The 56,908-nt window shown below is 50.2% G+C and carries 65 protein-coding genes, 1 pseudogene and 1 riboswitch (1 of these 67 cut by a window edge); of the genes and pseudogenes, 3 read left to right on the top strand and 63 right to left on the bottom strand.

The features are described from left to right. The 41 genes from trpD to TY10_RS08645 all read right to left on the bottom strand — a co-directional run. Positions 1–985 (bottom strand): anthranilate phosphoribosyltransferase (gene trpD, locus TY10_RS08455; RefSeq protein WP_042162545.1); only part of this gene is annotated, 985 nt, incomplete at its 3' end. Continuing rightward, positions 982–2,547, bottom strand: a complete 1,566-nt coding sequence (gene trpE / locus TY10_RS08460; protein ID WP_042162548.1) for an anthranilate synthase component I — start codon at positions 2,545–2,547, stop codon at positions 982–984. The genes trpD and trpE, both read right to left, overlap by 4 nt. A gap of 552 nt (positions 2,548–3,099) precedes the next feature. Next, positions 3,100–3,468: a chorismate mutase gene (gene aroH, locus TY10_RS08465; protein ID WP_042162550.1), complete on the bottom strand. Its 369-nt coding sequence runs from the start codon at positions 3,466–3,468 to the stop codon at positions 3,100–3,102. A 5-nt stretch (positions 3,469–3,473) separates the two neighbouring features. Beyond that, positions 3,474–4,568 carry a 3-dehydroquinate synthase gene (gene aroB, locus TY10_RS08470; RefSeq protein ID WP_042162552.1) on the bottom strand — a complete coding sequence of 365 codons (1,095 nt, stop codon included), beginning with the start codon at positions 4,566–4,568 and terminating at the stop codon, positions 3,474–3,476. A gap of 181 nt (positions 4,569–4,749) precedes the next feature. Beyond that, positions 4,750–4,923, bottom strand: coding sequence for a hypothetical protein (locus tag TY10_RS30985; protein WP_202903163.1), 174 nt, complete (start codon positions 4,921–4,923; stop codon positions 4,750–4,752). Between the two features lie 67 nt (positions 4,924–4,990). After that, entirely contained in the window at positions 4,991–5,776 is a 786-nt protein-coding gene (locus TY10_RS08475; protein WP_042162554.1) for a CheR family methyltransferase, read from the bottom strand. A 48-nt stretch (positions 5,777–5,824) separates the two neighbouring features. Continuing rightward, positions 5,825–6,268, bottom strand: a complete 444-nt coding sequence (gene ndk / locus TY10_RS08480) for a nucleoside-diphosphate kinase (protein WP_042162556.1) — start codon at positions 6,266–6,268, stop codon at positions 5,825–5,827. A gap of 23 nt (positions 6,269–6,291) precedes the next feature. Continuing rightward, entirely contained in the window at positions 6,292–7,266 is a 975-nt protein-coding gene (locus TY10_RS08485) for a polyprenyl synthetase family protein (RefSeq protein WP_042162558.1), read from the bottom strand. An 8-nt stretch (positions 7,267–7,274) separates the two neighbouring features. After that, positions 7,275–8,153 (bottom strand): menaquinone biosynthetic enzyme MqnA/MqnD family protein, encoded by an 879-nt coding sequence (locus TY10_RS08490; RefSeq protein WP_238327515.1) that lies wholly within the window; start codon positions 8,151–8,153, stop codon positions 7,275–7,277. Beyond that, complete coding sequence (locus TY10_RS08495; protein WP_042162560.1) at positions 8,104–8,772, bottom strand: UbiX family flavin prenyltransferase; 669 nt, start codon at positions 8,770–8,772, stop codon at positions 8,104–8,106. Before TY10_RS08495 ends, TY10_RS08490 begins: the two co-directional genes overlap by 50 nt. After that, complete coding sequence (locus TY10_RS08500) at positions 8,766–9,641, bottom strand: UbiA-like polyprenyltransferase (RefSeq protein ID WP_042162563.1); 876 nt, start codon at positions 9,639–9,641, stop codon at positions 8,766–8,768. The genes TY10_RS08495 and TY10_RS08500 overlap by 7 nt, the downstream gene beginning before the upstream one ends. Further along, positions 9,638–10,354, bottom strand: a complete 717-nt coding sequence (locus TY10_RS08505) for a demethylmenaquinone methyltransferase (RefSeq protein ID WP_042162565.1) — start codon at positions 10,352–10,354, stop codon at positions 9,638–9,640. Before TY10_RS08505 ends, TY10_RS08500 begins: the two co-directional genes overlap by 4 nt. A gap of 15 nt (positions 10,355–10,369) precedes the next feature. After that, the gene (locus TY10_RS08510) at positions 10,370–11,239 is read right to left on the bottom strand and encodes a heptaprenyl diphosphate synthase component 1 (RefSeq protein WP_042162566.1); all 870 of its coding nucleotides are present in this window, start codon (positions 11,237–11,239) and stop codon (positions 10,370–10,372) included. A gap of 190 nt (positions 11,240–11,429) precedes the next feature. Beyond that, positions 11,430–12,011, bottom strand: coding sequence for a hypothetical protein (locus tag TY10_RS08515; protein ID WP_042162568.1), 582 nt, complete (start codon positions 12,009–12,011; stop codon positions 11,430–11,432). Positions 12,012–12,254: 243 nt separating this feature from the next. Then, positions 12,255–12,494: a trp RNA-binding attenuation protein MtrB gene (mtrB, locus tag TY10_RS08520; RefSeq protein WP_042162569.1), complete on the bottom strand. Its 240-nt coding sequence runs from the start codon at positions 12,492–12,494 to the stop codon at positions 12,255–12,257. A 321-nt stretch (positions 12,495–12,815) separates the two neighbouring features. Then, a complete protein-coding gene (locus tag TY10_RS08525; RefSeq protein WP_042162571.1) occupies positions 12,816–13,091 on the bottom strand; it encodes an HU family DNA-binding protein in 276 nt (91 codons plus the stop codon). A 168-nt stretch (positions 13,092–13,259) separates the two neighbouring features. Further along, positions 13,260–14,246 carry an ABC transporter permease gene (locus tag TY10_RS08530; RefSeq protein ID WP_420329388.1) on the bottom strand — a complete coding sequence of 329 codons (987 nt, stop codon included), beginning with the start codon at positions 14,244–14,246 and terminating at the stop codon, positions 13,260–13,262. Beyond that, the gene (locus TY10_RS08535) at positions 14,246–15,757 is read right to left on the bottom strand and encodes a sugar ABC transporter ATP-binding protein (protein WP_042162575.1); all 1,512 of its coding nucleotides are present in this window, start codon (positions 15,755–15,757) and stop codon (positions 14,246–14,248) included. The genes TY10_RS08530 and TY10_RS08535 overlap by 1 nt, the downstream gene beginning before the upstream one ends. 39 nt (positions 15,758–15,796) lie before the next feature. Beyond that, complete coding sequence (locus tag TY10_RS08540) at positions 15,797–16,906, bottom strand: sugar ABC transporter substrate-binding protein (protein WP_042162577.1); 1,110 nt, start codon at positions 16,904–16,906, stop codon at positions 15,797–15,799. A 286-nt stretch (positions 16,907–17,192) separates the two neighbouring features. Continuing rightward, entirely contained in the window at positions 17,193–18,671 is a 1,479-nt protein-coding gene (spoIVA, locus tag TY10_RS08545) for a stage IV sporulation protein A (RefSeq protein ID WP_042162578.1), read from the bottom strand. Between the two features lie 271 nt (positions 18,672–18,942). Then, the gene (locus TY10_RS08550; protein WP_052350442.1) at positions 18,943–19,683 is read right to left on the bottom strand and encodes a DUF3939 domain-containing protein; all 741 of its coding nucleotides are present in this window, start codon (positions 19,681–19,683) and stop codon (positions 18,943–18,945) included. Positions 19,684–19,728: 45 nt separating this feature from the next. Then, a complete protein-coding gene (locus tag TY10_RS08555; RefSeq protein WP_420329389.1) occupies positions 19,729–20,058 on the bottom strand; it encodes a 2Fe-2S iron-sulfur cluster-binding protein in 330 nt (109 codons plus the stop codon). Positions 20,059–20,075: 17 nt separating this feature from the next. Beyond that, positions 20,076–20,672, bottom strand: a complete 597-nt coding sequence (locus TY10_RS08560; RefSeq protein WP_042162583.1) for a nucleotidyltransferase family protein — start codon at positions 20,670–20,672, stop codon at positions 20,076–20,078. 14 nt (positions 20,673–20,686) lie between these two features. Further along, on the bottom strand, positions 20,687–20,983 hold the full coding sequence (locus TY10_RS08565) for a 2Fe-2S iron-sulfur cluster-binding protein (RefSeq protein WP_042162585.1): 297 nt from the start codon (positions 20,981–20,983) through the stop codon (positions 20,687–20,689). Positions 20,984–21,029: 46 nt separating this feature from the next. After that, positions 21,030–21,209: a DUF2768 family protein gene (locus TY10_RS08570; protein WP_042162587.1), complete on the bottom strand. Its 180-nt coding sequence runs from the start codon at positions 21,207–21,209 to the stop codon at positions 21,030–21,032. A 147-nt stretch (positions 21,210–21,356) separates the two neighbouring features. Continuing rightward, the gene (locus TY10_RS08575; protein ID WP_042162588.1) at positions 21,357–21,635 is read right to left on the bottom strand and encodes a stage VI sporulation protein F; all 279 of its coding nucleotides are present in this window, start codon (positions 21,633–21,635) and stop codon (positions 21,357–21,359) included. Positions 21,636–21,750: 115 nt separating this feature from the next. Then, positions 21,751–22,785 (bottom strand): NAD(P)H-dependent glycerol-3-phosphate dehydrogenase, encoded by a 1,035-nt coding sequence (locus TY10_RS08580; protein ID WP_042162589.1) that lies wholly within the window; start codon positions 22,783–22,785, stop codon positions 21,751–21,753. 4 nt (positions 22,786–22,789) lie between these two features. Continuing rightward, positions 22,790–23,398 (bottom strand): glycerol-3-phosphate 1-O-acyltransferase PlsY, encoded by a 609-nt coding sequence (plsY, locus tag TY10_RS08585; protein WP_042162683.1) that lies wholly within the window; start codon positions 23,396–23,398, stop codon positions 22,790–22,792. 12 nt (positions 23,399–23,410) lie between these two features. Next, positions 23,411–24,733 carry a ribosome biogenesis GTPase Der gene (gene der, locus TY10_RS08590; RefSeq protein WP_042162590.1) on the bottom strand — a complete coding sequence of 441 codons (1,323 nt, stop codon included), beginning with the start codon at positions 24,731–24,733 and terminating at the stop codon, positions 23,411–23,413. 78 nt (positions 24,734–24,811) lie between these two features. Then, positions 24,812–25,453, bottom strand: coding sequence for a YphA family membrane protein (locus tag TY10_RS08595; protein WP_042162591.1), 642 nt, complete (start codon positions 25,451–25,453; stop codon positions 24,812–24,814). A gap of 146 nt (positions 25,454–25,599) precedes the next feature. After that, positions 25,600–26,844 (bottom strand): 30S ribosomal protein S1, encoded by a 1,245-nt coding sequence (rpsA, locus tag TY10_RS08600; protein ID WP_042162592.1) that lies wholly within the window; start codon positions 26,842–26,844, stop codon positions 25,600–25,602. Positions 26,845–26,957: 113 nt separating this feature from the next. Continuing rightward, positions 26,958–27,539 carry a lysophospholipid acyltransferase family protein gene (locus TY10_RS08605; RefSeq protein WP_042162593.1) on the bottom strand — a complete coding sequence of 194 codons (582 nt, stop codon included), beginning with the start codon at positions 27,537–27,539 and terminating at the stop codon, positions 26,958–26,960. A gap of 3 nt (positions 27,540–27,542) precedes the next feature. Then, positions 27,543–28,238, bottom strand: coding sequence for a (d)CMP kinase (cmk, locus tag TY10_RS08610; RefSeq protein ID WP_042162594.1), 696 nt, complete (start codon positions 28,236–28,238; stop codon positions 27,543–27,545). 150 nt (positions 28,239–28,388) lie between these two features. After that, positions 28,389–28,610, bottom strand: coding sequence for a hypothetical protein (locus tag TY10_RS08615; RefSeq protein WP_042162596.1), 222 nt, complete (start codon positions 28,608–28,610; stop codon positions 28,389–28,391). 63 nt (positions 28,611–28,673) lie between these two features. Beyond that, on the bottom strand, positions 28,674–29,327 hold the full coding sequence (locus tag TY10_RS08620; RefSeq protein WP_202903164.1) for a flagellar brake protein: 654 nt from the start codon (positions 29,325–29,327) through the stop codon (positions 28,674–28,676). Positions 29,328–29,387: 60 nt separating this feature from the next. Beyond that, positions 29,388–30,746 (bottom strand): germination protein YpeB, encoded by a 1,359-nt coding sequence (ypeB, locus tag TY10_RS08625; protein WP_042162598.1) that lies wholly within the window; start codon positions 30,744–30,746, stop codon positions 29,388–29,390. A 72-nt stretch (positions 30,747–30,818) separates the two neighbouring features. After that, positions 30,819–30,974 (bottom strand): hypothetical protein, encoded by a 156-nt coding sequence (locus tag TY10_RS30990; RefSeq protein ID WP_202903165.1) that lies wholly within the window; start codon positions 30,972–30,974, stop codon positions 30,819–30,821. A 52-nt stretch (positions 30,975–31,026) separates the two neighbouring features. Beyond that, positions 31,027–31,725, bottom strand: coding sequence for a glutamic-type intramembrane protease PrsW (prsW, locus tag TY10_RS08630; RefSeq protein WP_042162599.1), 699 nt, complete (start codon positions 31,723–31,725; stop codon positions 31,027–31,029). 54 nt (positions 31,726–31,779) lie between these two features. After that, complete coding sequence (locus TY10_RS08635) at positions 31,780–33,030, bottom strand: Glu/Leu/Phe/Val family dehydrogenase (RefSeq protein ID WP_042162600.1); 1,251 nt, start codon at positions 33,028–33,030, stop codon at positions 31,780–31,782. A gap of 137 nt (positions 33,031–33,167) precedes the next feature. Beyond that, entirely contained in the window at positions 33,168–33,782 is a 615-nt protein-coding gene (locus TY10_RS08640; protein ID WP_042162601.1) for a genetic competence negative regulator, read from the bottom strand. Positions 33,783–33,981: 199 nt separating this feature from the next. Then, entirely contained in the window at positions 33,982–34,305 is a 324-nt protein-coding gene (locus TY10_RS08645) for a hypothetical protein (RefSeq protein ID WP_042162602.1), read from the bottom strand. A 158-nt stretch (positions 34,306–34,463) separates the two neighbouring features. Between TY10_RS08645 and TY10_RS08650 the strand changes: the two genes are divergently transcribed. Then, on the top strand, positions 34,464–35,309 hold the full coding sequence (locus tag TY10_RS08650; RefSeq protein ID WP_042162604.1) for a polysaccharide deacetylase family protein: 846 nt from the start codon (positions 34,464–34,466) through the stop codon (positions 35,307–35,309). Here TY10_RS08650 and TY10_RS08655 read toward each other — a convergent pair whose 3' ends face one another. Continuing rightward, positions 35,310–35,543 carry a hypothetical protein gene (locus TY10_RS08655; RefSeq protein ID WP_042162605.1) on the bottom strand — a complete coding sequence of 78 codons (234 nt, stop codon included), beginning with the start codon at positions 35,541–35,543 and terminating at the stop codon, positions 35,310–35,312. A gap of 5 nt (positions 35,544–35,548) precedes the next feature. Continuing rightward, positions 35,549–36,145 (bottom strand): CPBP family intramembrane glutamic endopeptidase, encoded by a 597-nt coding sequence (locus TY10_RS08660; RefSeq protein WP_042162606.1) that lies wholly within the window; start codon positions 36,143–36,145, stop codon positions 35,549–35,551. A gap of 107 nt (positions 36,146–36,252) precedes the next feature. Between TY10_RS08660 and TY10_RS08665 the strand changes: the two genes are divergently transcribed. Further along, positions 36,253–37,170, top strand: coding sequence for a hypothetical protein (locus TY10_RS08665; protein WP_042162607.1), 918 nt, complete (start codon positions 36,253–36,255; stop codon positions 37,168–37,170). A 2-nt stretch (positions 37,171–37,172) separates the two neighbouring features. On the opposite strand, the gene TY10_RS08670 is transcribed toward TY10_RS08665, so the two are convergent. Continuing rightward, the gene (locus tag TY10_RS08670; protein ID WP_042162684.1) at positions 37,173–37,499 is read right to left on the bottom strand and encodes a rhodanese-like domain-containing protein; all 327 of its coding nucleotides are present in this window, start codon (positions 37,497–37,499) and stop codon (positions 37,173–37,175) included. A gap of 272 nt (positions 37,500–37,771) precedes the next feature. Between TY10_RS08670 and serA the strand changes: the two genes are divergently transcribed. Continuing rightward, complete coding sequence (serA, locus tag TY10_RS08675; RefSeq protein ID WP_042162608.1) at positions 37,772–39,364, top strand: phosphoglycerate dehydrogenase; 1,593 nt, start codon at positions 37,772–37,774, stop codon at positions 39,362–39,364. 197 nt (positions 39,365–39,561) lie between these two features. Here serA and TY10_RS08680 read toward each other — a convergent pair whose 3' ends face one another. From TY10_RS08680 to lysA, 19 genes and pseudogenes are all read right to left on the bottom strand, one after another. Beyond that, positions 39,562–41,022 (bottom strand): ATP-binding protein, encoded by a 1,461-nt coding sequence (locus TY10_RS08680; protein ID WP_042162609.1) that lies wholly within the window; start codon positions 41,020–41,022, stop codon positions 39,562–39,564. Continuing rightward, positions 41,022–41,737 (bottom strand): annotated as a pseudogene (locus tag TY10_RS08685) (response regulator transcription factor). The gene TY10_RS08680 and the pseudogene TY10_RS08685 overlap by 1 nt, the downstream one beginning before the upstream one ends. A gap of 43 nt (positions 41,738–41,780) precedes the next feature. Then, positions 41,781–43,040, bottom strand: a complete 1,260-nt coding sequence (gene ccsA, locus TY10_RS08690; RefSeq protein ID WP_042162610.1) for a cytochrome c biogenesis protein CcsA — start codon at positions 43,038–43,040, stop codon at positions 41,781–41,783. Continuing rightward, positions 43,037–44,701, bottom strand: coding sequence for a cytochrome c biogenesis protein ResB (gene resB / locus TY10_RS08695; RefSeq protein ID WP_042162611.1), 1,665 nt, complete (start codon positions 44,699–44,701; stop codon positions 43,037–43,039). The genes ccsA and resB overlap by 4 nt, the downstream gene beginning before the upstream one ends. Positions 44,702–44,712: 11 nt before the next feature. Then, positions 44,713–45,243, bottom strand: a complete 531-nt coding sequence (gene resA / locus TY10_RS08700; RefSeq protein WP_042162612.1) for a thiol-disulfide oxidoreductase ResA — start codon at positions 45,241–45,243, stop codon at positions 44,713–44,715. 96 nt (positions 45,244–45,339) lie between these two features. Beyond that, complete coding sequence (locus TY10_RS08705; RefSeq protein ID WP_042162685.1) at positions 45,340–46,080, bottom strand: pseudouridine synthase; 741 nt, start codon at positions 46,078–46,080, stop codon at positions 45,340–45,342. Between the two features lie 54 nt (positions 46,081–46,134). Then, a complete protein-coding gene (locus TY10_RS08710) occupies positions 46,135–46,668 on the bottom strand; it encodes a spore maturation protein (protein ID WP_042162613.1) in 534 nt (177 codons plus the stop codon). Next, positions 46,661–47,356 carry a nucleoside recognition domain-containing protein gene (locus tag TY10_RS08715; protein WP_042162614.1) on the bottom strand — a complete coding sequence of 232 codons (696 nt, stop codon included), beginning with the start codon at positions 47,354–47,356 and terminating at the stop codon, positions 46,661–46,663. Before TY10_RS08715 ends, TY10_RS08710 begins: the two co-directional genes overlap by 8 nt. Positions 47,357–47,374: 18 nt before the next feature. Next, on the bottom strand, positions 47,375–48,556 hold the full coding sequence (locus TY10_RS08720; protein WP_052350443.1) for a D-alanyl-D-alanine carboxypeptidase family protein: 1,182 nt from the start codon (positions 48,554–48,556) through the stop codon (positions 47,375–47,377). A 139-nt stretch (positions 48,557–48,695) separates the two neighbouring features. Beyond that, entirely contained in the window at positions 48,696–49,154 is a 459-nt protein-coding gene (gene ytfJ / locus TY10_RS08725) for a GerW family sporulation protein (protein WP_042162615.1), read from the bottom strand. 94 nt (positions 49,155–49,248) lie between these two features. Beyond that, positions 49,249–49,938: a DUF2953 domain-containing protein gene (locus TY10_RS08730; protein ID WP_042162616.1), complete on the bottom strand. Its 690-nt coding sequence runs from the start codon at positions 49,936–49,938 to the stop codon at positions 49,249–49,251. A 175-nt stretch (positions 49,939–50,113) separates the two neighbouring features. Next, positions 50,114–50,740, bottom strand: a complete 627-nt coding sequence (gene scpB, locus TY10_RS08735; protein ID WP_042162617.1) for an SMC-Scp complex subunit ScpB — start codon at positions 50,738–50,740, stop codon at positions 50,114–50,116. Beyond that, positions 50,709–51,488 (bottom strand): segregation and condensation protein A, encoded by a 780-nt coding sequence (locus TY10_RS08740; RefSeq protein WP_042162618.1) that lies wholly within the window; start codon positions 51,486–51,488, stop codon positions 50,709–50,711. Before TY10_RS08740 ends, scpB begins: the two co-directional genes overlap by 32 nt. A gap of 31 nt (positions 51,489–51,519) precedes the next feature. Next, the gene (gene ribH / locus TY10_RS08745) at positions 51,520–51,990 is read right to left on the bottom strand and encodes a 6,7-dimethyl-8-ribityllumazine synthase (RefSeq protein ID WP_042162619.1); all 471 of its coding nucleotides are present in this window, start codon (positions 51,988–51,990) and stop codon (positions 51,520–51,522) included. A 53-nt stretch (positions 51,991–52,043) separates the two neighbouring features. Beyond that, a complete protein-coding gene (locus TY10_RS08750; protein WP_042162620.1) occupies positions 52,044–53,288 on the bottom strand; it encodes a bifunctional 3,4-dihydroxy-2-butanone-4-phosphate synthase/GTP cyclohydrolase II in 1,245 nt (414 codons plus the stop codon). 44 nt (positions 53,289–53,332) lie between these two features. Continuing rightward, positions 53,333–54,013, bottom strand: a complete 681-nt coding sequence (gene ribE, locus TY10_RS08755; protein WP_042162621.1) for a riboflavin synthase — start codon at positions 54,011–54,013, stop codon at positions 53,333–53,335. A gap of 15 nt (positions 54,014–54,028) precedes the next feature. After that, on the bottom strand, positions 54,029–55,135 hold the full coding sequence (gene ribD, locus TY10_RS08760; protein WP_042162622.1) for a bifunctional diaminohydroxyphosphoribosylaminopyrimidine deaminase/5-amino-6-(5-phosphoribosylamino)uracil reductase RibD: 1,107 nt from the start codon (positions 55,133–55,135) through the stop codon (positions 54,029–54,031). A 157-nt stretch (positions 55,136–55,292) separates the two neighbouring features. Beyond that, positions 55,293–55,497: riboswitch (FMN riboswitch) on the bottom strand. 219 nt (positions 55,498–55,716) lie between these two features. Further along, the gene (locus TY10_RS08765) at positions 55,717–56,148 is read right to left on the bottom strand and encodes a peptidylprolyl isomerase (protein WP_042162623.1); all 432 of its coding nucleotides are present in this window, start codon (positions 56,146–56,148) and stop codon (positions 55,717–55,719) included. Between the two features lie 54 nt (positions 56,149–56,202). After that, positions 56,203–56,908 carry the 3' portion of a diaminopimelate decarboxylase gene (gene lysA / locus TY10_RS08770; RefSeq protein WP_042162624.1) on the bottom strand. 626 nt of this gene lie beyond the right edge of the window, so 706 of the gene's 1,332 nt are visible here — the last part of the coding sequence; its start codon lies off the right edge, out of view; the stop codon is at positions 56,203–56,205.

Below are 56,908 nucleotides of genomic sequence, written 5' to 3' on the forward strand. Positions count from 1 at the left end.
AATCGATCATTTCGGCCGCTATTTCCGCTCCTTCGCGGAGAGAGCCAGCTAAGCCTCCTACATAAATGCACGCCCCGGCATTCGCCAGTACGATGTCGCGATACGCGCCGCGCTGCTCGCCGCTGAATATCTTCCGGATCAGCGCTGCATTCACTTGCGGGTCACCGCCGATTACTTCGCTGATTGGATAACGGCTCAGGCCAAGCTCCTCCGGCGTCAGCTCATACGTGCGAACCTCGCCGTCCAATAGCTCCGAAATCTGCGTCGGAGCGGAAATGCTAATCTCGTCAAGGCCGTCATTACTGCTTACAACCATCGCCCGCTTCACACCAAGCTCGCTGAGCACGGATGCAATTGTCTCTGTTTTCGTCCGGTCATACAATCCAAGCAGCTGACGATCCGCCCCTGCCGGATTGGTCAGCGGGCCCAGCATATTGAAGATTGTACGAACACCTAGCTCACGGCGCGGTACAGCAGCGTGGCGCAGAGACGGATGATATAGCTGAGCGAACATAAAGCAGATACCAATGCGGTTCAAGCACTCTGAAGCTTGCTCCGGCGTCAGCGTAATTTGTACGCCTAGCGCTTCCAGCACGTCAGCACTGCCCGCTTTGCCCGACATTGCCCGATTGCCGTGCTTCGCCACACGAATGCCAGCCGAAGACGCAATGATGGAAGAAGCGGTTGAAATATTAAATTTATGAATGCCTGAGCCGCCAGTTCCGCAAGTATCCAGCAGCCCTTCCTGTCTCGTCTGCACATGGCTGGAGAAAGCACGCATCACTTCAGCAAAGCCTGTAATTTCCTCTTTCGTCTCGCCCTTCATCCGCAAAGCTGTTACGACACCGGCAATCTGAGCGGGAGTGGCTTCGCCGTTCATAATAATTTCCATGACTGAGCGTGCAGCAGCTCTCGACAGATCCTCGCCGCCTATCAATTGATTAAGCGCGCTTTGCATCGTCATCGGTTCCGTTACGAATGTCATTGCCCTTTCCCCTCTCCCGCCTGGACGTAATAGTCGGTATTGATTGCACTTTGCTCATGGGAACGCTTCGTGCCGAAAATTTGTTCGGCTGTACGAATCGCCTTCAAGCTCGCTTTCGCTTTGTTGACCGTCTCCATATATTCGCTCTCCGGAACGGAATCCCATACGATGCCCGCCCCTGCTTGCACATACGCTTTGCCATGCTTGAAAATAATCGTGCGGATCGTAATGCAAGTGTCGAGCGTTCCGCCAAAGCCCAAGTAGCCAATCGCGCCAGCATACGCGCCGCGTGCTTCATTCTCAAGCTCTGCAATAATCTCCATCGCCCGCAGCTTTGGTGCACCGGATACCGTACCGGCTGGCAAGCAGGACAGGAACGCGTCATAGAAATCTTTGTCTTCGCGAAGCTTGCCGGACACGTTGGAGACGATATGCATCACATGTGAATAGCGTTCAATCTCCATGAAGGAATCGCAATGCACGGAACCGAACTCCGATACGCGGCCGATATCGTTGCGGCCAAGGTCCACCAGCATCAAGTGCTCCGCGCGTTCTTTCTCATCAGCGAGCAAATCCCGCTCCAGCTCCAAATCCTCTTCCGGCGTTTTCCCTCTTGGGCGCGTTCCGGCGATTGGACGGGTTTCCACTTTATCGTTAGTGACTTTCACGAGCGCCTCTGGCGACGTACCGACGATCACTTCGTCTCCCATTTTCAAATAGTACATATAAGGGGAAGGATTCATCGTACGCAGAACGCGGTACACATGCAGCGGATCAATGTCTGTCTCAATGCTGAAGCGCTGGGACAACACCACTTGGAAAATGTCACCCGCGCGAATGTATTCCTTCGACCGCTCGATATTGGCGATGAATTGCTCCTTCGTCACATTCGACTGCACGTCGCCGAGATCCGGGTCAACCGTCACCGAAGCGCCGGACATGACCGGAATGGCAATCGGCTGCTGCAATCTTTCGATCGTTGCGTCGATCTTAGCTGCCGCTTGTGCATAAGCTTCCTCTACAGCAGCCTCTGTTGCGACCTTAGGGATATGAACATTGCCGATAATTTGCAGCTGCTGCTTGAAATGATCGAAGACGATAACCTGATCGCAGAACATGAATTGCAGATCATTCATTTGAAGATCGTCGATCCGGTGCTTCGGCAGCTTCTCATAATATTGAAGAAGGTCATAGCCGAAAAATCCGATCGCGCCGCCCGTGAACGGCGGCAATCCCGGAATGGCCGGGCTGCGGAAGGAACGCAAATGCGCCTTCAGCAAATCAATCGGCTTGTCGTCAAAGGTGTCGACGCTGCCGTTATGCTCCAGCACCATTTTGCCCTCTTTGCCGTACAGCATCATGAACGGGTCCGTTCCGATGAACGAGTAACGCGCCCATTTCACGCCGCCCTCTACGCTTTCCAGCAGAAAGGCGTGTTTTTCCTTGGCAAAATGCTGGAACAGCCGGATTGGCGTCTCCGTGTCCGCCATAATGTGACGAACGATCGGGATGAGATTATATTGGCCTGCCAGCTTTTTAACTTGCTGAATTTCACTGTACATAGAGGGCCTCCTAAATGTGATGCACCTGCAATTCCTTCAGACCGACTGCCATTTCGCTGCGTGTGCGGATTATTCTTCCGATCGTATTGTTCACAGATTCCCTTTCTATCCTAATCGGATATCGTGGATCAAATCTGCTTACAAAAACGAGCGCTTACGCTTCTCCAGAACAATTCCGCACCCTTCGCTTCGGCCTGCCGGCTCATCAAAATTTGCAAAAGCATTACCTTTTTTCGTTGTGGGATGGATGGAACAAAACAACGAGCGTTGCGGGAGAGACATAAGAAAAGCCCCTGCAGCAGCAGGGGCTTGATTAGTTGAAATAAGTACGCCGAAACGGAAGGCAAGTGAATAAGGAATAAAGCTTCATCAGGGTATAAGGCAAATACACCTATCCCAAGGAGCTCACTCTCTTCTCAACTACGCTCAACTCTACTCTGCTCGACTCTTCTCAACTAAAAACCTGCTCGCTCACTAACTTCGCTATAAAACCTAGTCTACACTCTTCTTAACTGATTTCACTATACAATAAGTAACAGCGCTGCGTCAACTTTATGTTTTGGACAAATCAGGACGGAGCACTTGTGCGCCGCCAAGATATACATGCTTGATTTCTGCTTGCGTTTTATCCGTGTTGACGTGCAGAAGGAACCGGATACAGCGCTCCAGACTTCCTTTTACCGGCACTTCCAGTGCGCACATCAGCGGTACGAGCTCCCAATCGCTAAGCTGACGAATCGCAGCCGCCGGGAACGCAGCATCCAGGTCATGGGTGACCGTGATCATTACGCTGCAAATATCTTCGGGCAAAATCCCGTTCTCTTGCACAATTCCGTTCAACAGTTCAATGGTCGCTTGTAAAATCGGCTGCTTCTCATTGACATCAACCGTAATTGCGCCGCGAATTCCTCTGACTTTCATCCCGTTTACGCCTCCAGTTTCAATTGCTCAACAATTTCCCGCACCCATGCTGTCGGTACATCCTTCTTAATCTCGACTGTCCCGATCGCAGTAGGCACGACGAATACCATCGTATTCTCGCTAAATTTCTTATCATGCATCATCGCATCCATAATCGCATCAACATCGAAATGCTCTGGCAGCTTCACCGGCAAGCCGCATTTGGACAATGCCCGCTTCGTTGTCGTATAGACGTCCTCAGGAGCGCCATAGCGCAGCCCTAGCTTTGCCGAGCCAATCATCCCGATTGAGATCGCTTCGCCGTGCAGCAGCTCACCATAGCCCGCAACAGCCTCCAGCGCATGTCCAATCGTATGGCCGAGATTCAGTATGGCACGAAGATCATTCTCCCGCTCATCCTGCGATACGACGGCGGCTTTAACGCTGCAGCCTTTATAAAGCGCATATCCTAGCGCATCCGGATCAAGCGCAAGAAGCTTCTCTGCATGATCCTCGCACCATTGCGCGAATTCCGCATCCCAGATCAATCCATGCTTTACGACCTCGGACAGTCCTGCTTTCACTTCTCTTGGCGGCAGCGTCTGAAGCGTATTCAGATCGTACAGCACGAGCTCCGGCTGGTGAAAAGCACCGATAATATTTTTCGCCAGCGGATGATTGACCGCCACCTTGCCGCCAACACTGCTGTCATGTGCAAGAATTGTCGTCGGCACTTGAACGAACTTCACACCGCGCATATAGGATGCCGCGACGAAGCCCGCCAGATCGCCTACGACTCCCCCGCCAAGCGCGACAATCGTCGATTTGCGGTCCAGGCCTGCTTCCAGCGCCTTCGTTACCAGCTTCTCCAGGACGGCCAATGATTTGGAGCTTTCGCCCGAATCAACAATTGCACTGGCAACCGTGAAGCCGCTGCTGCGCAAGCTATCCTCCAGCGTGCTCAAATGACGGGAGGCAACCTCGCTATCCGTGACGATCAACAGCGGAGATTTTGTGCTAATTCCGTGCTTCAAGAAATAGGAGGAGGCCTCCGGCAGGAGACCTTCGCCAATATAAATCGGATAAGAGCGTTCGCCTAATTCAACCATTAATTCTCTCATAATTTATCTCTCCCATTGCTTGTCAACAGCCTAAACATCTTTGCTCATTATAGTACAGCACTGCCGGTTTGACAATCGCCGCGCCTATCTGCTGGTTAGCCGTCAGCCCCTTTTTTCTCCATAAAAAAAGCGGGATGCCCTTACCCGCTGCATCCCGCATTTCTATGGCATCGCCACTGCTCTAGCTGGTAGCTCCCGTTACCGGAATCTTTCTTTTACCGGCTTTCTCGTCGGCTGCCGGCATACCGCTCATCAGCCCGGGTATTTGACGGCTGTCGAGCCCGATGATTTGCGCGCATTCCTGAATCGATATGTAACCGCTCCGATATGCGTGAATCACTTTCCGCTTATCCATTCCTATCCTCCCGTTCCTTAACATGTCCAATGTCCTTAGTATAGGAGAAGATAGATATCGGTATACCTTATTGAGGCAATCGGCGGTAAAAGAACGTATCTGCTGTTTCGAATCCATATTGCGCCGGCGAGAAAATCTGCTCTGTACTGCCCACGAAGAGCAGGCCGCCGGGACGAAGCGCTTTAGCAAATTTATGATACAATAAGTGCTTGGCTTCCTCGGTAAAATAGATCATAACGTTCCTGCATACGATCAGGTCAAAGGATTCATCGAACGTGTCATGCAGCAAATTTTGCTGCTTGAAGCGAATGCCTTGCTTCAACTGATCCGCGACAGCAAAGGCTCCCTCGTCGGGTTTGAAATACTTTTGCCGCATAGCGGCCGGAACATCCCGAAGCGAGCGCTCCAGATATATCCCTTCCATAGCCTTCTGCAGCACGATAGCATCCAGATCCGTCGCATCGATCGACACCCGGTTGAGCACACCCATCTCCGCCAAGATCATAGCGAGCGTGTAGGGCTCCTCCCCTGTCGAGCAAGCGGCGCTCCAGAGCTTTAGCCGCCCGCCAGACTTCAGCATCTCGGGCAAAAAGCGGTTTTGCAGCACTTCCCACCGGTTCGGGTTGCGCCAAAATTCGGAGACGTTAATCGTCATCCGATCCAGAAATTCATGCAGCAGCGCACGGTTTTGTTCAATTGCCGCCCAATACTGCTCGAAGGTATCGTAACCGTGCTTCATCCGCAGAGTCGTCAGCCTTCGCTTCATCTGCGCTTCCTTATACTGAGCCAAATCGATTTTCGTCTTATCCTTCATGCGTTGAATAAACAATGAAAAGTCGCGATCCTCGGTCATAGCCGCCTCCTGTTATGTAGATGATGCTTTTAGCTTGCGAGGCGGTGATTATACCCAGCGTTGAATCGTCTGCTCGTAGCTAACGAGCTCGCTTGGCGCAAAATAATTGTTGATCTCAAGCTCAGCGCTCTCCGGCGAATCGGAGCCATGAATCAAGTTCAAATTCGTATGAACGGCAAAATCCGAACGGATCGTACCCGGCGCAGCGTCTACGCCATTCGTCTTGCCAATAAGCGCTCTGGTCAAGGCAATGACATTATCGCCTTCCCATACCATTGCAAATACGGGACCTGAGGTAATGAAATCGATCAGAGGCGGATAAAACGGCTTGCCTTCATGCTCAGCATAATGTTTGGCTGCCAGCTCACGGTCAACTTGCATAAACTTCGCAGCGACCAGCTTCAGCCCTTTGCGCTCGAATCGGCCTACAATTTCACCGATTAATCCGCGTTGTACACCATCGGGTTTAATCATCAGAAAAGTTCTTTCCATCGTTATCCATCCCTCTCTATTTATCAGTAATTTCGCTTACCGGTGAAATACGCAATATCGATCAAGTTCTTTTTCGCCCCGATACCAGGCAATCCCTCTAAGGCCTGCAGCGCTTTTTCAATATATCGGGTAGCGAGCCTGTCCGCGAGCTCGATTCCGCTGCTTGCTTTGATCATTTTGATCGCAGCCGAAGTATCCGAAGTGCCATTGGACTGCATGATCGTGTCGATTTCCTTCAATAGCGGCTCACGAACATTATCGTCCTGGAGCGCCAGAATGACAGGCAGCGTAATGTTGCCTTGGCGGATATCCGACCCCGGCGGCTTGCCGATTTGCTTTTCCGTACCGAACAAATCAAGCAAATCATCGCGAATCTGGTACGCCATCCCTACGTTATAGCCATATCGGTACAGCCGGTTTACTGTCTGCCGGTCCGCATCGGCGGCCGCAGCGCCTAACTGGCAGCTGATGGCGATCAGAAGCGCCGTTTTGCGCCGGATACGCAGCAAATAGTTGCGGATGGATTGCTTCGTATTAAAGAAATCCCGGATTTGCTCCATTTCCCCGATGCTCATCTGTACGAGCGCCTTGGACAGCATCTGATGAATAAACGGATTGTTCAGCTCCGTCGCAATCGTCAGTGCCTTGCCAAAAATATAATCGCCCGTATACATCGCCACCCGGTTGTCCCACTTCGACTTTACCGTCTGCTGGCCGCGTCTTGTGGCGGCATCATCGATCACGTCATCATGCACGAGCGAAGACATATGTATAAGTTCAAGCGGTACCGCTATTTTTTTCAGAACGTCAAGGTTATAATGCCCAAACTTGCCGGCAAGCAGCACAAATACAGGACGGAGCCGCTTCCCGCCCGCTTTGAGCAAGTGAAGCGACGCTTCGCTGAGCAGTTCGTCGTCAAACGTGACGCTACGCTCAAGCTCCCGCTCGATTTGGTTAATATCCCCTTTTAATTTTGCAAAAATGTCTAGTAGTTTCATGCGTTCACCTATTCGGCAGATTGATCATACTGATAAAACCTTAACTCCACATCTTGCTCCAGCAGCCCAAGCTCTTTCGCGTACCGGAAATATAAAGACAAACCCTCTTGCTGCTTGGGTCCAAAATCGTACTGAAGACTTGTAAAATACATTTGCCAGTAGGCAGCGTCGCCGCCCAATTCTGCACAGGCTTTATCGATCAACGGCTGCAAGTCGGCGAGGCTCTGCCGCTTGCCTTCGAGAAATGCCTTATATATCGCAGCGAGCGCTTCTGGAGCCGCATCAGCCGCTTCCTTACGGACCGCCACGACAGCGAACGTCATCGCAAGACCGCTCCACTCATTCCAAAGCTCGCCCAGATCCATACGGTACAAGCCATTTTGCTCCCAAGAAGCATGAATAGCCGGATCACCGATCAGGAGCGCGGCATCGGCATGTGCCAGCATATCCTCCAGCACCGGTTCGGCTGTTTCGTATTCCGGTTCCAAGCCGAATCGCTTAGACATAATGATTTTGAGCAGATTGACGGAGGTCGCAGAGGTCGCGCTAACTGCTATACGCTTCGGCTGTACCTTCTCAAGCGGTTCCTTGAGGAATAAATAGATCGAATTGACCTTGCCTTCGGAACCTACGGACAGATGCGGCAGCAGCAAATATTTATCCGCATTGACGCCATAGGAGAAAGAAGAAATGGCCGCCACCTGAATATCGCCCTCTTGCAGCAGACGGTTCAGCACCGATGGCACTCTCGAGACGATCTCCATGTTCGGGGCTGTCAGATGATGAAACAGCGGCCATGCATTGGCATAATCGATTCGTCCTACCGTGAGCGTGTCCTTATGATTCTCTAAGTTTACCGTTTCGTTCCGCATGCTCTTGCTGTTCAAGCTGTTCATCTCCCCATCTTCTATACAACGAATGCTCAATGTTCATGCTATCCAGCACTTTGCCGACTAGAAAATTGATCATTTCCTCCATCGATTGCGGCTTATAATAGAAAGCCGGCATCGCTGGAATGATACGAACACCCAGTCTCGACAGCTTCAGCATATTTTCCAAATGGATGGCATGGAGCGGCGTTTCACGCGGCACCAGCAGCAGCGGACGCCCTTCCTTCAGCATGACGTCTGCAGCTCTTGCCAGCAAATCATCCGATATCCCGTTCGCAAGCGTTGCGAGCGAGCCCATAGAGCAAGGGATGATGACCATCCCCTCCACGCGGTAAGAGCCGCTGGCAATCGTCGCGCCAATGTCGGCGTTCGGATGGAAGACGAGTTGGCCCGAGGCCATCTCTTCGGCAAAACGAAGCTCAAGCGCCGCTTGTCTCCGTGAGGTCTCCCAGCCTAGTTCTTCCTTAAGCACCCGCCAGCCAGCTTCGGTAACGACAAGATGAACAATATACGAGGCATTGATCAGTTCCTCAATCAATCGGATGCCATAGATGGCTCCGCTCGCACCAGTAATGCCCACGACCCATCTTTTTTTCTTCGCCACTGTCTCTACCATTGATGCAGCACCACCAAATCTGCAATGGCAAACAGAAAGAGCAAAACGCTTAGCGTACCGTTCATCCCGAAGAAGGACAGCTGAACACGGGATAAATCATTCGGACGAACAAGCCAATGCTGATAGAACAAAATCGCGATAGAAATAACTGTTCCCGCCAGGTAAGCCCAGCTTAGACCGGTTGTCCAGAACAGCGCAATAAAGCAAATGGCTGTAACGGCATGGAAGGAACGTGCAATCCATAATGCACCGGCAATACCGAATTTGGCAGGAATGGAATGCAGCCCCGCATTGCGGTCGTATTCAAAGTCTTGTGTCGCATATACGATATCAAAGCCCGCAATCCATAGAGCAACAGCTACATAAAGCAGCCAAGCTGCCGGATGGAATTCACCGGTAACAGCTACCCATGCGCCAAGCGGCGATAGACCAATGGTCAAGCCCAGCACGACATGGCACAGCCATGTAAATCTTTTCGTATAGGAATATAGGACAAGCAGTACCACTGCAATTGGCATGAGCTTCATCGCAATCGGAGCCAGATTGGCTGTCGCGATGAACAGCATCGCGAAGGACACAATCGTGAACAGCAGCACCTCCGCCGACTTGAGCAAACCGGCAGGCAGCGCACGGGAAGCTGTCCGCGGATTACGCAAATCGATCGCTTTGTCGATAAGCCGGTTCAAGCACATAGCCGCGCTTCGCGCCCCGAACATAGCGAGCGTAACCCAGCCGATCTGCGGCCACGAAGGCAGTTCCCCATTAATTACAACGGCTCCCAAGATAGCTCCCATAAACGCAAAAGGCAAAGCAAATACGGTATGTTCGAATTTAATCATTTCCAAAATAATGCGGATTTTGCGGATCATTGCTGAGTATTCTCCTTTTTGCCGATGTGCAGCGCGGCGACACCGCCAAACAATGCATATGCTTTTACGTTTTGCAGCCCTGCTTCTTTGAACAGTTCACTAAGCTGCTTGATGTCGAGAAATAATTTCAAAGAATCCGGAAGCCATTTATATTCTTTGAACCGCTTCGCCACGAGCTTGCCGAGCAAAGGAAGAATTTGCTGAAAGTACAAGTAATAGACCGCTTTGAACGGCTGCCAGCCGGGCTTGGACAATTCCAGACATACAACTTGACCGCCTGGCTTTACGACCCGCTCCATTTCCTTGAGCACCTGCAAGTAATTCGGTACATTCCGGAGACCAAAGCCTATTGTTACGTAATCGAATGAATTATCCTCGAAAGGCAGCTCCATCGCATTGCCCTGAACGAGCTTAATTTGACGGTCGAGCTGCTGCTCCTTGATTTTGGTTGCGCCGACATCCAGCATGTTCTGGCTGAAATCGAGTCCGACGATTTTGCCGCTTCCGCTTGCCTTCGCGAGCGCAATCGTCCAATCGCATGTTCCGCAGCAAAGATCCAATGCTGTCTGGCCGGGCTGCACATTCATCTTCTTCATCGTAAATTTGCGCCAAGCTTTATGTCTGCGCATGCTCAGCAAATCATTCATCAAATCGTATTTCGGTGCAATGCTCTCAAATACGGCATGCACATGCTGTTTAGAATCTGCTTCCATCGCTTTCTCGTCCCCTTATCTTGTTTCGTTAAGGGCGGGAACCGCTCCCGCCAATCTGCCCGTGTACGACTCCAGCGCCTGGAGGAACTCTTGCACAAGCATGTCCGCATGCAGCCCCGCTGCCGCTGCTTGAACTTCATCAGCTGCTGACTGCAGCATCACTCCGAGCTTGCCTCGAAACCCGTATTTTTTCAGAAGACTGGAAAGAAACGCCGGATTGGAATGCTGCTGCTCAAGCGCTTGACGCTCCTCTTCCGTGCCGTTCTCCAAGACATGCCAATAGGCCCAGCTTTGATAAAACCGGGTCGGCGACTCGCATCTTTCCATTTCGTCCAGAGCTACCTCGCATCGGCACATCCCTTGCAGCAACACCGGCCAGCTGCTGGAAGCCTGACCTGCCATCTTGCCTGCAAACACGTCGAACAGCTTGCTTTTCATTCCCGCCATCCAAGCAAAATAATCTTCAGCCGTCAATTCCGACCGGCTCATCATAATATATAATTTCACTTTCATCCGGTTCACTTCGCATACAGCAGAGCTAATGGCGGCTATCATATCCGTCTGTCCGGCTTGTGCAAGCAAGCGGTAAAACTGCGAGCTGAAATAGTCGCCGGCCAGCACTTTCAGCTGCCTTGAACGCATTTCGCTCTCCGATCGTTTATCCGTTTCAAGATCGATCAGATCATGGGTGTCCATTCCAAGCTGTACTAGCGATACGACCAAAGAGTATAGCTCACTCTGGGCGACATTCGGACTTTGTTGATTCAAAATTGCGAAAAGCAATCGCACCCGCAAATCGGGAAAAGCCGGCAATTCCGTATGCGCTTGAATCATGTCGTATTCGACATATTTCTTCGCGATTTCATGGATACGATTTGGTATCATGGGGTAAGCCTCCCAAGCCTAACATTATGCCGCCTTTTGCGGCAAAGTTGTTTCTTATCTCCGATGATAAAAAAGTTATATTTCCTGCAGCACGTATAAAAAAACGAAACGTCCGCTCAATAATCTAAACTATTATAGCACAACTTTAGGAATGAGCATACGATTGCGAGCAAAGCAAAGCTGCCGTCCGCTACTCCACTGCCTCTTGCTTCTTGAGCGGTACGGCGGTATAGCTCTCGGCAGGCCCAAAGCGCTGCTCCCATGCCGATGTAAAGCTAATACGGAGCCGCTCTCTCCAGCGCTCGTCATGAATCGGATCGGCTTGACTCAACTGGTCGATCTCATCCAGCAGCCAATTGTCGCCTTTTCTCACATCTATGGCGAACAGCAATCGGGATGTGCCTTGCTCATTTCCCTCTACATAACGAAGTAAAATACGGCTGACGTTGTCCATCTGCAGAAAAGAAAGACGGATCAGCTTCTCCATATCTTCCGCCCAACGCTGGCTTTGCCCAGCGGCATCCGGCAATTTCATTTCGACCGATAAAATCGTATGCTTCCATTCCACCTTTGCCAATTGCCCCGAAAGCTGCAAGCCTACCATAGCATCAACGAGATTGCTGTTTGTCAGCTTCGTGGCGGGAGTCGGATGAAACACCGACACGTCCCTGCCCGTTTCTTTATGTAAATGGGGCAGCCAGGCCAATACGAGCGTAACTGCCAGCGCTGCAAGCAAGCCCGCTAAGTAAGGCTTTGCCATCCTCATATTCATGGCCATTCCCTCCCTTACGGGATCCATCCGCTTTGTACTTCAAGTGTGGACGATCCGTAATAACCTCATACCCCATTGTACAAACAAATGAGCCAGGCTATGCCTGTTATTAAGAGGACGGGTTTGTACGAAGGGAATGATTCTGCCGCGTGCAGGCTGAACAACCGCTTCAAGAAGATATATCCGCTTTACTGACGAAAAAGCTCCCTTTCTGCCTATTCGCAGAAAGGGAGCCGGCTCATCTTACTGATCGGTCTCCATCGTGCCGTACTTCGTCATTACAATCGCTTTGCCGCGAATTTTTATCGCCGAGGTATGATTCGTAAACTGGGCAATCATAATTTCGTTTTTGTCCAGCTTTTCGGTATGATGGAATTTTGTATCTTGTCCGCGTGTCAGGCCGATGACTTGAACGCCATGGTCTTTCGCTTTAATCACGACGTATTCGCCATGATTGTTATTAGGGCTAGGGTTGGTTTCCATCTTGGTTCCTCCTGAAAAGTTTTGCGAAGCAAAACTTGCTTCGTAAGCCTATGCTTAGTTTTGCGAAGCAAAACTTGCTTCGAAAGCATACGCTTAGTTTGCGTAGTGGCTACGCAAGCTTAACTAAATTTTACTACGCAAACTGCTTCGTAAGCATACGCTTAGTTTTACGAAGTAAAACTTGTTATGTATATGCAACAACAATGCACTATTTATTATAAGAGGGAGCTTTCTACTTGTAAAGGAGCGCCAGGCAGCCCAATAGACAGCGAAAGCGCCCGAACAATAGGTCCGGACGCTTTCAGGCTTGCTAGTGTATGCTTAATTGGAAACGAGATCCTTAAGAGATTTACCCGGTTTGAATGCAGGCATTTTGCTTGCTGCGATATCAATCTCTTCGCCGGTTTGCGGGTTGCGGCCTTTACGGGCTTGGCGCTCGCGAACCTCAAAGTTCCCGAATCCTACCAGTTGTACTTTATCACCGCTTTGCAGCGCATCGGAAATAGCATCGAAAACGGCGTCAACTGCTTTAGTCGCATCTTTCTTCGAAAGATCGGACAGTTCAGCCACTTTGGCGATCAAATCAGTTTTGTTCATTGTTTCACCTCCCTAATAGACAATAAAGAGTCATCTTATCCCTCTTATTAACTGAAAACTTCAAAAATATACCTTTCTTGAACAAACTTATAGTAATACAGCCGATTCGCAATTTCAAGTAGCTGAATTGGATTCCACTGTTTTCATTCCATTTGCAGAAGAAAGGGGTTATCCGTTTCGCCGTCTGTTCAAATGAATAAAGGTAACCGCCAGCGCCAGAACGAGCACCGTTCCTTTTACGATGTCATTCGCGTAGTATTGGACCTTCATCATCGTCATACCGTTTAAGAGTACGCCGATTAGAATCGCTCCGAAGAAAGTACCGATAACATTCGGCTTGCCAGCGCCTAATACAGAGTACCCGACGAATACCGCAGCAACCGCCTCCATCATCATTGGAGCGCCAGCGTCAATTTGGCCAGTACCTACCCGAGCCGCATATAAAATCCCGCCAATTGCCGCAAATACACCGGATGCGATATAAGCAAACGTACGGATGCGCCGAACTCGAATGCCGGATAACCGGGCAGCCTCTTCGTTGCCGCCTGTCGTATGCATTTGCCGTCCCCACTTTGTATATTTGAAGAAGATATGCACTGCCGCTACTGCAACAATCATTAGAATGACCGGTACCGGCACACCAAGCAGTTTCCCTTGACCGAGCCATAGAAATGCAGGATCGAAAGTTCCTGGCGCTGTCGACCCGTCAGGCATCGGCATATTGTTATAGATCGAATAGCCTTTCGTATACGTCTTGTGAATTCCCGCGACAATATACATGACAGCGAGTGTAGCCAATAGGTCCGGAATTCGAACACGCACGATCAATAGCGCGTTGAGAAGGCCTACGACTGCACCGGAAGCGAGCGCAACCAGAATGACGAATATAACTGGCTGCTGATACCACACCATCATAGCAGCCGTCAGAACGGTGGTCAGCGATACAGTAGAACCTACCGACAAGTCAAATCCGTCAACCGTTAAGGAAAACGTGACCCCGATTGCGACAAACGTAACGATTGAAATCGAACGCAAAATGTCCGAAATGTTCGCATAGGTGAAAAAGTGCTTGTCCCATAACGAGAAAAACAAGATGACGAGGCCGATGACGATCAGCGACCCGTATTTGAAAATAAAATGCAAAGCCTTATCCATTATGCTTGCTCCCCCTTGCCGCCGCTGGCATGCAGCAGCAGCTGCTGTTGCGTCGCTTCACCGCGCATAAATTGTTTCACCAGCGCCCCGTCGCACATGACCAATATCCGGTCGGCTATGCCGATTGCCTCGGTAAATTCGCATGTTAAGTAGACGATTGCTTTACCTTGCTCCGCCAATTGGCCGATGATGCGGAATATATCACTTTTCGCACCGATATCAACGCCTTTAGTAGGCTCGTCGAACAGATAGACAGATGCTTCCGTCGGCAGCCATTTGCCGATAGAAACCTTTTGCTGGTTGCCGCCGCTAAGGAAAGCAGTCTGCTGCTGAGGCGAAGAGGTTTTAATGCCCAGCTTGCCGATGACAGCATGCGCGTTATTGTTTTCCTTCTTGCCTGACATAAAGCCGAATCGGGAAAAGGCGTTAAGCAGCGGCAAGCTTAAATTATGCTGGACGGTATCGCCTACCAAGATGCCTTGCGTTCTTCGTTCTTCAGGGACTAGTACAATGCCGCCTTGAATCGCATCCGCAGGATCAGTCGTTCGAACTTCACGGCCCGATACCTTCACTGTCCCGGTATCCGCCCGGTCAGCGCCAAACAAAAGACGTGACAGCTCTGTTTTGCCCGCACCAACTAATCCGACAATCGCTACGATTTCACCGCTTCGTGCCTCAAAGCTAACATTGCGCACGCTTCTGCCCCTGGCAAGCCCATTCACCTGGAGCAATACGCCGCCGATTGGGGCGTCCGACTTCGGATACTCCTCCTCGAATACGCGGCCTAGCATCGCATGCACAACTGCATCTACGTTGGTATCGGCCGTCGGCTCCGTGAACACTCGTTCGCCGTCCCGCATTACCGTAATCTGATCACAAATCCGGAATACTTCCGGCAGGCGGTGTGAGATGAATACGATGCCAATGCCTTCTCCTTTCAACTGCTCGATGACGCGAAACAACCGCTCCGCTTCATCCAGACTTAAAGGGGCGGTCGGCTCATCGAAAATAACGTATTTCGCTTGCTCCGTCAATAATCGGGCTATAAGCACCAGTTGTTTTTCAGCTAGACTTAGTTCGCCCGCCTTCTTGCGGACAGGAATAGAAGCGCCAAGTCTCGCAAGCGTCGCTTCCGCTTCGCTCTCCAGCTTGCCCCAATTGAGCCACAACCGGCTTCCTTTCGCCGAGATCCGGTCCAGCATGACATTTTCCGCCACGCTAAGCTCCGCAACAAGAGCGGTATCTACCTCCTGATAAACACAATGGATGCCCATTTTTTTGGCATCCCCAGGCGAAGCGATATGAACTTGCGAACCATCGACAATTATGGCTCCTTCATCTTGCGTATAAGCTCCAGACAATATTTTCATCAACGTGCTCTTGCCCGCTCCGTTAGCTCCGAGCAGTGCGTGCACCTCGCCGCCTTGTACTGTAAAATCAACGCCGCGGAGGGCGGGGACGCCGGAAAATGCTTTCCGGATCCCCTTCATTTGCAATTGCTTTGTACTCATTTGGTCAACCGCACCTCTCCAACGTCCCGTTAGCCGGGTTTACTTCGCGCCTTCCAGCTCTTTCATCCATTCTTCGTAGCCTTGCTTGCTGCTGCCCCAGCCTTCGATATACTGTGCAAGCTGCGTTGTGTTTACTTTCTCAGTTGGCAAAGCGTCGCGTTGAACGTAGACCGGATTCAGGACGATAACCGGCTCATTTTCTTCGCCTTTAAATTCTTTATACAATGCACGCACTTGAATGCGGCCGATATCTTTCGGATCTACCGCTGCAGATGCTACCCATGGGCTAGCCGGATCTTGAATCATTTGCAGATCCTCATCACTCATGTCGATGCCATAAACTTTAATTTCAGTTCTGCCTGCTTGTTGAATAGCGCGTGCTGCGCCTTTTGCAAATTCATCCCATGCAGCCCATACGGCAGTAATATCGCCTTTGTTCGGATTCTGCTTCAGGATAGCTTCCATTTGAGCTTGTGTATCGATGGCAGGATTGTTGGCATTGCCAAACGCTCCGATTTCTTTAATTTCCGGATACTTGCTTTGGAACTCTTTGTATGCCACTTGGCGGCGTTCCATTGGTGCAAAGCCTGCAACCCAAACCTTTACAATCTTGCCTTTGCCGCCAGCGTCTTTAGCCAGCTGCTCTAGCGTAAGCTCTGCCATTTTCTTATCATCCTGCTGCAGAACCGGTACGCCTTCGATTTTCACATCGGCATCAAACACAACGACTGAGATGCCTTTAGCAACCGCATTTTTAATGCCTGCTTCCAGAGCAGATGCTTGTCCATGGTCAATCAGAATGCCGTCAAAACCTTGGTTGACTGCTGCATCCAGATTGGAAGCCATTTTGCCCAGATCATTATCCGATGCAAACACCGTTACATTGCCGCCGAATTTCTCAACTTGATCCTTCACACCCTCCACATATTGCGAAGAGAACGTACCTGTATTGAATTGCATAACGAGTGCAACTTTTTTGCCTTTAAGTGAAGAAATATCATTATTGTTCGCTGCCGGCTCCGTAGCCGCTGGCTCTGTCGCCGCTGGAGCGTTCGTTCCTTCGTTTGCCGGTTTCGCGCCGCAAGCTGCCAATACCAATAGCATAGCTGCAAGCAGAACCGTTAAATAAACCTTACTCTGTTTCTTCATTTCATTCTCTCTCCCCTACTATTTACCTAGTAATAAATTGCTATTCTGTTGCTATCATATCATTTTCTCCTACTATGTCAATCGGAATTTAAGTATATATGAAAATGATGTCGAATAATAGCGAATCACAGTGACATATGTCATTATAAAACCGATGTTAGCACATACACAACTCATTTTTTAAAAAGCAGCATCCATGCAGACGATTATTTATTGTTTGCAGACTCAACAAAAAGGCCGCCCCATCGATCTTTTCAGACCTCTGGGACAGCCTTTATTCATTGGATTACAAGATGATTGCAATGAGTCCGCCGGAGCCTTCATTAATAATTCTGCCGAGTGTTTCTTGCAATTTGTAGCGTGCGTTGTCCGGCATCATTGCAATTTTACCCTGGATACCTTCCCGGACCAGCGAGTGAAGTGAACGGCCAAAGATGTCGGATTCCCAAATTTTAATCGGATCGGCTTCAAAGTCCTGCATCAGATAACGCACCAGCTCTTCCGTCTGTTTCTCTGAACCGATAATGGGTGCAAACTCGGACTCGACGTCGACCCTGATCATATGAATCGACGGCGCTGTCGCCTTCAGCCTTACACCAAAGCGTGAGCCCTGACGGATCAGCTCCGGCTCGTCGAGCGCCATCTCCGCAAGTGTAGGAGCAGCGATGCCATAGCCTGTAGCTTTCACCATTTCGAGCGCTTCGGCGAAGCGGTCGTATTCCCGCTTGGCATGCGAGAACTCCTGCATTAATTGAAGCAAGTGGTCTTTACCGCGAATCTCGACGCCAACGACTTCCATTAAGATGCGATCGTACAATTCGTCCGGTGCGTACAGATCGATCTCCGCAACCCCTTGCCCCATGTTCATGCCGCTGAGGCCGGCTCTTGCGATAAAGTCGTAGTCCATGAACTGCGAGACGACGCGGTCAACATCCCGTAAACGGCGAATGTCCTTGACCGTATCACGAACGGAATTTTCATAATTGCTGCGCAGCCAGTGCTGTTCATTCAGAACCATAACCCAGCTTGGAAGGTTGACATTCACTTCATGAACCGGGAATTCGTAGAGCACTTCGCGAAGGACAGAGACGACTTCCTCTTCTCCCATCGTAGCTACGCTAAGCGTAATAACCGGTATATCGTATTTGGCCTGAAGCTCGCCGCGCAGATTGAGCGCTTCCTCGCTTCTTGGTCTCGTCGAGTTGATGATCAGCACGAATGGCTTGCCGACTTCCTTCAGCTCGCTGATAACTCGTTCTTCCGCTTCCACATAGGAGCTGCGCGGAATTTCCGCGATTGTACCGTCGGTCGTCACGACGACGCCAAGCGTCGAATGCTCTTGTATCACTTTGCGAGTACCGATTTCAGCTGCTTCCTGGAACGGAATCGGCTCATCGAACCAAGGTGTCGTAATCATGCGAGGTCCATTTTCATCCTCGTAGCCTTTGGCGCCCTCTACCGCGTAGCCTACGCAATCAACCAGCCTCACATTAACTTCAAGGCCTTCGCTGACTCGCAGCTGGACAGCCTGATTCGGTACGAATTTCGGCTCGGTTGTCATGATCGTTTTACCTGCGGCGCTTTGAGGAAGTTCGTCAACGGCGCGGACCCGCTCGGCTTCACTAGCAATATTAGGAAGCACGACCGTCTCCATAAACCGTTTGATAAACGTTGATTTGCCCGTTCGGACTGCCCCGACTACCCCGAGGTAAATATCCCCGCCGGTACGTTCGGCAATGTCCTTGAAAATGTCCACTTTCTCCACTGAATATCCCCTCCCAATTGATTTTCCGGTTCGCCGCCTTCCACCGGACAAGAGGGCAGGCCAGCGACGCAACTCGTACAGCTTTTTGGACTAGTAATAGCATATTGTCCATACTCTCCGATTATGCCGATTCCTTTCTAGAAATCTTTTTAATCGGGTCACACCTCTTGCCCTTCCAAGACTGAGTTATATGAGGATGGAAGGTTTTCTATACCAAAAAATCCTCATTAACACCCTTCTCAGGGGTCAATGAGGATTTTCACTTCATAGGCTATGGAGCGATTGCAAGCGGCTCGCCGGCCTTCCAATGGTAGAGGGGCGATTTGACCGGCACGAACAGATCAGAGGATACGAGCACTTCTCGTACGTCCGCCCCTTCAGCCGGCTCGCCGCCGCTCTTCTGCACGGCTTGCATGAGATCTGGGCCATAATCGGCATACACATTGCCTTGCTCGTCCGTCATGAGGGCAAGCGTTTGCCCGGAATACTCACTGCGCAAGGAAGGCGCTTTGCGCTTTAGTGCGTCAAAATCGATATAGTGAAAGCCCGGGTAAGCCTCGCCGCCTTTTGGCACTTCGCCGTTATGGCTGCTTGAATACGTTCGCACCGCAGCCTGGATATCAACGAGCTGCTGGAAATTGACCAAGTTCATCAATTTCACCGCAGGCTCCGTATCTTCATTAATGATCAGAAAATAATAATTGCCGCCCTTTTCAAAAGCCGCCGAAGGAATGTCGCTGATGTAGCCTTGCGTTTGAAGCTGATGGAAGTCGATCTGAAACTTTTCGTATACCGGAGTTTCCGATGTACTGTTCTTAATCGGCAGCATTCCTGTCTCGGATTGATACTGATCGATGGCCGCCTGAACGTTGCGAACTGCTTCCTTTGGCGGAATCTGGTTTTCTTTCAACTGTTTCTTAGGATACATACAGCCGCTAAGCACCACAAGCGTCACAGCAGCCATAATGAGCAGCGTGGAACGGATACCGCGCCGCATTGCATAATTCATCATTTCCGTTGTCCTCCTAATTTCGGAATTGGCAACCACCGATAAAACTTACCACAGCTTGTCGTCCTGCTCTTCCGCTTGCTTCGCCAGCAATCTCTCTACGGCAGAGCGGAGCGGATCAGGCCGAATTTCCGCAATCACTTTTCCAGCGACCCTAGCCTGGCAAGACAAGCGAATATGCTCGCCATCCAACCCGGCCAGCTTATGTCGTTCATTGTCTGCAATCGGCAGCAGCTCGCTTCCCGGCGATACGCTCATTTTACACATAAAACAGGCAGCTTTGCCGCCGCATCTCGTGCGAATCGTCAATCCTGCTTGCCTTGCTGCGTCCAGCAGTGTCGTTCCCCGTCTTACTTTCACCGTTTTGCCGGATGGCAAGAAACGAACCTCTCCGTTCATCGCAGCACACCGGTCCGCTTCTCGGCAATCATCTGATGCACCTTCCGGATCATACCTGGCGTGAACGTATTATAAGACTCCAGCTGCTTCAGCGCATCCTCATGCTTCGCTTCATCCTGTACGTAAGCATCCATAATAAGCTGATAGCGATCCGGACGATCCCGCAGTACGTTGAACCACAACTCATGAGCGAGGGGCACGGTATGAACGAAATATTTGCCGTCCACGATGACCCGCTCTGCTAGCGGTTTCAGCAATTCCGATACTTTGGTCTCATAACGGCATCCATGTGCGCTCACGATAAATCCGCCTACTAGCTCAACGGAAACACCCTCCAGCTGAAAATGGCATAGCGTCGAACGGTAGATGCCTGTCTCGCTCAACACGGGGCTGTCAACCGCATAGGGACTTAACAGACTGTAAAGACGATCGAAATCGGCCTCATCGATGTATAAATCCAAATCATTAGGCTCGCTAGTCAGCGGCAAACCCCGCAGCATTAAACCCGTGCTGCCCCCGACAACCCAATCGATTCCGGTGCCCAATTGCGCAACGGATGCTAAAGCGCTTTCGATTCGTCCTTTTACGCTCATGATTGGCACTTCCTTTAGAAATAAGGTTTGTTGTAAGCTTTGATAACAATGCTGCTGTTCTTGACGACAGCCTGGCAAGCAAGTCTGTAGCCTTCCTCGAACTCTTCCGGCTCCAGACGGTCCCATTCGGCGTCCGTGATGCCTTCGAGCGCTTCCGAACCTTCCGTTATCATGCAGCGGCAGCGCGCACAGGTACCCCGCGTGCAGGAAGAGGACCAGTCGACTTTATGCTTTAGCGCCAATCGAAGCAGCGTCTCGCCCGCTTCCGATTCAACGACAGCCGTCTTTGTTCTTCCCTTCAGCTCGATCATTTCAATATTCCTTTCTACTGCATATGTATGGCATTCTTCTTGCTGCTTATATGATGGAGAAAAGACCGTAAATAAAACCGAATACGAGCATTAAGAACGCAATCAGCGATAAAATAAATTTCACAACGCCCTTGGTCTTCAAACGGGCGAATGTAATGATTACTGCGGCAATCGCCATCAGTCCGATACCAATAAAAGAAACCCACATTTTCGACATTGGATCCATGTGTCTATCTTCTCCTAATCTACAAAAGAATAAATCTTGCAACCTTCATTATAGCATCGACAGCAAAAAAGGACAAAAACGGAAAATAGCGCTCCGGATGAAATGCAAATTTCGTCCGGGGCGCCATTGCTTTTATCCGATCATGCGTTATCGTTTAATCATCATTTTCATTAACGATTCGATGTTGCCCATATTCATCCCGCTTGCCTTTACAGCTTTGACAATATCATTCATTGTCGAATCCGACACGGGAATTTTGGCCATCTCCGAAACCTGCTTAATAAGCTTGCGCAGCTCCGCTTCGTTCTGCATCGTTGTGTTGGTTACAGTGCTGGCCAGCTTCTTCACAGAGCCTTCGGTAATATTTTTGCCTGTTTTTTTGTTGATTGCCCCCAGCACATCTTTGGAAAAACTTTTCTTTTCCATGCTTCTCCCCTCCCGCAGCGATCGCTTCAGCATACCTAATTCGTAAGCATTGCCTAAGATCATCATATGAGAGGGGTCTGGGATTGGTGTAGGCGGTCATACCGCCTCAACGGGACTATTCGATCTGTTCAATCTCGTGTGTCTTGAGTCTGCCCATCAAATTCTCGACGGCTGTACGCGGCGAACTGCCTGCAAACAGCACCTGATAGAGCTGTGCAGTAATCGGCATTTCCACCTCATAGCGGCTGGCAAGCTCATAGGCGGCACGGGTCGTCTTCACACCCTCTACAACCATACCCATTCGCTCCAGCACTTCTTCAAGCGGTGAGCCGTCTGCAAGCATCGACCCGGCACGCCAGTTGCGGCTGTGCTTGCTCGTACAAGTAACGACAAGATCGCCAACGCCGGCAAGGCCCGCGAATGTGAGCGGATTAGCGCCCATCGCCGTACCAAGACGGCTAATCTCGGCCAATCCCCGCGTAATTAGCGCGGCTTTGGCGTTGTCTCCAAAGCCTAAGCCATCGGATAGGCCGGCTCCAAGTGCAATAATGTTCTTAATTGCACCTGCGACTTCTACACCTGCTACGTCTGGATTCGTGTAAACCCGGAAGTACCCGTTCATGAACGCGTCTTGGGCCTGTTCAGCCGCTTCCTGATCAGCAGATGCGACGACGACCGTCGTAGGCTGCTTGCGGATGACTTCCTCTGCATGACTTGGACCGGACAATACAGCAATCTGATCTGGCGAACGGCCCAGTTCCTCGGCCAATACCGTCGTCATTCTTTTCAGCGTGCCGGTCTCGAAGCCTTTCGTCGCATGAATGCACAATGTCGTTTCCTTCATAAAAGGCGCCGCCTGCTTTGCCACTTCGCGCATCGCAGCGGAAGGCGCAACAAACAGAGCCAGCTCGGCATCCTGCAGCGCTTCCTTCATTTCGGTCGTCGCCCGCAACAACTGAGGAAGCTTCACGCCGGGCAAATATTTCGAGTTTTCGTGCTCGGCATTGATTTGCTCTGCCTGATCGGCATTCCTTGTCCAAAGCAGCACGTCAAATCCGTTTTGCGCCAAGACGGAAGCCAGAGCCGTTCCCCAGCTTCCGGCAACGAACACGGCCGCGCGGCGCCCCGCCTGCGCTTTTGTTTCCGTCATCTTGTTATGCTCCTTTTTTCGCGCCGAGCTTGTTCTCCGTTCCTTGAACAAGCTTGACGATATTGGTCCGGTGACGGACGAAAGCAAACACGCAAAGCAATAAGCTGACCAGCAATAAAGGCAATGAATAATGAATGAGGCCGATCAAAAGCGGTACAAACGCCGCAAACAGCAGAGATCCCAAACTCACGTAACGCGTAATAGCAATAGATGCGATCGCGATAACGCCGGCAATAAGTGCAGGTACAAATGCCAATGTCACCATGACGCCAACGGTAGTCGAAATGCCCTTTCCGCCTTTGAAGCGGAACCATACCGGCCAATTGTGGCCTATAATGGCGGCAAGACCGCTGAGCACTGCCGTCCAGTCGCCTAGATCATCAGGACCAAGCAACCGGCCTATCAGCACAGCTGCGATACCTTTGGCAATATCCAGAACGAATACGAACAGACCAGGCCCTTTGCCCAGAACCCTGATCGTATTCGTTGCTCCGGCGTTGCCGCTTCCATGCTCCCGGATATCGATCCCTTTAACCAATCTTGCAATTACGATACTGAATGAAATCGAACCTAATAAATAACTGGCGACAACCGCAATAATAGCGTTCAGCAAAATCATTCTCCCCTAATCCTCGTCAGACTTCCTCCGTGTAAACAGACGAACCGGCGTGCCTTCGAAATCAAATGCCGCGCGGATTTTGTTTTCCAAGTAACGCTCGTACGAGAAATGCATCATATCCGGATCGTTGACAAAAATAACGATCGTCGGCGGCTTGGTTGCCACTTGCGTTACATAATTAATCTTCAGACGTCTTCCCTTGTCGGTCGGCGGCGGATTGTAGGCAACCGCATCGGCAACGACATCGTTCAGCAAGTGTGTCTGAATGCGCATTGCATGCTGCTGCGATACATGATTAACGATCGGAAGCAGCTTATGCAGACGCGACTTCGTAAGCGCCGACAAATACGTGACTGGCGCATAGGTCATGAACAGGAAATGATCGCGAATGTTTTGCGTAAAAGCGTTCATCGTCTTATCGTCTTTCTCGACGACATCCCATTTGTTCACGACAAAGATCGATGCTTTGCCCGCTTCATGAGCATAACCGGCAATGTGTTTGTCCTGCTCGATGATGCCTTCTTCGCCGTTAATAAGCACAAGCACGACATCCGCCCGCTCGATCGCTTTCATCGCGCGCATTACGCTGTACTTTTCCGTCGTTTCATATACTTTGCCGCGTTTGCGCATGCCGGCAGTGTCGATCAGGACGTAACGCTGACCGTCACGCTCGAACGGCGTATCGATCGCATCCCGCGTTGTTCCCGCCACATTGCTTACAATGACGCGCTCTTCGCCTAGCAAAGCATTTACGAGCGAAGACTTGCCTACGTTTGGACGTCCGATCAACGCAACCCGAATGACATCATCGTCATAACCGTCATCCTCAATAATTGGAAGCTTTTCTACCACAGCATCCAGCAAATCGCCGATTCCGATACCATGGGAACCGGAAATAGCCATCGGTTGTCCGAAACCGAGGCCGTAGAACTCATAGACCTCATCCATTCGATCCTGGTTATCTACTTTATTAACAGCCAGTACGATTGGCTTGCGGGAGCGGAAGAGCATCTGCGCCACTTCGTCATCCGAATGCGTCAAACCTGCTTTGGCGTCTACCATAAAAATAATGACATCCGCCTCTTCAATTGCCAGCTCCGCTTGCATGCGGACTGATTTCATAATTTCATCTTCGCCGTCGATCTCGATACCTCCGGTATCTACGATGCTGAAAGCGACGCCGTTCCATTCACCGGCACTATACAATCGATCGCGGGTAACCCCCGGTTTATCCTCTACAATTGCGAGCCGGTCGCCGACTATACGGTTGAATATGGTTGATTTGCCCACATTCGGACGCCCGACGATGGCGATAACGGGTCTTGCCATAGTTGATGTTCACTCCTTCAGAAATACTCACGTTTAACATCATAGCAAAAAACGACGTACTTGGCTAACTTTTCATCTTTATTCTGGGCTGCTTCGCTTGTTTTTCATTAAGAAAACAGCTAAATTTTCCATAACCGATCGTAAAATGGTGAAGGACATACTTATAATTCTCGCTGCGCCGAATGCAATCCATAAGCCGTCCCACCATGCTAATTCGCCAACTCCTCCGATATACCTTCCTCCGCTCAGCACTGCGAAATTTATTTCTGCGAATACTGCGGAAAATACGAGCACTGCAAATTGATGCTTGGCCTTAGATGAAAATGCAGCTGCCAATATTCCGCCAAGCAATGGAGCATCCCATCTCGGATCAAGCCAATAAAACACCGGGTCAGCTAAATACATCTTTTGCAGACAACCCCAAATAACGCCTGTCAACAAGGCGCATAAAAGCAAATACCATTTCGCTTCGGCCAAGCCTTGTCCATGAACAGCCGATAGAGCCGCAAGCATAAGCAAGATCGCACTGGCATGCCACATGATACTGACAGTCCCGAATGCTGTCGTATGCTGTAGAGGCTGCAGTATGATGCAGCCCGCTGCAATTATTGTTAATATCCGCTTATGGGCGATTGCTGCTCCTACCCATTCCGACCAGCCTGTAGCCATTAATATGAATAAGATCATTACAATCCATAACGTTATATATCCTGGATTCATAGGTCCATCACCTCTCATCGACCTATTATGCACCCAAGCGGGAACGGCTATGCCGGACTATATGTAAAAGCTGTAAAAAAAGAGACTTTACCCAGTATACGGGTACAGTCTCTTTGCTATACGTCTGAGATCCTTGAAGGATCTTATTATTTCAATTTGCTCAGCTTGTCGCCGAAACGCTCAGCCAGAGAGTAGCTCATGCTTTGGTTGCTCAAGCTAACATTCGGGTTATTGCCCAGATCCTCTTGCTTAGGCGAACGCTCGCGTTGCGGTTTGCTCGAACGCGGTGCTTGTTCAGCCGGTTGCTCAGGAGCTTCTTCTGTTTCTTTGATGCTCAGGCTTACGCGTTTTTCAGCCGGGTTGAAGTCCAATACTTTCGCTTGTACTTCTTGCCCTTCTTTCAGAACATCGTAAGGTGTTGCGATGTGGCGGTGTGCGATTTGGGAAATGTGCACAAGGCCTTCCACTCCAGGAGCGATTTCAACGAATGCGCCGAACGTTACGATACGGCGTACAGTACCCGTAACGATATCGCCGATTGCGAATTGGCCGTTAGCCGACTCCCAAGGACCTGGTTGAGCAGCTTTCAAGCTCAGGCTGATTTTACCCGCAGCCGGGTCAACTTTCAGCACTTTTACTGTTACCGCTTGACCTTCGGATACAACATCCTTCGGATGAGCGACATGCTGCCACGAAAGCTCCGATACGTGTACCAGACCGTCGATGCCGCCGATATCAACGAATGCGCCGAATGGCGTCAGGCGTTGTACAGTGCCTTCGAGTTGTTGGCCCACTTGCAGGGAACTCATAACTTGTTGTTTGCTTTGCTCGAACTCAGCGTCCAGAACTTCTTTCTGGGACAGGATCACTTTGTTGTTCTCGCGATCAATTTCTTTTACTTTCACGCGGAGCGTACGGCCTTTGTAATCGCTGAAATCTTCAACGAAATGACGCTCTACCATGGAAGCAGGGATGAAACCGCGTACGCCAACGTCAGCGACAAGGCCGCCTTTAACAACGTCAGCTACTGCAACTTCAAATACTTCTCCGCTTTCGAAACGGCTTTGCAGCACATCCCAAGCGCGGTCTCCGTCGATTTGGCGCTTCGACAGAACAAGTTTTTCTTTCTCGTCGTCGATGCTTACTACTTTCAGCTCTACCTCTTGGCCGATTTGAACGGCATCAGATGCATTGTCAAGCTGAACAGCGGAAAGCTCGCGAATCGGAATGATACCGTCATATTTATATCCAAGGCTTACATAAGCTTGGTTATCTTCGATTTTGACGATCGTGCCTTTAACGGTATCGCCTTTTTTCAAAGACACAAAATTGTCCATAGCCTCTTGATTTTCTTGAGCTACGGAGTCCTGAACATTGATTTCTTCTGACATTTGAAATAACCTCCTCAATTCATTACCCCAACTTTATTTAAACCCGCAGCCGTCCCTGACGGCGTGCAGCATTTAAAACAACGTAAATGGCTTTCGCCGTTCCCTGACGGGAATTATTGATTTTCTTTAATCATTTGGCGGATGCGGACCATGATGGCCTCTGTCACGCGCTCAAGCATATCCGGTGATGAATCATTAATGAATGCAGTAAGATCAACCGGTTTGCCGTAAATGATTTTCATTTTGCGGAAAGGCTTGTAGTTCCCGATAATCGCTACCGGAACAACAGTCGCTCCGCTGCGCATCGTAATCATAGCAGCGCCTTTTTTGGCTGCTGCGCCTTCTGCGCTGTTTCTCGTTCCTTCGGGAAAAATCCCCATCACTTCACCTTGCTGGAGAAGTCCGATTGCAGAACGAATGGCTTCCTTGCTGACGCCGCCCCGTTTCACGGGAAAAGCGCCAAGATCCCGGATCAACGGACCGAATACCGGAACGTTGAACAGCTCTTGCTTCGCCATATAATGAACCTTCCGCTTCAACTTAATGCCTACGGTTGGAGGATCAAAATTGCTCAGATGGTTCGAGGCAAGCACAACCGGGCCTTCTGCCGGTATGTTCTCCTTGCCTACCGCCTCTAGCCGGAAGATTACATTGTAGATGACGAGGAGAAGAAATCTGCAAATGCGGTATAACATAGTTTACTTCGCCTCCGCCAATTTGGTTCGGCTTAATTTGACAATTGCCCCGACAACTTCTTCAATCATCATCGTGGTACTGTCCATGACGAGCGCATCTGGTGCGCAAATGAGCGGAGCGATTTCTCTCTGCTCGTCCAGCCGGTCGCGGTCAGCAATTTCCTGAGCCAGCTGCTCCAGCGTTACGTCTTGTTTACCCGAAATTTCCTTGAAGCGGCGAGATGCGCGTTCTTCTACGGTAGCGGTCAGAAAAACTTTCAGTTCCGCGTTCGGCAGCACATGCGAGCCGATGTCCCGTCCGTCCATAACAACGCCTTTCCTGGCAGCAAGCTTCCGCTGCATGGCGCCCAGCACTTCTCTTACGGTTTCATTCGCTGCGATTAAGGAGACGATTAGCGTTACTTCACGGGAGCGGATAGAATCCGTTACGTCTTCACCGTTCAGCAATACTGTCTGCCCTTTGTCACCGGGAAGCAATTCAATGTCCAGCGATGTTGCCAGCGCTGCCAATGCTTTGCTGTCTTGCGGCTCAATGGAAGCCTTAAGCGCACTAAGCGTTACGGCCCGATACATAGCCCCGGTATCGATATAAATGTACCCTAGCTGTTCGGCAACCTTGCGTGCAACCGTACTTTTCCCTGCGCCTGCAGGGCCGTCGATAGCAATGTTAATCCGGTCGCTGTCACCGTCTTGCTGCATCACGAACAGTCAACCCCCTTAATAGAGACGGTTGGCCGATGCTTGAAGCAATTGCGACTCAAACCTCTCAAGAAAAAAGCAGGCTCTGCCTGCGAACGTGAAAATTATACCACACTATGGACATAGATGCAAAAGAACGAAAGGCTCCCACTACTCCGGAGCCGTCCCTTCCAAACGCTCTATATCGGTTATCCACCGTCTTATTGTGTCGTTTTGAAGCGCGATTTGCGATAAAACGACAGCAATCAGCAGCAGGATCGCCAGCTTGGCAAGCCTGCTGCTGACAGCGTCGGACAAGTCGCGGAAATAACGGAAACTCCGCTTCTTTCCGCGACTTGATCTATCATTTGTTCTATGGCTTCTGTCTGGCACCCGGCACACTTCCTTTATTTCCCTTATCAAGCTAGCATGCCTATGCTGCGGACAGATTATTCATTACCGGTTACGAAAATCCAGCTGCCTTTCAAAGCAGTAACGAATGATTTTTTGCCGTTCAGAATCACTGATGCTCACAAATTTAATCATGACCTGCTTCCGGCCCGACGTATGCTCGACGACTCGAACAACCTCCGCCTTGAATGAAGCATGCTCCAGCGAACCGTTCTTGTAAGGGACGAGCAGCCAGCAATCCAGTTCCATCTCGCGGGTGATTGCCCACTTGCCGTCGCAAAGAAACGAGATGCCGCCGCCGCCCACGTCGTCAGTATGGGTCACGAAATGTATCTGTCCCATAGCCGTAACGGAAATTTCGAGCTCGGCAGGCACGCGCAGGAAATGGCGGCGCTGCACCTTTGTGATTCGGTCTGGATCGGGCTTGCGAATCTTGATGAGCTTAATCGTATCCTCGCGAAAACCGATGACATGCGAATCAAAGTAGTTCTTAATGCCGTCCTCCGTCACATAATGAACGGAAAGCTCGTCCCCCAGATAAAGTCTCTTCATACGGCCGGTACTTTCGTTCAACGGATTCTCGATCAACAGCCCGTCTTCAAGTTCGTCGGCGATTCTCGCCTTGTACTCAACAGCTGCTTCCGCTTCATCCGAGGAAGCGATCTCGAAAAACAACATTTGGTTTACTCTAGGTAACAATTGGCTCCCCTCCCATAATGGTGTCATTATATCACACTCAATTTGAGGGGAGCCATATCATTATTTAGCGGCAGCAGCCGTACGATCTTGAGGAGACATTTCCTCGATCGATTCTTCCACACCGGAATCCGCATTAATATAGATACGGTAGATGCTTCCGTTTATTTTACCCGTATACTCATAGCAGAGCACTTCTTGACCCAAGTCATTCAATATAATCGCTTTCTGCTCCTTGGACACTTTCATTTCCGGATTGAGCGCTTTGCGACCCTCTGCCTGCGTAATTTTCGGAGCGGGGAGGTTGCGTGCATGATGCTCATGAACATAATCATTTGCTTGCAGGCCAACCGTTTCGCCGTTATCAAGGGCAACTTTCACCGTTAGCTTCTCAGGATAGATAAGCACGCCGTTTTGACTGGCGACGTAAGTTAATGTTCCGGCATTGTTGAAGTTGTCATAGGTGACCGCCTGCATTCCTTTAAACCCATGATCATTCAGGAATTTATCAGCCGCTTCCTTCGCTTTAACCGTGTTCAGCCGCTGCTCCCCGATGTCCCGGGAATCCATAAACCAGATCAGCTGGCCGCCTTTTTGCGTATAGTCCATCTGCAGTTTTTTTCCGTTCTTCGGCTCCGTTACCGTTGCGCTGTAGGACGCGTATTCCGTTCCTTTACCATTCTCTATCACTTTTATCTCGCCGGCGTTTTTGCCGACAAATTCAGCTGCACGCTTCTTGATATCATCGGCGGTAACGAGTTTGCCGCCCAGCATTTTGACCGTTCGTGTCTGATACATGCTGCTTACGGAAGGCCCCCAGTTGATTTCGGGATATTCGCTAACTTTTTTATCAACCGTCTTGAAGCCGTCGATAATACCGTTGCTGCCTTTCAAATTTTGCGCAGCCAGAGCCGTCTCAACGTCCATCCAGCGCAGCTTGGTGCCCAGCACTTGCTCCTGAACCCCCTGCAGATCATTCGAAATTTCCTCCGACTTGGCATAAAGCGTCTTAAGCGTACTAAATTCATCTTTGGACAGGGGCTGCTTCGTCAGATCGCGAACAGAGGTTTTATAAGCAAAGTTTGCGATTCTCGATAAAAAATCTTCCGCTTTATTGAACGGAAGCAGCGTCAGGGGCAATTGATTGATTTCGTTTTGCGCTTCGCTTGTAAGCCGCCATACGTTGACGAGCCCTTTGCGGTGGAAGCTTTGGGAGGTTGAGTTCACGGCCAGCGTGTTGCCTAGCTGCTGATGCAGCTGCTGAACGTGATAGGTTAGATTGTGGAATGCCCGCTGGTATTGGTTCTCGGCTTTGAGCAATATCGCATTTTTCTCTTGATGTTCCTGATAGCCCCAATAAGCAGCACCAATTAATAAGAGGGTCATGATGGGGAACAGCACAGCGCTGAGTCGTTTATACATAGCAGAAAAGCTCCTTTCTTGTCGAAACCTAGCGTTAGTTTGGTTTCGACAAGGGAGCTTTATACATCTGTTCTAAATACTGTGTTCTTCGACATCGAGATCATTGCTGTTATTGCAAATGCACTGCTTGAAGCCCGTATCGATGGAGCCTTTATCGCGCCGGCCGCGCAGCACGAACTTCTCTCCGCATACATTGCACCGGATCGTTACCTTCACTCTCGCTTCCATCCTTACCTCCTAAGCGGGATTAGCCTTTTAGAAGACAGTATGGACGGATCGTTTACAATTTAATCTCGTCCTCACGGGCGAGAAACCGGAAAGGCGATCTTTCATTGGCACGCTGCATTTTACGCAATCCCCATACCCAAAGCACCGCCATAAATGGAATGATGAAGTACATCCAGTTTTGCTGCTGCGTAATCATGATCCAGTCGTACGTGCCATGGAGTCCGAATGGCAGCAGCAGCGAGATGCCCAGATACAAATTGCGCTTGCGCTTGCTGAGCGTAAATTTGGCTTTGCCTACGTAATAACCCATCATGATGCCAAATAGCGCATGGCCGGATACCGGAAGCAGCGCACGCATGAGCAGCGTGCCAAATGTTGCGGGCGAGAATACGGCATACATGATATTCTCAAGCGTCGCAAAGCCAAGCGAGATGGAGGCTGCATAGACGATACCGTCATAGGGCTCGTCGAATTCGGTATGATTATAAATAATATGGTACAACACAAACCATTTCACCAGCTCTTCTACGCCTGCCGATTCGGCAAAGGCGAGCACGAGCGGTGATTCTCCCCACCAGAGCTGCAGTCCGCGTTGAATAACGATGATGGGCACTACGATCAAGACACCGAGCAGAAACATGCGAACAACCATATGAATCGGTTCAGCATCGTAGCGATCCTTCAGATATAAATAGGTGAGCAGCGAAACGCCGGGCGCCACCGCTGCCGTTAACACGGAAAACAAGAACATTTCGTCGGTCACCTCCAGCATCGGGGCTACGCCAAACGCCGGCCGCAAGCCGGGTTATACCCAGCCGCGATAACGAACCGCTTCCGCCATTTTGCGAACCCCTGTCATATAAGCGGCAAGCCGCATATCGACATTTCTCGTTTGATGAAGCTCATATACTTGCTTAAAGCCCCGGATCATCATAATCCGCAGCTTCGTATCCACTTCGTTCTCATCCCAATAGTAGCCTTGATTGTTCTGAACCCACTCGAAATAAGAGACGATGACGCCGCCAGCGCTTGCCAGAACGTCAGGTACGATCAGGATGCCCCTATCCGTCAATATTTGCGTCGCTTCAAGCGTCGTTGGGCCGTTGGCTGCTTCGACGATAATAGATGCGCGAATATTCGGAGCGTTGGCTTCCGTAATCTGATTCTCGATTGCAGCCGGCACCAGCACGTCGCAATCCAGCTCCAGCAGTTGATCATTCGTAATCGTCTGCGGGAATAAATTCGTAACGTTGCCAAATGAATCTCTGCGGTCAAGCAGATATGGGATATCCAATCCCTCTTCATTATACAACGCTCCGTTCACATCGGATATACCAATTACGCACGCGCCAGCCTCATGCATAAATTTGGCTAAATAACTGCCCGCATTGCCGAAGCCTTGAATGACGATTCTCGCGCCTTTAATTTCGATATCTCGGAGGGCGAGCGCCTCTTCAATCATAATAACGACGCCTCTGGCAGTTGCAGTCTCCCGCCCTTTCGAGCCGCCAAGTACGATCGGCTTCCCGGTAATAAAGCCAGGCGAGTCAAATTCACGAATCCGGCTGTATTCATCCAGCATCCAGGCCATTATTTGCGAATTGGTCATCACATCAGGTGCAGGAATATCCTTAGTAGGACCGACAATCTGGCTAACGGCTCGGACATAACCGCGGCTTACCCGCTCCAGTTCGCCGAATGACATTTTTCGCGGATCGCAAATAACGCCGCCTTTGCCCCCGCCGTATGGCAGATCGGCAATGCCGCATTTGAGACTCATCCAGATCGAAAGCGCCTTGACCTCCAGCTCTGTTACGCCAGGATGAAATCTTACGCCGCCTTTAGTTGGACCGACAGCAGCATTATGCTGGGAACGATAGCCGGTAAATATGGTCGTGGTCCCATCATCCATTCTTACTGGAATGCGTACCGTCAGGACGCGCATCGGCTCTTTCAGCAGTTCAATCATTGAATCCTGATGTCCAAGCTTGCGCAATGCTTGTTCAATTACTACTTGAGTAGATTTCAAAATATCATGTGCATGTATATCCGCCATGATGGATGCTCACCGCCTTTGTCTACATGTAATATGAACTAGCAGCCCCGACCATATTCGATTATTTTATTTTTTTAAAGCAAGAAGAGCATCAGGGGGACATATTTGCTCCTCCGATGCTCTTCTCCATGTGCTTCTCAGTTATAAAAATGAGTGCATACTTCCCGTACAGCGTCTGACGGCATGATCACCTTTCCATATTCCTCGAGCATCGCGTAAGTAACCGATGTCGCTTCTCCATATTCCGCCAGCAAGGCGATTACGGCATTGTGACGGGAAGAATCGATCAGGGCTGGCTCAAGCGCCAATATCCACTTCCCGTTGTAGGAATACAAGCGTCCATCCTCTGTCAGACCGGCAGCCTGCAATTGCTTACAAACGCTGATGACATCTTCAAAATCCCGGAAGGAATACATTACGATGTCGCTCTGCTCCATCGTCACTTCCATTTCGTATATCTCGTCTTCCGTGTCTTCATCGTCGGTTGCCCGCTCGTCGGATTGACCGTTCATTTTGCCACGGGTTACAATGACGACCATTCCCTGGGCAGGTAAGGCAAATACTTCGACCGCTAACGGGCCGCTGGCATCGAATCCAAGTTCACTGTATGCTTGGTCCATCATTTCGCTGAATAGCTCGTGTACCTTTGGAATTTCGCGCCACATGTCTTCCTTCTGGATCCCACGTTCCAGCAGGTCGTCGAACGTCAGGAAAATCCGAATCTTGTCCTGACTAAGCCGCTCGATTTTCATGACAGGATCCTCCTCTGCAGCATCTGTTGTAACAGCGTATGAAATTATTGAGAAGATGTGATCAAATTGATCAAATCGTACTATGTAACTACTTTATCATGTCTAACCATGGATTGCACCTAAATTAGGCAAAAAAAGAATCGTTTGAAACGTGCAGCATCGTTGCCCGTTCAAGCGATTCCCCTCTTCCTGTACCTAATTAATGCATGCGGGACGACGATTCCGCCATAACCTGATTGGCTTGCTCCTTTAGCTTGGGATCGCTGTTAATAATGGCTTCAATCCGTTCCCAATTTCCTTCTGATTTTACGGCGGTACCGTCTGTATGCTTTGGGGCGGATGCAACCGCCTTCGTCTTCCAGTCATTCATCATCATCATCGACATCGATTTACGTCCAAGCTTCGAGAGCCCGTTTGACATCGTTGCCGACAGCCACGCCGCCGTACCTGGACGCTTGCGCGCCATATAGAGCGCCGCTGCTGCGCCAATTGCGCCTCCGACTATAAAACCCCTTAGCCTCATCAAGCAAACCTCCTTATAAATATCGTTTCACCCGATATTTTGGCCGTACTGGATGAAGGCCATCCTGCTAAAATAAAGGAAAACTTGCTTAACGGCAGCGAATTTTGAATATGCTACAATAGAATCGATTATACAAGCACAGGAGGGAATCATCAGTTATGAATGCAGCAGTAAAATCGATTGGCACTATCGCGGCCGCAGCCGCAGCGGCCCTGCTTCTCACCTCATGCGGCAGCGCAGCATCCAATAAAAACAACATAGCGGCCACCTTCCCAGCCATTACTGCCACCCCGGCGCAGGAGACTCCTTCTCCGCTGCCATCGCCTGCGGCAACCGAGACGACAGCCGCTGCAGAGGAAATTAAGACGCTCTACAAAATGAACAAGGTTTACCGTTTCGTTCCCATTGAAGAGTCAACCGATAAAAAAGTCGTTTTGCTCACCTTTGATGACGGCCCGCATAACAAAGAAGTATTGACCAGCCTGCTGGACACGCTCGATAAGCATCATGCGAAAGCGATTTTTTTCGTGAACGGTTACCGGGTGAAAACTCATCCCGAGCTGCTCACTCTTATTAAAGAGCGCGGACAGACGATTGGCAATCACTCCTGGGACCATATCGATCTGAAAAAAGAAGACGAAACGAAGATCGAACAGCAAATCAGTGACGTGCAAAAGGATGTAGAGAACATTACGGGCGAGCCGCCCCGTTTCTTCCGTCCCCCTTACGGCTCTGGAGGAGACAAGGTGAAGGAAATAGCAAAAAACCACGGCCTGTTATTCATGACGTGGTCGAATGGTTCACTGGACTGGGAACAAAAGTCGCCTGGCGATCCCGATAAAGTAACCGCCAACGTGCTGGAGCAGCTCCATCCCGGCGCAAATATTTTAATGCATGAACTGAAATGGACGGCAGAAGCGCTCGACGGGCTGCTGACGAAGCTAGAGGATAAAGGATACGGCTTCATCGATCCCGCAACCATTGAGCTGCCGGCACAATCCTGATTATTGCGTATATTTGATGCCGTACCAGAACAATCCGGCCACTAGCGACACGAATAAAATAAACAATACATTATAATACCATTTCGTAATCTTTGGAGCTTGGGAAGGAAATTTTTTTCTTCTGGGCGGCAGCTGCGCCTCGGCATTCGTTACGGTGTCGTTGCGAGGCGGCGCTGCCGCCTTCTCATGCTGTTGTCTTCTCCTTGACCTCCCGAATTTTTCTACCCTGCTCATGACTGCTATTCTTGCTCCCTCCTGAAACGAATAATGAGCCCCATTATGAAATCGATCATAAAATGCGCAATAATCGGCGCCCATAAAGTGTCCGTCATATTATAAATCCAGCCTAACCCATAGCTGATCGAAAAGACAAGTCCCGTTGGTATCCAGTGCTTTAGGTACCGGACATGGATTGCAGCGAACACAATACTAGTCCAATAGGCCCCTATTGAATGCTGAATAGCCCCGCGAAACAGCAGCTCCTCACAAACAGCAACGACAAAAGATATGACGGCGATATGCCAGACAGGCCGCAATCGGAAGATACGGTCGTTGACCCCTCCGTCATCGCCCGCTTCCTCAGGCACCCATCTGGAGATTAACAGGTCAACTGCGACTACAGCCCCTGCCAGACCAAGTCCCCACCATACAAATTGAAGGTTTTGCGGGATATGAAATAAATGAATTATGTTCTGACGCTGAAATAATACCCAGATCAAACCGATAATAAGAGTAAGTGCCTGGGTCATGTACAAATTGATGAGCAGCATACGGTCGTCAAGCTCATCTACGCTCACCTTGCGCACGCGTATTTTACGGATGTCGAATTTTTTCATGTCTTCCCGCCTGTCTTGAAGGTTCATATTTCCTTTTATGAGCATTTCGCCTATACTGGTAGGGCACAAACGACAGCATCCATTTATTACATAGAAGGAGATTTGTGATGGAGAAAAGATTAACTAGAACCGCCATGTTTTTCAGCGTTGGCTTCGTATTTATGGTCGCTTTCGCTGCCGGCGCCTTCTTCTTCGGATTGAAGATCGGAACGGACAAAGCCGAAACCAAGTATGAGATGAAGCAATTGAAAAGCCAGTCCAATGAAAATGCCGTTCCTTATCAACAGCAAGACCTTGTATCATTCTATCATACCGTATTTTTGCCTTACCGTGAATTTCAAACGGAATGGATCAAAGCCATCAACAAATTGCAGCAAGGCCAGTTGACCGAACCGGTCGCTATTTTCAAAGGTCTTGGCGATCTAGCTAATCGTAAAAACAAGGAAGTCTCTTCCTTTGATATGCAAAAATCACCGTTGCTTGGACAAGCGCAAGCCAGCATGATCCGCAGTCTGGAGCAGTTCGAGCAAGCTGCCGGCAAAGCAGCTGTCCACGCAAAAACGTTAAAGAACAAACCGCTTATCGACGCTATCGAAAAAGAAGCTACCTACCAGAAGGCGGTAAACAGTACGCTCGATGCTCAGCAAGCTTATTTCTCCGCTATGCTGAAGTGGGGCGCAACCGTTAACTCGGACATTCCGGGAGACTTCACTTCTCCGAACATTATGGAAATTAATCAATGGAAGAAGCTTCCGTTAATTGTGAAAAACAAGCTGATGGCCGATCATCTCAAGAAGCGGCAGCAGCTAGCGGCATTTTACCCGCAGGACTTGACCAGCCGCGTTGACGAATTTATTCAAACGGGTCAGCAATCGGAGATGAAGGTTCGTTCCGTCTCAGCAATTGTAGAGCTTATGGTCAATACGAAGGCGGTCCGAAGCGGCGACTTTACTGCCAGCAAAGCTGCGCAATATGAGAAAGAGACGCTCCCGCAGCTGCCTTTCTTTTATGCTGAAGCCGAGTAAGCTCAATCATACTGAAATCCTTGAAGCAAGGCTATGGCAGCCATTCCTCCCTCAACATTGTGGAGACTGCCGTAGCCTTGTTCTTGCAAGTAACGGCATACAGCTGCGCTTCGCACACCGTGTGCGCATACAATATATAATGGCTTGTCATCATCCAGCTCGCCAAGGCGATGCGGAATGCTGTTCATCGGAATGAGAAGCGACGATTCCAAATGATAATATTCCCATTCGTGAAGCTCACGCACATCAATCACTTGCTCCCGCTGCAGCTTGCCTTCATCCATAAGCTTCAACAGCTCGTCTGCACTTATATCTTGCCATTCATTCATTTCGTCACTTCCTTTCATTTTGAGTAGGTATAATGGTTGAATCATAACGAAAATTTCATTTTTGAGCAAGTTGAGCATTGCAATTGAACGCCCTATTGCTATAAAATAGAAAAGGTTGTCCATAACGATTTAAGTCGAACTATGACGGTTATTTAAGGCGAACCTTTTCGTCCGGCTCTCGCATTTTCGTGCAGAGACGGGATTTTTTGTTTTCTCGCCTTTCATATGAAATTAATTGAATTCATGCAAAACGTTTAGGAGGCAATCTGCATATGTTTAAAGTTCTTGTATCCGACCCGATCAGCGATTTAGGCATTCAACAGCTTGTTGAAGCAGCGGATGTCACTGTCGACAAAAAACCCGGACTAAGCGAAGACGAGCTTGTCGCCATTATTGGTGAATATGACGCTCTTCTCGTTCGCAGCCAGACGCGCGTTACGCCGCGCATTATGGAAGCCGGCAAAAAGTTGAAAGTTGTTGGACGTGCTGGCGTTGGCGTCGACAATATCGATTTGGGAGCAGCGACGCAATACGGCATCATCGTTATCAATGCCCCTGACGGCAACACGATTACAACTTGCGAGCATACTTTCGCCATGATTATGGCCGTTGCCCGCCACATCCCGCAAGCTTATGCAAAAACGGTAAGCGGTGTATGGGACCGTAAATCCTTCCTCGGCGTAGAGCTCCGCAACAAGGTGCTCGGCGTAATGGGCATGGGACGTATCGGCAGCGAGGTTGCGCTTCGCGCTAAAGCGTTTGGTATGGAAATTATGGGCTATGACCCGTTCATGACAGAAGAACGCGCAGAGAAGCTTGGCATCAAGCTTGCAACTGTGGATGAAATCGTACGGAATGCTGACTTTATGACGGTGCACACGCCACTGACGGCTGAAACGCGCCATATGATCGGCAAAAAACAGTTTGAAGTAATGAAACCAGGCATGCGTATCGTGAACTGTGCACGCGGCGGCATCATCGACGAGCTTGCGCTTGTTGAAGCGATTGACAATGGTGTTGTAGCTGGCGCTGCGTTCGACGTGTTCGAGGTTGAACCGCCAGCCGCTGATCATCCGTTCCTGACTCATCCGAAAATCATCGTGACTCCGCATCTTGGCGCTTCGACTGTTGAAGCTCAAGAAAATGTAGCGATCGACGTGTCGGAGCAAGTGCTTCACATTCTGCGTGACGAGCCGTTCAGCAATGCTGTCAACATGCCTCCGATCCCAGCGAACCTTGCTAGCCAGCTTCAGCCTTACTATGCGTTAGGCGAGAAACTGGGCAACTTCATCGCTCAAATTACGGACGGCCCTGTTCAAGAAATTACAGTTGGCTACTCCGGTGAGCTTGCAGAGGTTGATACACAGCCGCTCACCCGTTACATTGTGAAAGGCGTGCTGTCGCATCATCTTGGCGCTGAGAATGTCAACGTCGTCAACTCCTTGCATTTAGCTAAAGAGCGTGATGTGAACATCGTCGTTAATAAATCGCATGCTGCGAAAGACTTTACGAACCTTGTGTCCGTATCGCTTCGCACGAAGAAAGAAGAACGCAACGCAGCAGGCACATTGCTGACTGGCTACGGTCCGCGTATCGTACAAATCGATAAGTTCCCTGTCGATGTTACGCCGGAAGGCAACCTGATACTGATCTCGCACAACGACAAACCGGGCATCATTGGCCGCGTCGGCACGCTGCTGGGCACGAATGACGTGAACATCGCGACGATGCAAGTAGGCCGCCAGCTTGTCGGCGGATCCGCTATCATGGTTCTGACCGTTGATAAAGGCGCTGACAAAGCGATTCTGGAGCAATTGGTATCGTTGTCTGACCTGAACTCGGCGAAAGAAATTACGCTGAATTAATCGAAATCGAATAGATTGCATGACGAGACATCCCTCACACAGACCAAGCTGAAATAGCTGGTTTATGCGAGGGATGTCTTTTTGTTTCCTATTTGCGTCGTTTTGTAACATCGCTCACATCGGTTTGTTCCACGAGCAACAAGATTATTTCTGTTGTTTCAACAAAAAAGCGCTCCTCGTAAGGAGCGCCATGACAGCTATTGTCTAATTTCGACAGGCAGCAGCAGCGTAAAGGTCGTACCTTTTCCAAGCACGCTGTCGACCTCAATGCGGCCGTGATGCTGAGTGATAATGTTCTTAACAATGGCCAGCCCCAAGCCCGTACCGCCTGATGAACCGCGTTTCCGGGCTTTATCCGCTTTGTAGAACCTCTCGAATATATAAGGCACGTCTTCACTTGGAATGCCTTGTCCTTCATCCTTCACCTTCAGCAGCACATAGCCGAGTCCGTTAATGTCCGCTCGCTCGCCCGAGATTGTTATCGACTTGCCAGGAGGCGTGTGCCGCAATGCGTTGTCCAGCAGATTAGTCATCACTTGCTCGATCCGGTCCTCGTCTGCACCCATGACCGCAAGCGGCTGTTTAGGCAAGCCAGCAATGAGGGAAACGTCTCGCTCCTTGGCGTATACCTGAAATTTACGGTGAACTCTTTTTACAACTTGCCGTAAATCAACCTGCTGGAGGTTAAGCTCGACATGCCCCGCTTCCATCCTAGCCATGTCGAGGAAGTCGTTCACGAGCCTGCCCATACGCAGTGATTCGTCATAAATGACTTGAACAAGCTCTTTACGCTCCTCCGGCGTAGCGACGATGTCGTCCAGCAACGCCTCGCTATAGCCTTGAAGCATAGACAGCGGCGTTCGAATCTCATGCGATACGTTGGCGACGAAATCCCGGCGCAGCTTCTCCAGCTTATGCTCCTCGGTCACGTTACGAATTACTGCGACTGCCCCCCGGCTAATGCCGTCAGTCTTTAGCGGCGCCATCGCAACAGACCAGACGTTGTTATGGACTTGAACCTTATGGGCGGCATCTCGTCCTTCTTGAAGCACAGTCTGGAAAGTATCCCGAAGCGGCCCCGGCACACCGGCAAATTCGCCGTCTTCCATGTCATCATGCCAGGAGCGTTCGATATCGGACCATCTGCCGAGCAGCATTTGCCCAGGAGGGTTGGTCAGAATAACTTTCCCCTCTGCGTCAAAGGTAATAACCGCATCACCCATCGAACGCAGTATGCTCGACAGATGCTCCTTCTCATGGCTTAAGTCATGGATCAATTTTTCAAGCTGGCCAGTCATATGGTTAAACGTATTGGCAAGTTGGCCGATTTCATCGGACGATACGATGTTGACGCGAGTCCGGTAATCGCCCTGCGAAATGGAATCAGCAGCCTTCTTCAATTGAAGGAGCGGCTGCTGAATTTTGGAAGATAGAAAGAAAGCAAAGAAGGTCGACAATAGAAAGCCGATAATGCCGACCACGATAAACACAACTTTAATTTTCCGCTGATTATCCACAAACGCCATATCGATATATTGCAGAAGGAATACGCCAAGGATAATGAGGACAAGGGCGACGAGCAGCATAATCGTCCCCCACAGCTTGCCCACGACGCTATGCAGCAAATTGCTTAGCCAGCTTTTCCGGAAAAACGCCATTACTTCGGAACCTCAAGCTTATAGCCGACGCCCCATACCGTCGTAATCATCGAAGCAGCATCCGCCGACACTTTGTTCAGCTTCTCACGAAGCCTTTTCACATGGGTATCTACCGTACGGAGATCACCGAAAAACTCATAGTTCCATACATCCTTCAGCAGCTCTTCACGCGAAAACACCTTATCAGGCGATACCGCCAAATAATGAAGCAGCTCGTATTCCTTAGGAGTCAGGCTCACTTCCTGGCCCCCAGCCGTCACACGGTGCGCATCATGCTCAATTACGAGATGCGGGAATACGATATTGTTGCTGGAGTTGATCTCCTTCGTCAAGAAAGCGGTAGCCGATGAACGGCGTAGTATCGCCTTCACCCGGTAGATGACTTCTCTAGGACTGAATGGCTTCACGACATAATCGTCAGCGCCTACTTCGAAGCCTTGAACCCGGTTCATCTCCTCGCCTTTTGCGGTAAGCATAATGACCGGCGTCGCTTTTACTTGACGCAGTCTGGAGCATACCTCCACGCCGTCAATGCCCGGAAGCATGACGTCAAGCAGGATGAGGGCGTAGTCCGTTGCTGTCGCGAGGCGCAGCGCTGTTTCTCCGTCCTCCGCTTCATCAATGACATAGCCTTCTTTCTCCAAATACATTTTCAACAGGCGGCGAATCCGTCCTCATCATCAACGACCAGAATACGGCTGGCAAAGTCGGACATATTGGAATGCTCCTTTCCATTCTTCTCAAGTTAGTTGTAATTTCTAAACGCCTGCATAGGAGTGCAAGCCTGCAATAATAAGGTTAACGCCAATCAGTGTGAACAAAATAACGACGAAGCCGATAACCGCCAGCCACGCGGAACGTTTCCCCTGCCAGCCGCGCGACAGTCTAAAGTGCAAATAGGCACTGTAATACAACCAGGATATGAGCGCCCAGACCTCTTTCGGATCCCAGCCCCAGAACCTGCCCCACGCTTTCTCGGCCCATATCATCGCAAAGATGAGAGCGCCTAAAGTAAAGATTGGGAAGCCTATTGCAATAGCACGATAGCTGATTTCGTCCAGATCTTCCGGATCAATGCCATCCATCAGCGGATGAATGACAGCTGCGAGCGGCTTACGGAAAGCCAGACGAAGAAGACCATATAGAATTGAACCCGCAATGACAGACCAGATTACCGTGTTGAGCTTCCGTCCGGCATTAACACCGTTCATCCAATAGGGTGCTTCAAATACGGCATTGTCCATTCCTAAAAATGAATCGACCGATTCAGCTTGGCTGTTGTAAGGCTTCACGATCGGCGGCAGCGTATAATCTACCGTCTCCTGCTTCGTCGATTCAACGCCTTTGCTGTCAATGACCGACTTTTCCTGAACGAAGTGCGCTTCGTAGCCCATTCCTCTGAATGCGAATATCGCAACGACGAAACCGACGACGACAATAATCGTATAAAGAGAAAACTCTACCCAGAAATGCCCTCGCTTCGCTTTTTTCGACTTATCGGTAAAATCAACGACGCGAAGCAGATACATGAGGCCTGCTGCAAAACCGACTGCGAAGAATGCTTCGCCTAGTGCTGCGGTCGTAACGTGAATTTTGAGCCAGATGCTGTCTAGTGCAGGAATAAGCGGCTGTACCTCCTGCGGGAACACTGCCGCATAAGCGATGACGATAACGGTCAAAGGCAGAGCGAACATCCCGAGCAGCGGTTTTTTATAAATCGCATAGACGACCGTGAACGCGATCATAATAGCCATGCCTAGAAACGTAATGAATTCGTACATATTGCTCGTTGGAATTTGCTTGCTTCCGATCCAACGGGTGAAGAAAAATGTCAAATGGCCAATCAGACCAAGCGAGGAAGTAACAAAGGCAATGCGCCCCCACTTCTTCTCGTGCTTCTCAGGGTCGCGATTGCTCCATTTCTTGCCTGCAATTGCAATAACGTAGAACAGAAATGCAAAGCAGTAAAGGAAGAATGCAACGACAAACGCATCGCTGCTGAAATCGATTAAACTCACGCGTTATTCCCTCCGTTATCAAGCGACTTTGGATCTACAGTAATGCCTTGCTGGCGAAGTGCTGCCGCGACATCCGCACGCATGCCATACCAATTCTTGTTCGTATGCGCACCGAGAGACAACTGTCCATTATCAATGCGGAGCCAAATGCGCCGGTGCTGCCAGTACGAGCCCATCAGCAATCCAATCATAGAAATCGTCGCGCCGATCCATACGTACGGCAGAGCCTTATCCATACGGACGTTCAAATACGTGGAAGCTTCTGAGAAATCTACATTTTCCATACCCTGCACTTTGATTTCCAGCTTGTCCGCGATCGAGGCGTTCAGCTGATCCTGGCCGAACTTTTCCTTGTCCTTCTGCATTGGGAAGTACATATAAGGCTGTCCCTTTTCGGGCAGGCCCGGTCCGGTAATCAGGAAAATAAAGGCCGGGGCATTGGGCTCGCGGCTGAGTGTTACAGGCTCGCCGTCGTCACCTACCGCGAATTCCATATAGTTCGCAACCAGCTTTAAATGATAGACTCCCAAATCATATTCGAGCGGCGCATCCTTCATCGGCAAATCGAAGGGGCCGTACGTCTCGCCGGTTGCTTTGTTAATCAGTACCGGCTTGACTCCTTTCAGCTTGGGCGTTACATCATAGTCGAACTGATAGAGCTTCAAGCCTTTGTATTGCAGCGGACTGTTGACAGCAATATTATGCCGCTCAACCTCACGCAACTCAGGCTTGGCTGACGTATCTCCGCACTGGCTTTCGCAGGTGTAAAGCACCGCTTTCGTCTCATAAAGCTTGGCGCGGGCTTTCCCTTTCAGCTCCTCTGGCAGTTCATCGTCGGAGTAGTAGGTCACTGTAAATTTCTCGTTCTTCACATAGTAATTCGTATCATCAATATGAACGATATCGCCGTCAGGTATCGTTACATATTTATCCATCTGCCAGCCTGGAATACCTCTTGCCAGAATAGCCAGCAAGAATAGGATTAGGCCGATGTGGTTAATGTAAGGTCCCCATCTGCTGAAACGGTTTTTCTCTGCCAGCAGCGCCGTCCCGTCCGAGTAAATCCGGTAGCGCTTACGCTTTAGCTGATTGCCGAAGCTTTGCACCCACTCTTCTGCACTACCGTCAATTTGAGAAGCGTACACCGTCTTTTGACGATTAATGAATCTCAGATGCTTGCGGACCTGCTGCTTGCTAAGCGCGCGATACAGCGGCAGAACACGGTCGAGACTGCAAATGACGAGTGAGGTTCCGATCATAACGAGCAGCGTTATGAACCACCAGGATTCATAAGTATGCGACAATCCCAGCTTATAATAAATCTGGCCGGGAATCCCGTATTGCTCCTTATAGTAGGTGGACGGCTCGAAATTGTTTAAGAACGAATCCTCTTGCGGATAAATCGTTCCGAGAGTCGCAGAAACGAGCGTCAAAACAATTAAATAAACGGCGATTTTGACCGAGGAGAAAAAATTCCATACCCGGTCGATGATGCTTGGATTGCTCTTCTGCGAACGGCGGGCAACCCCGTCATAACGCATTTCAAGAGGTGTGTCCGATTCGGCATTCTCCATCAGAGGCTTGCCGCAGCTTTCGCAGAGCACCGTACCTACAGCATTCTGATGCCCGCATTCGCATTTCGTGTTATGTAGCGATAACACCGTGAAACCTCCTAATACTTCAGCAGCTCAATAACCCGCTCATCAATATCCTGTTCCGTCATGCCGCCGACCTTGATCTCCATGATCTTTCCGTCGGGCTTCACGAAAAATGTCGTTGGATATGACCTTAGCCCATAGCTGCGTTCCGTCTTCTTGTTGACATCTCTTAAGATGGGATAGTTCAGCTCGAAGCGGCGGACGAAATTGTTGACCGTCAGCGTATCCTCGCTCAAGTTGATTGCCAATATTTCCAGACCCTCGTCCTTCCATTTGGCGAACTGCCGCTCGAACTCCGGCATCTCCTTTACGCATGGCGGACAAAATGTGCCCCAGAAATTGATGACAACTGCTTTACCCTTATAGTCCGACAATTGATGCGTATTGCCTTGCAAATCGACAAGCGTAAAGTCTGGCGGTGTTCCGCCGACCTTCGGTATGCCGTCCTCTTTGGCTGCGAACAGGCTCGTGCCGATCGCATAACCTCCGACTATTAATACGGCAAGCAAAATAACGATTTGAACGGGTCTTCGGTACTTGCCCATCTTGCCTTCACCTGCATTTCATTCTTTGTCAGCTTTGCAATTTGAATAGTTCCATTATAACGAAAATTGGGCGGCAATTACCGTTGCCGCCGTTTACTATTTATGAATTTTGTGTGTCTTGCGCGCTGCTTCCCGCAGCTCTTTCACTTCTACCGGGGTCAAATGCCGGAACTGTCCCCGAGCCATATTATGCAAGCCCAGATCGCCAAACTTGACCCTCCGAAGCCGAATGACAGGGTGCTTAATTGCATCAAACATACGGCGGACCTGACGGTTGCGCCCCTCATAGATCGTAATTCGGATCGTGGACTGCTTCCCTTCAGGATCAACGTCCTGGTATTCTGCTTCGGCAGGTGCGGTCATGCCATCTTCAAGCATTACACCCTTCTTAAGCTGGTCAAGCAGAGAACCATGCGGTACACCTTCTACTGTTGCATAATATGTCTTAGGTACATGATGACTCGGATGCGTCAACAGGTTGGCGAATTCGCCATCATTCGTAAGCAGCAGAAGCCCTTCCGTATCGTAATCGAGCCGCCCTACCGGATAGACTCTCTCTCGAATGCCGGGCAAAAAATCAGCCACCACTTTGCGCCCTTGCGGATCCTTTGCGCTCGTGATGACACCTTTAGGTTTATTGAGCATCAAATAAACTTTTTTCTCGCTTCGGATGGGCTTGCCATTAACAGTAATGACATCGGTTGCCGAATCCGCTTTGACGCCAAGGGTCGTTACTTTCTCTCCATTCACTTCCACCTGGCCCGCCAAAATCATTTCTTCGCATTTGCGCCGGGATGCGATGCCCGCTTGCGCTAATATTTTTTGTAAACGTTCCAATGCTTTCACCTCAAACTCCATCATACCGATATGGAGAGCAAAGCACAAGCAATGTTAACCAAATATGTACAAGCAAATCATAATTGCCGCAATAAATCCGACCAGATCGGAAAAAAGGCCAACTTTCAGAGCATATCTAGACTTTCTGATACCGATCGCGCCGAAGTATACAGTCAATACATAAAGGGTTGTGTCCGTACTTCCTTGGATCGTAGAAGCGATGCGGCCGATCATGGAATCAGGTCCATGCGTCTGAATAAGATCGGCAGTAAAAGCAAGTGAGCCCGCTCCTGTCAGAGGCCTGAGAATGCCCAGCGGCAGTATTTCACTAGGAACATGCAGCCAATCGAACAAGGGCTGAACGGCCCCCAGCATCATATCCATCGCGCCTGATGCGCGAAACATGCTAATCGCAACCATCATGCCGACCAGATGAGGAATAATATTAATCGCAGTGCCGAAGCCGTCTTTGGCACCCTCGACAAAGGTTTCGTAAACCGGAACTTTGCGAAAAGCCGCATATAAAGGAATGAATACGATAATAGCAGGAATTAGCCATGAAGAGGCGCGTGTAAAGAGCTCAAGCAATCGTTCCACCTCCCGGCGAGGCGGCGGACAGACTATCGGCTGCCGGATGCTGTACCGCATGCGTCTTGTCTATCTTTCTCTTCCTTTTATTTATGGAAGGCGGCGGCGCCGATTTACTGCGGCGGCGGTACCAGCGGTCGGCAGCAATTGCTGCTCCGGTAGCGATAATTGTGGCCGCAAGCGTTGTCCCGACAATTTCAGTCGGGTTGGCAGAGCCGTAATTCATTCGGATCGCAATTAACGTGGTCGGGATGAGCGTTATACTGGAGGTATTCAGCGCCAGCAGCGTACACATGGCAGGCGTGGCGGTCTGAGGATCCGGGTTCAGCTTTTGCAATTCCTGCATTGCCTTGATTCCCATCGGCGTAGCCGCATTGCCAAGTCCAAATAAGTTGGCACTCAGATTACTCATAATATAGCCTAGTGCGGGATGATTTTTTGGAACATCGGGAAAAAGCAGCCGGACGACAGGGCTGAGCAGCCGTGCCAGCTTCTTAAGCAGCCCTGCATCGTCAGCAATACGCATCATACCTAACCAAAATACCATAATGCTGATAAGCCCGAAACTTACAGTGACGCCCGACTTGGCGCCATCGAAAGCGGCTTGCGTAACGGCGTCAATCTGACCGTTCGCCGCCGCCGCTATTACGCTTACTACGATAAAAAACAACCATATCCAGTTTACCACTGTGGCCGCCTCCCCCAATTAGCCGAATAATGCGTTAACGACTGATACCAGCGATTGAATAAATGCTGGTTTTCCGTTACTGCTGTATTGCGCTTTCTTATAATCTGCAAGAGCAGATTTGGTCATCGGCTGCTTTTCCGGCAAATGAAGACGTCTGCTGCCGTTCTCATAAATCGGAATCGCGGCGACCTTGTCCCCATTCAAATACCATTCAACGGTACCCCGTTCCCCTAACGCAAAGCGCGTTGAATTCGCATCCTCGACAACCAGCTTAGATTGCAGGCTTTCATTTTCAGACAGCGGATATTGGAAGGTCTGACCGATTATATACGGATAGCCGGCAAGCTCTTGCCCTTTGCTGGTGATTTCTACAAGAGGGTAATAGTTAAAGCCCCAATCCAGCATCGCCCGGTGATCATTCCAGTCATCGCCATCGTTAATCGTTACTGCTGCGAGCTGCTGGCCGTTACGCGTTGCGGAGCTTACCAGACACCGGAAGCTTAGCTTGGTATATCCGGTTTTGACCCCGTCAGCACCTTCGTACATCGTCAGCATTTTGTTTTTGTTTTTCCAGCTGTATTGCCAATTTTCATGCGGATTAGGTGCCGTCTTCACCTTCGTGCTGACGATCTCGGCGAATACCGGATTACGCAGCGCATATGCCGTCAGCTTGGCCAAATCGTTAGCAGACGAGTAGTGCCCGTCCTCATCCAGTCCATGGGGATTTTTGAACTGGCTATTTTCCAATCCCAGCAATTGAGCCTTCTCATTCATCAGAAGCACGAAGCCTTCCTCCGAACCGCCAACATGCTCAGAAATCGCTGTCGCTGCATCGTTGCCTGAGCGAAGCATAAGCCCATACAGCATATTAAGCAGTGTCATTTCTTCCCCCAGCTCCAAATAAATCGAAGAGCCTTCCCGATGCGCTGCGCGTTTGCTCGTCTTAACCGTATCTGACAGCTTGCCATGCTCGATAGCAACGATCGCCGTCATAATTTTGGTCAAGCTGGCAATACGCATTTGCTTATCTCCATCTTCGCTGTAGAGCAATCTCCCTGATTTGACATCTATCAAAGCGGAAGCCTTTGCATTAGTCTTGAGCGGTTTTATTTCAGCGTTTGCCGTCTTCTGAAAGCTTGTCCCGGCAAGCAGCGCTGCAAGAAACAATATGGGCAGCCGCCGCAGCTGTCTTCGTAACATAAGTACTGCAGCTCCTTTCGTTGTCAGTTCTGGATGCAAAATTAACAGTCTTGTACATCTATATGCGTTACGGGGCCAAAACAGACTTTACAGTGATCTTGAAATGAAAAACTGCCCTTTCGGGCAGTCATTCCCTCATTTAGATAAGGGTATCGCTTCCGTCCGATATATAATCATGGGATCGGGATGGCGACTTCATCATGGATTGAACTTTATCGAATACCTGCGGTGCAGAATCGATAATACGCTCCAGCAAATGCGTCTGATTGTCCAGCGGAACGACTCTAACGCCTTGCGTGCCTACAACGAGAAAAGCGATTGGCGTAATGGATACACCGCCGCCGCTGCCCCCGCCAAAAGGAAGAGAAACAGAAGCATTATGGTTATGCCCGTCCGATTGCGACGCGCCTTCGGAGCCGTCCATACGGATATCACTGCCGCCGGCTACAAAACCGAAGCCAACTTTGGATATTGGCATAATAATGCTGCCGTCCGGCGTCTGTACCGGGTCGCCAACAATCGTATTTACGTCCACCATTTCCTTAATGTTTTCCATTGCTGTTTGCATTAAGCCTTGAATTGGATGTTCAGCAGCCATGTTGTTGAAGCCTCCTCTTTGCGCTTATAGGATAAGGACTTACCTACGCTTTTTGTATTGTGCACAGTTTGAGACGGAGTATGTACGTTTGCGTTTAAGCCTTGGACAATATATTCTGCCACTCCTTCACACCTCCTTTTGACTTTTTCGCACTTCTCAGTAAATGAATGCCTGCAACGATGGCATGGCCAAAGCGAATTTGTGCCGTACATGACCATTCTGTCGAAAACGAAGCTTTACTATAGTTTGGCTGCACCTGCAGCTGCGGATCTGCCTTCAGTCTAAGCAATTGCGACATGATGCCCAGCATCGTCGTTTTGACTGACCATACCCCGCCTGTCGCCATTGCTGTCCACATCGCATCACCGACGCCGATCTCTGTCGCCCAATACCACTGCTTCAATTGTACCTTGCTTAACGTCTGCTTCACCCAGCTTGGCAAATGGCTCGTCAATTGAATAACTTGCTTAAACGTTTCTATACCTTTCATGACCCGCTCAAATCCTACTTCGTCATCCTTTTCCTGCGTGCTGATCATTCCCGCCCCGCTGCCCGTCATTTCTTGATGCAGCTTGAATACACGTCCATAAAACTCTACAGTCGGGATATGCATTTGATAGCTGACCAATCCGAACAAGCCTTTTACATCAAATTCAATATCGTCATTGCTGCCTGTCTTGCGAATATGCCCGTGGATCACGATCGGGGAAACGTACACAATTATCAAGAGGAGCAGCAAAAAAAGAACGGCCGCCGTAATCCAGCCGTAAAGGGAACCGTACATCCATGCTTCCTCCGTTTTCCGAAATTGGGTTTATCTTATTATGACAAAAAACAAGCCCGCTTTATTCAGCGGACTTGTTTGCATTGTATAAACTCACCAAAAAGCTGCTAGTTTGGATTGTGCTTAATAGACAGAAAAAGCCGTCGAGATAAATCTCGACAGCCTGTGTTCCGTTCTATTCAACATGCTTGTTCTCGGAAATCGGTATAAACTCATCAATCGTCGTCTGTCTTTCGCCAAGACGCTCGAACAGCATTTGCGTTTGCTCCTCCAGCGCCTCTTCCATGTCCACCTGTTTCGGTTCGGGCAATGACTTAATGCTTGGCAGGCCGAAATAATCTAAAAATGATTTCGTCGTTCCGTAAAGAATCGGCCGTCCAATTGCCTCCGCCCTTCCTACTTCTTCAATTAAATCTTTGGACACGAGCGACTGGATCGCTCTGTCACTCTTAACGCCCCGAATCTCTTCGATGTCGATTCGTGTAATCGGCTGCCTATAAGCTACAATCGACAGCGTCTCAAGCGCAGCTTGCGACAGCTGGGAACGGGTAGGCGTGTAAGCCATCCGCTCGAAGTAATCGGCATGATCCGGATGCGTCGTAAGCCGGTAGGAGCCAGCAACTTCCGCAACCTGAATGCCCCGCTCCTCACGCGCTAAATCCCGGTGCAGCTCATACACGAGATCGGCAGCCAGATCGGCGTCCAGCTGCATAATATCGGCTAGCTGGCGCTTGTTCAATCCCTCATCGCCGGCCATAAAGAGCAAGCCCTCAATAATCGACTTCAATTTCGGATAATCCACTGTCCGCAGCTTCCCCTCTCCAATGAATGACGATATCTTCGAATAAAGTGTGCTGGAAGCAGCGAATATGTTTCATTTTCATCAACTCCAGAATGGCTAGAAACGTAACGACGACCTCATGCTTGTCCATATTCTCACGGATAAGCTTGGAGAATCGCACCGTCTCAAACTGGCGCAGCACCTCAACGATATCGCGAATGCGGTCCTTTACCGATATTTCATCCCTTTGAACAGTCGCTACGATATTGCGGCGCGCCGCTCTGCGAATCGCCCGCTGGAACGCGGCAACAATATCAGAGACGTGAAGCCCTTCAAGCGGGTTCACGTCTTCCTTCTTCAAGTAGGGTGTCATATCGTCAGGCTCGCGTGAATAGACGAGGCTCCGCTCCAGCTCCTTCTCCCGGAGCTGTTCGGCAATCTGCTTGAACTTCCGGTATTCAACGAGCTTCTGGATCAGCTCATCGCGCGGGTCAAGTCCGTCATCCTGCCAATCTTCATATTCATCCTCAAATACGGGAGGCTTCGGCAGCAGCTGCTTGCTCTTTATCGACAGCAGCGTGGCTGCCATCACAAGAAATTCGCTCGTCACGTCCAGCTCCAGCTCTTTCATTGCATGCAAATATTCCATGTATTGATCGGTAATCTCGCTGATCGATACTTCATGGATATCAATCTCAGCCTTGTCGATGAGATGCAGCAGCAAATCGAGCGGCCCTTCGAATGATTCAAGCTTGTAAAGCACTGTCACTTCGTATTTCCTCCCGGCAATTGTCTATCCCTTAATTATGCAGCATTTTCGTTAAATTTGCCATCTCAATTGCAGATGCTGCTGCTTCATAGCCTTTGTTGCCGGCTTTTGTGCCTGCACGCTCAATCGCTTGCTCGATAGAATCGACTGTCAACACGCCGAAAATTGTCGGTACGCCAGTCTTCAGCGCAATTGCCGCAACACCTTTCGCCGCCTCATTGCAGACGAAATCGAAATGCGGCGTTGACCCTCTGATAACAGCGCCAAGTGTTATAACCGCATCGTATTTACCGCTCTCTGCCATTTTTTGCGCGATCAGCGGAATTTCGAATGCCCCCGGCACCCATGCAACTTCTACATCGCTGTCCTGTGCCCCGTGACGCTTGAACGCATCAAGTGCTCCGCCCAGCAGCTTGCTGGAAATAAACTCGTTGAATCTGCCTACTACAACTCCAAATTTCAAACCTTCCGATACTAAATGTCCCTCATATACATGCGGCATAATTAATTTCCTCCCATTAATCGTTTCTTTTATAGTGGTTATTGCTGGTGTCGTTATTGCTGTTCTTGCCCTTCAAAACGAAGCAGATGCCCCAGCTTAGATTGCTTGGTGCGCAAGTAGCCGTTATTGCTTTCATTCGCTTCCATCTGAATCGGCACCCGCTCTACGACTTCGAGTCCGTAGCCTTCGAGCCCTTTGATCTTACGAGGATTATTCGTCAGCAATCGCATTTTGCGCACGCCAAGATCCTTCAGTATTTGCGCGCCGATACCGTAATCCCGCAAATCTGGCGCAAAACCAAGCTTCAAGTTCGCATCGACTGTATCGAGTCCCTGCTCCTGAAGCGCATAAGCCTTAAGCTTATTGATTAAGCCGATTCCCCGGCCTTCCTGGCGCATATAAAGCAGCACGCCCGAGCCTTCTGCATCGATTTGCTTCAGAGCTGCGTCCAGCTGTGGACCGCAATCGCAGCGGTGCGAATGAAAGACGTCGCCGGTCAAGCATTCCGAGTGCACACGGACTAGTACTGGCTTTGAACTATCGATTTCGCCCTTCACCAGCGCAACATGCTCTTTTCCGTCTAACTCATTCGTGAAAGCGACTGCGCGGAACACGCCGAAATCGGTTGGCAAGTTTACTTCGACTGCACGCTCCACAAGCTTTTCCGTTTCATTGCGATACTCAATCAGCCCTTGGATCGTAATGAGCTTTAAGCCATGCTTTTCTTTAAACGCGGCAAGCTGAGGCATTCTAGCCATCGTGCCGTCTTCGTTAATAATTTCACAGATGACGCCTACCGGTTCGGAGTTGCAAAGCTTCGCCAAATCGATTGCAGCTTCTGTATGTCCAGCTCTTCTGAGCACCCCGCCATCCTTCGCAATGAGCGGGAAGATATGTCCCGGCTTCCGATAGTCGCCGGCTTTCGTCTCCGGATTGAGCAGCGATTTGACCGTCTCAGAGCGTTCAAATGCCGAGATTCCCGTCGTTGTCGAAATATGATCGACCGATACCGTAAAGGCCGTACCGTGATAATCCGTATTTTGAGCAACCATCGGAGGCAAATCAAGCAGCTCAGCACGCTCCTGTGTCAGCGGCACACATACAAGCCCTCTTGCTTCCGTGATCATAAAGTTGATAACTTCCGGCGTCGCTTTCTCACCCAAGGCGATCAGATCGCCTTCATTCTCGCGATCCTCATCGTCTACAACGATGACAGGCTTACCGTCCAGCAGATCCTTCAATGCTGCTTCAATCGTATCAAACAAGCCTTCTTGCAGCAGTTCTTCTTGTCGGCTCATTCTGCATCCCTCCTCATCGCTCTATCTTCTGCAACCCGTCTCTCTTATATAAATCCGTTTTCGCTTAAAAAAGCAGCCGTCAGTTTTCCATTTCCGCTTTTTGCCGGAGATGCGGCGCCATGTGAATCGCCTTTGCCGAAATGAAGCAGATGATCCACATATTTGCCGATAACGTCGCATTCGATATTGATCGTCTCTCCCGGCTTTTTGCCGAGAAGCGCAGTCTCCTTAAGCGTATGCGGGATGATGGAAACCGAGAAGCCATCCTTGCCGGCGTCAATGACCGTCAGGCTGATACCGTCAATAGTGACGGAGCCCTTCGGAATGATGTAACGCAGCAGGTCGCTGTCAGCCAGCCGGATCGTGAACACGACGGCATTCGCATATGGCTCCCTGCCCGTTATAACACCGGTTCCGTCCACATGCCCTTGCACAATATGTCCGCCAAAGCGTCCGCCCGCAAGCATCGCACGTTCCAAATTGACAGCCTGCCCGGGACGAAGACGATCCAGATTCGATTTGCGGTACGTTTCCGGCATAACGTCTGCGGTGAAAGAGCCTTTGGCATATTCCGTCACAGTCAGACACACGCCGTTAACCGATATACTGTCGCCCAGAGCCACGCCGTCCGTTACGACGGATGCTTCTATCGTCAGCACCATCGCCTCGCCCCGCTTCGACGCCTGACGCATCGTGCCGACTTCCTCGATAAGCCCAGTAAACATGGGCAGCCCTCCTAACTACTGTTGACTATATGTCGGATAACCAGCAATGCATATATCTTCGCCCGCCATCTCCACTGCTACACGTTCCAGCTCAATGGCTTGCGCCATTTTCTCAAAGCCGTCGAAAGTGAATGTTCCCGGAGCTTGCAGACCGCCGATAATTTTGGTTGCCATATAGATCATGATTTTGTCGATAAGTCCCGCTTTCAGCATCGCACCGTTCAGCTTTCCTCCGCCCTCAAGCAGGATAGAGCCGATTTCCGCTTCGCCTAGCTTTCTCATCGCTTCCTTCAGATCAACATGCTCGCCTTCGCCAGCTCTTACAAGCTCCACGCCAGCAGCTTCCAGCGCAGCTCCTTTGGCTTGATCCGCTCCCTCTGTCGTCAGCACGAGGGTACGAGCCGAACGATCGGTTACCACTCTGGCATCCAGCGGAAGTCTCAGCTTGCTGTCGACAATGATGCGTACCGGATGAATGGCCGGTACCTCAGCCCTTGTCGTCAGCATCGGATCGTCAGCAAGCACTGTCCCGATACCGACCATAATCGCTTCATGCTGATGACGCAGCGTATGAACCTGCTCCCGGGCTGCAGCGCCGGTAATCCAGCGGCTGTCGCCAGTAAGGGAAGCGATCTTACCGTCCAGCGTGCTTGCCGTCTTCAACGTGACGAAAGGCAGCTTTGTCGTAATGTATTTGTTGAATTTCTCGTTCATGGAACGAGATTTCTCCTCCAGCAAGCCAACCGTAACATCAATTCCGGATTCCCGAAGCCTTTCCAGACCGCGGCCCGCCACTTGCGGGTTAGGATCTGTAGCGGCAACGACGACGCGGGCTGCTTTGGCCGCGATTATCCGCTCGCAGCATGGAGGCGTTTTGCCGAAATGGCTGCATGGCTCCAGCGTCACATAGACGGTTGCTCCCTCTGCTTCGTCTCCTGCCATCTGCAGAGCGTGCACCTCAGCATGCCCGGTTCCCCGCTTCAGATGCGTGCCGACCCCGATGATTCGGCCTTCCTTCACAACGACGCAGCCTACTACCGGATTAATGCCGGTCTGTCCTGCCGCTTTTGCAGCCAGCTCAAGCGCAAGACCCATATAGTAAGAATCATTCAAAACTTCCATGAACGCAAAAACACCCCAATCGGCTGAGTTCGCCAAACGGGGTGACAGGTGATGAGACTGCTTCGATTGCATAACGAATAGATCAATTCAAACAAACCTATATCACTTGTGAAAACCGACACAAGCAAATAAGCATGTTGGATATGCATGCGAATCAGATCTCCTTCTCCCATCCAGACTTTACTGTCGGTCCCGGATTTGCACCAGGTCCACCGTTCCGTGCCAGTTGTGCGCGCTAGCGCTCCAATGTGGTACAGCCCGGGTCACGGACTGACGAGCGGCGCTGCACAGAGGTTGACCCCAAATGCCCGCATCGCCCGATCACCGCCGGTTGGGACTTTCACCCGACCCCGAAGGAAAACTGCTATTTTAAATTGATACTGCTAATGTTCAAATCATGCCATTCTGCAGCGTTAATGTCAAACTGCAACAAGAACGATTACATTGATGAAATGTTACCACTGTAAAAATGAAATTGCAAGGTTTTTCATCTCTCGAAAGTTTAGCTGCTAACAAAAAGACTGCGACGTAAGGGTTGTCCCCTTGCGTCGCAGTCTTATGAAAGCGCTCGTTAAAGTGAATTAAGCTTCGTACACTTCAACTTTTTGCATTTTATCGCGGCCTTTGAATGCATCTACATGCTCCATGCCTTTGCTTACTTTACCGAAAACGGTATGTTGACCGTCCAGGTGCGGTTGCGGCTGGTAACCGATATAGAACTGGCTGCCGCCGGTGTTACGGCCAGCATGCGCCATTGCAAGGCTTCCGCGCTCATGCTTGTTCGGGTTGATCTCGCAATTGATTTGGTAGCCAGGGCCGCCAGTACCACTGCCGTTAGGGCAGCCGCCTTGAGCGACAAAGCCTGGAATAACACGGTGGAATACGAGACCGTTATAGAAACCATCGTTAGCCAGCTTCTCAAAGTTAGCTACTGTGTTGGGAGCGTCTTGATCAAACAGGTCGATTACGACCTCTGCGCCGTTTTCTAATGTGATTTTTGCTTGTTTTGCCATGTGTAAACATCAACCTTTCTGCATCGAATAACTCTACGTTACCAAATTTCGCCCTTACTTCGCAAGTTCTGCTTTGCGAAGGCGTGCTGGAATAACGTCGTTAACGACAATATTGTCGAGTGATTCGCGTTGAACAGCCAGGTCAGCTTGCCCGTCTTTAACAAATACAACAGCCGGACGGCGGATACGGTTGTAGTTGCTCGCCATTGCATAGTTGTATGCGCCTGTGCAGAATACAGCGAGCAGGTCGCCGATATTTGCTTTCGGCAACTCCAGGTCAATAATCAGCTTGTCGCCGCTCTCGCAAGCTTTGCCTGCAACTGTAACGGTCTCTTCATTCGCTTCGTTAGCACGGTTCGCCAGTATCGCTTCATATACGGATTGGTACAGTGCCGGACGCGGATTGTCAGTCATGCCGCCGTCAACCGCGATATATTTGCGCACGCCCGGGATTTCCTTCGCTGTGCCGACTGTGTACAATGTCGTGCCCGCGTCACCGACCATACTGCGGCCCGGCTCGACCCAAATTTCAGGAAGCGGGAATTCTGCAGCCGTGAAGTTCGTAATGATTGCATCGGTAATAGCACCAACATATTGCGCAATTGGAAGCGGAGTGTCGCCTTCCACATAACGGATGCCGAAGCCTCCGCCAAGGTTGACAACTTGGAAAGTCAGACCCAGTTCATTGCGGATCTCAACTGCAAACTGCGAAACTTTGTTAACAGCCATACGGAAGCCGTCCACTTCGAAAATTTGCGAG

This window comes from Paenibacillus gorillae (assembly GCF_000513275.1).
Classification (GTDB): Bacteria; Bacillota; Bacilli; order Paenibacillales; family Paenibacillaceae; genus Pristimantibacillus; species Pristimantibacillus gorillae.

What these genes read in the sequence shown, in the direction of transcription:
- trpE (WP_042162548.1), bottom strand. Translation starts at nt 2,547, where the DNA reads ATGTACAGTGAAATTCAGCAAGTTAAAAAGCTGGCAGGCCAATATAAT.
- aroH (WP_042162550.1), bottom strand. Translation starts at nt 3,468, where the DNA reads ATGAAAGTCAGAGGAATTCGCGGCGCAATTACGGTTGATGTCAATGAG.
- aroB (WP_042162552.1), bottom strand. Translation starts at nt 4,568, where the DNA reads ATGAGAGAATTAATGGTTGAATTAGGCGAACGCTCTTATCCGATTTAT.
- TY10_RS30985 (WP_202903163.1), bottom strand. Translation starts at nt 4,923, where the DNA reads ATGGATAAGCGGAAAGTGATTCACGCATATCGGAGCGGTTACATATCG.
- TY10_RS08475 (WP_042162554.1), bottom strand. Translation starts at nt 5,776, where the DNA reads ATGACCGAGGATCGCGACTTTTCATTGTTTATTCAACGCATGAAGGAT.
- ndk (WP_042162556.1), bottom strand. Translation starts at nt 6,268, where the DNA reads ATGGAAAGAACTTTTCTGATGATTAAACCCGATGGTGTACAACGCGGA.
- TY10_RS08485 (WP_042162558.1), bottom strand. Translation starts at nt 7,266, where the DNA reads ATGAAACTACTAGACATTTTTGCAAAATTAAAAGGGGATATTAACCAA.
- TY10_RS08495 (WP_042162560.1), bottom strand. Translation starts at nt 8,772, where the DNA reads ATGGTAGAGACAGTGGCGAAGAAAAAAAGATGGGTCGTGGGCATTACT.
- TY10_RS08500 (WP_042162563.1), bottom strand. Translation starts at nt 9,641, where the DNA reads ATGATCCGCAAAATCCGCATTATTTTGGAAATGATTAAATTCGAACAT.
- TY10_RS08505 (WP_042162565.1), bottom strand. Translation starts at nt 10,354, where the DNA reads ATGGAAGCAGATTCTAAACAGCATGTGCATGCCGTATTTGAGAGCATT.
- TY10_RS08510 (WP_042162566.1), bottom strand. Translation starts at nt 11,239, where the DNA reads ATGATACCAAATCGTATCCATGAAATCGCGAAGAAATATGTCGAATAC.
- TY10_RS08515 (WP_042162568.1), bottom strand. Translation starts at nt 12,011, where the DNA reads ATGAATATGAGGATGGCAAAGCCTTACTTAGCGGGCTTGCTTGCAGCG.
- mtrB (WP_042162569.1), bottom strand. Translation starts at nt 12,494, where the DNA reads ATGGAAACCAACCCTAGCCCTAATAACAATCATGGCGAATACGTCGTG.
- TY10_RS08525 (WP_042162571.1), bottom strand. Translation starts at nt 13,091, where the DNA reads ATGAACAAAACTGATTTGATCGCCAAAGTGGCTGAACTGTCCGATCTT.
- TY10_RS08530 (WP_420329388.1), bottom strand. Translation starts at nt 14,246, where the DNA reads ATGGATAAGGCTTTGCATTTTATTTTCAAATACGGGTCGCTGATCGTC.
- TY10_RS08535 (WP_042162575.1), bottom strand. Translation starts at nt 15,757, where the DNA reads ATGAGTACAAAGCAATTGCAAATGAAGGGGATCCGGAAAGCATTTTCC.
- TY10_RS08540 (WP_042162577.1), bottom strand. Translation starts at nt 16,906, where the DNA reads ATGAAGAAACAGAGTAAGGTTTATTTAACGGTTCTGCTTGCAGCTATG.
- TY10_RS08550 (WP_052350442.1), bottom strand. Translation starts at nt 19,683, where the DNA reads ATGATGAATTATGCAATGCGGCGCGGTATCCGTTCCACGCTGCTCATT.
- TY10_RS08560 (WP_042162583.1), bottom strand. Translation starts at nt 20,672, where the DNA reads ATGAGCGTAAAAGGACGAATCGAAAGCGCTTTAGCATCCGTTGCGCAA.
- TY10_RS08565 (WP_042162585.1), bottom strand. Translation starts at nt 20,983, where the DNA reads ATGATCGAGCTGAAGGGAAGAACAAAGACGGCTGTCGTTGAATCGGAA.
- TY10_RS08570 (WP_042162587.1), bottom strand. Translation starts at nt 21,209, where the DNA reads ATGGATCCAATGTCGAAAATGTGGGTTTCTTTTATTGGTATCGGACTG.
- TY10_RS08575 (WP_042162588.1), bottom strand. Translation starts at nt 21,635, where the DNA reads ATGGAAAAGAAAAGTTTTTCCAAAGATGTGCTGGGGGCAATCAACAAA.
- TY10_RS08580 (WP_042162589.1), bottom strand. Translation starts at nt 22,785, where the DNA reads ATGACGGAAACAAAAGCGCAGGCGGGGCGCCGCGCGGCCGTGTTCGTT.
- der (WP_042162590.1), bottom strand. Translation starts at nt 24,733, where the DNA reads ATGGCAAGACCCGTTATCGCCATCGTCGGGCGTCCGAATGTGGGCAAA.
- TY10_RS08595 (WP_042162591.1), bottom strand. Translation starts at nt 25,453, where the DNA reads ATGAATCCAGGATATATAACGTTATGGATTGTAATGATCTTATTCATA.
- rpsA (WP_042162592.1), bottom strand. Translation starts at nt 26,844, where the DNA reads ATGTCAGAAGAAATCAATGTTCAGGACTCCGTAGCTCAAGAAAATCAA.
- TY10_RS08605 (WP_042162593.1), bottom strand. Translation starts at nt 27,539, where the DNA reads ATGTTATACCGCATTTGCAGATTTCTTCTCCTCGTCATCTACAATGTA.
- cmk (WP_042162594.1), bottom strand. Translation starts at nt 28,238, where the DNA reads ATGCAGCAAGACGGTGACAGCGACCGGATTAACATTGCTATCGACGGC.
- ypeB (WP_042162598.1), bottom strand. Translation starts at nt 30,746, where the DNA reads ATGTATAAACGACTCAGCGCTGTGCTGTTCCCCATCATGACCCTCTTA.
- TY10_RS30990 (WP_202903165.1), bottom strand. Translation starts at nt 30,974, where the DNA reads ATGGAAGCGAGAGTGAAGGTAACGATCCGGTGCAATGTATGCGGAGAG.
- prsW (WP_042162599.1), bottom strand. Translation starts at nt 31,725, where the DNA reads ATGTTCTTGTTTTCCGTGTTAACGGCAGCGGTGGCGCCCGGCGTTTCG.
- TY10_RS08635 (WP_042162600.1), bottom strand. Translation starts at nt 33,030, where the DNA reads ATGGCGGATATACATGCACATGATATTTTGAAATCTACTCAAGTAGTA.
- TY10_RS08640 (WP_042162601.1), bottom strand. Translation starts at nt 33,782, where the DNA reads ATGAAAATCGAGCGGCTTAGTCAGGACAAGATTCGGATTTTCCTGACG.
- TY10_RS08645 (WP_042162602.1), bottom strand. Translation starts at nt 34,305, where the DNA reads ATGAGGCTAAGGGGTTTTATAGTCGGAGGCGCAATTGGCGCAGCAGCG.
- TY10_RS08650 (WP_042162604.1), top strand. Translation starts at nt 34,464, where the DNA reads ATGAATGCAGCAGTAAAATCGATTGGCACTATCGCGGCCGCAGCCGCA.
- TY10_RS08655 (WP_042162605.1), bottom strand. Translation starts at nt 35,543, where the DNA reads ATGAGCAGGGTAGAAAAATTCGGGAGGTCAAGGAGAAGACAACAGCAT.
- TY10_RS08660 (WP_042162606.1), bottom strand. Translation starts at nt 36,145, where the DNA reads ATGAAAAAATTCGACATCCGTAAAATACGCGTGCGCAAGGTGAGCGTA.
- TY10_RS08665 (WP_042162607.1), top strand. Translation starts at nt 36,253, where the DNA reads ATGGAGAAAAGATTAACTAGAACCGCCATGTTTTTCAGCGTTGGCTTC.
- TY10_RS08670 (WP_042162684.1), bottom strand. Translation starts at nt 37,499, where the DNA reads ATGAATGAATGGCAAGATATAAGTGCAGACGAGCTGTTGAAGCTTATG.
- serA (WP_042162608.1), top strand. Translation starts at nt 37,772, where the DNA reads ATGTTTAAAGTTCTTGTATCCGACCCGATCAGCGATTTAGGCATTCAA.
- TY10_RS08680 (WP_042162609.1), bottom strand. Translation starts at nt 41,022, where the DNA reads ATGGCGTTTTTCCGGAAAAGCTGGCTAAGCAATTTGCTGCATAGCGTC.
- resA (WP_042162612.1), bottom strand. Translation starts at nt 45,243, where the DNA reads ATGGGCAAGTACCGAAGACCCGTTCAAATCGTTATTTTGCTTGCCGTA.
- TY10_RS08720 (WP_052350443.1), bottom strand. Translation starts at nt 48,556, where the DNA reads ATGTTACGAAGACAGCTGCGGCGGCTGCCCATATTGTTTCTTGCAGCG.
- ytfJ (WP_042162615.1), bottom strand. Translation starts at nt 49,154, where the DNA reads ATGGCTGCTGAACATCCAATTCAAGGCTTAATGCAAACAGCAATGGAA.
- TY10_RS08730 (WP_042162616.1), bottom strand. Translation starts at nt 49,938, where the DNA reads ATGTACGGTTCCCTTTACGGCTGGATTACGGCGGCCGTTCTTTTTTTG.
- ribH (WP_042162619.1), bottom strand. Translation starts at nt 51,990, where the DNA reads ATGCCGCATGTATATGAGGGACATTTAGTATCGGAAGGTTTGAAATTT.
- TY10_RS08750 (WP_042162620.1), bottom strand. Translation starts at nt 53,288, where the DNA reads ATGAGCCGACAAGAAGAACTGCTGCAAGAAGGCTTGTTTGATACGATT.
- ribE (WP_042162621.1), bottom strand. Translation starts at nt 54,013, where the DNA reads ATGTTTACTGGGCTTATCGAGGAAGTCGGCACGATGCGTCAGGCGTCG.
- ribD (WP_042162622.1), bottom strand. Translation starts at nt 55,135, where the DNA reads ATGGAAGTTTTGAATGATTCTTACTATATGGGTCTTGCGCTTGAGCTG.
- TY10_RS08765 (WP_042162623.1), bottom strand. Translation starts at nt 56,148, where the DNA reads ATGGCAAAACAAGCAAAAATCACATTAGAAAACGGCGCAGAGGTCGTA.